Raw genomic sequence first — 57,671 nt, forward strand, 5'->3', positions numbered from 1 at the left:
CGGCTGCATTGCGCGAACAACGCGCGGTAGTAATCGAGTTCGGGCTTGCTGCGCATCTGCCGCAGGTCGTGGCCCGCGCAGAACGCCTTGCCTTGTGCGGCGAGCACGACGCAGCGCACCTTCGGATCGGCGGCGAGTGATTCGAATGCATCCTGCAGGCTCGCCAGCATCGCCTCCGACAGCGCGTTGAACTGCTGCGGCCGGTTCAGCCGCAGCGTGACGACGCCGTCGCGGTCTTCGCGCAACAGGATCGGCTCGGGTGTCTCGTGACTGGATTCCATGATGCTCCGCTCGACGGGGTTCGATCGGGCGCGAACAGGCAGCACGGGCAACCCGCGCCCGGGTTCGCGATCGACATGATCACGAATCGTCCTCCACATTGCGTGCGACGTCCAGCGGGGCCGACTGGCGCTCATTCGAAGCAGACCTGTGCGCGCCCGGATGACGAAGCGAGCGCCGCGCGCGTCACGCCTGCCCGTGCGCCCGCTTCGCGATCCGCGCGCCGGCCATCAGCGCGACCAGCGCCGCCACCGCATAGGCGGCGAAACCGAGCACCGCGACCGCGCGCAGCGCCGCCGCCAGATTCGGCAACAGCATCGTCGCGGCGCCGGCGAACGCGACGCCGAGCAGGCTGCCGGCCTGTCGCGCCGCATTGAGAAATCCCGATGCGACACCGGCCGCGTCCGCCGGCACCTGTTCGAGCACGGTCGCGATCATCGGCGGCACGGACAACGCGGTGCCGGTGCCGAACGCCGCCATCGCGGCCCACGCAACGGGCCACGGCGCACGCATCGTCAGCGCAACCGCGAGCGCCGGCACGGCGCACGTGGCGAGCACCAGGCCACCGGCCATCAGCTGCGTCGCACTGGCCCGTCCGTGCAACTTGCCCGACAGCACGTTGCCAAGCGACAAGCTCAGCACGAGCGGCAACAGCATCAGCCCGGTCTGCCGCGCATTCAGCCCGACGCTGCCATGCAGGTACAGGCTCAGGATGAACAGCAGCGCGAAATAGCCGACATAGACCAGCGTGCCCATCAGATTCATCGCAACGAACACGCGATTGCGAAACCACGCGAGCGGCACCATCGGATCGGCGCTGCGCCGCTCGACGACGATCAGCACCGTGAAAGCGAGCGCCGCCACCAGCAACGCGGCCAGCACGTCCGTCGCATGCAGGCCGCGCGTCGGTATTTCGATCGCGGCGAAGCACAGCGCGCCGAGCGCCGTCGCACTGGCGAACTGGCCGGCCCAGTCGAAGCGGCGCGCGGCACGCCGGCCCGACGCGCGAACCTGTATCGCCGCGCCGATCAGCGCCAGCGCGCCGGTCGGCACATTGACGAGGAACGCGCTGCGCCAGCCGAAATCCTCCACCAGGACGCCGCCCAGCACCGGCCCGACGGACGCCGCCACCGACGCGATGCTCGCCCAGACCGCGATCGCCCGCGCCCGCTCGGCCGGCACGTCGAACGTATTGCGCACGATCGCGAGCGACGCGGGCAGAAACAGCGCCGCGCCCACGCCCTGCACGAAGCGCGCGGCGACGAGCGTGGTCACGGACGGCGCGAAGCCGCAGGCCGCCGACGCCAGGACGAACAGCGCGAGGCCCGCGAGATACGCGTGCTTCGCGCCGAACCGGTCGGACAGCACGCCGCCGGCGAGGATCAACGCGGCGAAGCTGAGCGTGTACGCATCGACGATCCATGCGAGCCCCGCGACCGTCGCGCCGAGGCTCGCGCGCATCGCCGGCAGCGCGACGTTGACGATCGTCGAATCGAGTACGGCCATGAACATCCCGATCGCGACGAGCGCCAGCGTGAAGCGACGTTCGCGCGCGGTCGGCCGCCCGGCCGTCACCGTCGGTGCGGCGACGGATGCAGGGGCGCGGGCAGAGGCGCAAGGGGACGTGCAATCGGTCATGAGAACTCCGGGTTGATGCCGTGAGTCTAGGAACCCTGCACGATGCAGAAAAGTGGTAATTTCGCATCATCCTGATGCAGATATGCATCGCCCCCTTCTTCCCGACGAGACCGCCGATGCGCCTGAACTGGGACAACGCCCGCTTCTTCCTCGCGCTGGCCCGCGCGGGCACGCTGCGCGGCGCGGCGACGCAGTTGAACGTCGACCAGGCGACCGTCGGGCGCCGGATTGCCGCGCTCGAGGACGAACTCTCCGCGCGCCTGTTCCTGCGGACGCCGGCCCTCTATGTGCTGACGCCGGCTGGCGAAGCGCTGCTCGAGCCGGCGGAAACGATGGAGCGCGCGTCGCTCACCATCGAGCGGCGCGTGATGGGCTTCGACGAGCAATTGGCTGGCTCGGTACGGATCGCGACCACCGACTCGCTCGGCAAGCGCTTCGTGGTGCCGGCCATCGCGCGCCTGCGGCGCAAGCATGCCGGCATCGACGTCGTGTGCGTAACGTCGGCCGAGATCGCCAACCTCACGCGTCGCGAAGCCGATCTCGCGATTCGCACGCTGCGGCCGGAGTCGCCCGACCTGATCGTCCGGCGGCTCGGACATCTCGAAACCGGTATCTACGCGTCGCGCCGCTACCTGGCCGAGCGCGGCGAGCCGGTGCCGGGCAGCGCGTTCGACGGCCACGATCTGGTGATGTATCAGCAGCCGGTGGTGCCGACGATGTGGGAGGCGCTGTGCGGCGAGCCGACGTCACGCGGCCGCGTGATCTTCCAGACGTCGTCGACGATGATGCTGGTCGAAGCCACCGTCGCCGGGCTCGGCGTGGCGGAGCTGCCGTGCTTTCGCGCCGACACCGAACCGGAACTGGTGCGGCTCATGGCACGGCGCTGCAATCATTTCGACGTATGGCTCGTCGCACATGCCGATCTCTACAAGACCGCGCGCGTACAGGCCGTGATCGAGGCGGTCGTCGACGAATTCGCGTCCGCCGCGCCGGCTGCGCGCTGAGGGCCGTTCAAGGGCGGCGGCGCCTTCGCGCGCGGTCAGGCCCGCGCGCGTCGTGAACGCGATCTCCGGATGACATGCGCCCGCGTTCAGTCCGGCACGACGGCCGACATCCGCAGGTACTCGCCTGCGTCAGTGCAACAGGTGCAACAGGCGCCACGGCCGCACAACCCGAACCGCAGCGTTGAATGCGGAACGTGAACCGGTTGCAGGGCCGCTCTCGTCGCGCGTGTCAGCCGGCGAGCTTCTTCAGCGCGTCGAGCACCGCGTCGCCCTTGAACGGCTTCACGATCCAGCCCTTCACGCCGGCGGCCTTGCCGCGCTCCTTCATCGCCGGGCTGCTTTCGGTCGTCAGCATCACGACGTTGACCGACGCGTTCGCCAGTTCGCCGCGGATCTTCTCGACCATCGTCAGGCCATCCATGTTCGGCATGTTCACGTCGCTGATCACGAGGCGCACGCCGGGCGTCGCCTTGAGCTTCGCGAGCCCGTCCTTGCCGTCCACTGCCGTCGCGACGTCGAGCCCGTGATTGCGCAGGAAACCCGCGACTTCGTCGCGCACCGTGCCCGAATCGTCGACCACCAGAATCTTTGCCATACCTTCTTCCCCTTTCGTCGTTGCCGACTTCAATATTCAAAACAGTTCGAGTTCGCCCGATTCGACCATCGGCCCCACGTCCTGCACCGATTCGCGGAAATCCTCCGGCGACCAGCTCAGGCTGAACACGAAGCGCTGGTCGAGCTGCACCGACCGCCCCGATGCCGGGTCGGTCATCCGGTACTTGAAGCAGAGCTGCGGGCAATCGCCGCCGAACGAAATGAACTTCTGCTTGTGATTGACGACCAGCGGCACCTGCACCGGATGGCGGGCCAGTGCCTCCGCGTCGCCGAGATAGCGGTTCTTGAATGCGCCCCACACGAGGTTGGTCAGCTCGCCGAGCACGCTGTTCACATCACGGAAATCGGGCGCGCGGCCGTCGTCGCGCGTGCCGCCGATCATGTCGAGCAGCGGCTGCTCGCTCGTCTGCAGCAGCATGTAGCCGCGGCACCATGCACTTTCCAGCGCGATCAGGCTGAACACCTCGCCGAAGATGATCTGGTCGCGCACGATGCACGGCGTGTCGCGCTCGATCGCGAGGCCCGGGAACAGGCTGTCGAGCCGCGCCTCGGTGATCTCCGCGATACCGCGCACGAGCGCATTCGGGTAGTCGCGGCCGAACAGGTATTCGTCGATCGCGCGCTTGAGCGGCGTCAGGTCGTCGCCGACATAGGCCGCGCATGCCACCCGCGCAAGGGCATCGGGCAGCCCGTCGTGCGAGGCGGAAGACGTGCGGCGCAGGATGATCGGCAGCTCCGGGCGCAGCGCGTCGATCTGCGTCGCGATGATCGCGCTCTCGGCCGGCGAGCCGCCGTAGTCCTCGGCGAGCAGGATCGCGCCGAGGTCGATGTTCGAGCGCAGCACCTTCAGCAGCCGGTTGCGCCGCACGGTCAGGCCGACCAGGTTGTGCTCGTCGCAGAAGCGCTTGATCGTCGCGGCATGCTCGCGGCTCTCGTCGAGCACGAGCACCTTGCTCACGGGTTGGTCTTCGGTCATCTCGCGAAATCCTCGCAATCAATCAAAACAGTTCGAGCTCGCCGCCCGTATCCACCGCGGCCGCGTCGGGCACGTGGAAATCGACCGGCGCGTTCGCGCAGACGCACAGCGTCGCGCCGATCCGCACGTCGCCGCCGAGCGTCATGTCGTACGCCGCCACGTGATCGGGGTTCAGCGCCGGCAGGTAGTCGATGCTCGCGCCGCTCAGCAGGTACGGCGTCGACATCCCGAGGTCGGGAAACGGCGCGATCAGCGCCTGGTTGATCGCGCCGCAGCACAGGTTCGCGATTTCCATGAAGGCTTCGGGCAACGGCCGTTGCGCGCTCGCGCCCGGCGTCGCGGCGGCGAAATGGCGGCGCGTCGCATCGTCGTCGCGAAAGCGCAGCGCGAGCAGCAGCCGGAAGCGCAGCGCCGAGATCGTCAGCACGGCAACGTGCTCCGGCACCTTCGGCGTCGAGCGCGACTTCGCGCGCGACGGCTCGTGGGATGCGCCGTATGTGTCGTCGACGACCGGCCGGATCTCGCATGCGCCGCCGGAGGCGAGCCGCGTGCGCGCCGCATCGAAGAAGATCCGCTCGAAACCGGCCCGGGCCTGCGCACTGATCACGCCGCCGCTCCTTCGAGACGCGCATGCAGTTGCCCCGCGAGCGTCTCGACGGTCGCGAGCGCGGCCGTGATCATCTTGCCGCCGGCCTGGATGTCCTGGAACGTCGCGGCCGTCACGAGATCGTTGCGGTTCAGGCTGTCGCGATAGCTGTTCGACAGTTGCTGCGAGCGCGCGGCAAGCCCGCGCACCTCGCTCGCGACGATCGAGAAGCCGCGTCCGGCAGTGCCCGCGCGCGCGGCTTCGATGGATGCGTTCAGCGACACGATCGACACGTGCGCGACGATCGCCGACAGCTCCTGGTTCTTCGTGCGCATGTCCTGGTTCTGCGTGGTCAGCGAGATCATCTGATCGTGCCAGCGCTCGAACGTGGCGGCCAGCCCGCGCAGGCGCGCGGCTTCGTCGGCGAGCTTCGTCGCATGCTGCGACAGCACGGCACGCTCGGCCGCGAGCGCCTGCAACGCGTCGCGCTGCTCGCCGGCGCCGGCCGTTGCGTGCGCGAGCGCTTCCTCGAGCGCCGCTTCCCGCCGCGCCCATGCATCGGCCGCGTCGACATGCGCGGCTGCCGCGTCGTCGGCGCGCGCATCGGCCGCGCCGAGCGCGTCGCGCAAGACGGTTGCTTCACGCGTCATCGCCGCGACGAGCCGTGCGCGCGCCATCCGCCACACGATCGCGGCGAGCGCCGCGACCACCAGGCCGCCGGCCAGCGCGGCACCGATCGGGATCATCCACGCTTGCACGGTCACTCCGTTGCGGCGGCGTTCGCGTTCGCGACGCCGGCCGACACGTCCGCGGCTTCGTGGGCACTGCCGTTCGCTGCAAAGCGTTCGGGCAGCGACACGACCGTCTGGAATGCGCGATACGGCGCGCCGACGCAGTCGTCCGTGAAGCGCAGCGCGATATCGCCGCCGTCGCGCTTCAGGAAGTTGCGCACCGCGTCCATCCCGACGCCGCGCCCGGACACTTCGGTCACCGCGCGCGCGGTCGAGAAGCCGGGCCGGAAGATCAGTTCCGCGACGGCTTCATCGGACAGCGTCGTTGCGTTGTCGTCGTCGATCCAGCCGCGCTCGCGTGCGATACCGCGAATCCGGTCGAGCGCGAGGCCGCGACCGTCGTCGCCGAGCACGAAGCGCAGCGCGCCGTGCTCGACGTCGACCGCGATGTCGATCGTGCCGGCCGGCGCCTTCCCTGCCGCTCGACGCTCGTCGGACGTTTCGATGCCGTGGTCGACCGAATTGCGCAGCAGGTGCATGAACACGTTCTTCAGCGTCGCGGCGATCTCGCTGCGCACGCGCTGGCCGTGGCTGTTGATATGCACGACGGGCGCCGGCTTGCCGAGCTCCGCCGCGAGCGACGGCAACGACTCGATCACGCCGCCCAGCGTTTCTCCGATACCCTGCGTGCCGAACTGGCTCAGCAAACGGCGCACCGAATCGCGCGCCGCGTGCCAGTCGCCCGCGTTCGCCGGATCGGCGCCGTCGAGCATGCGCAGGCTCTCGCTGATGTGCGCGCGTTCGACCATCAGGTAGTCGGCGCCGCCGTGCTGCGCCGGTTCGCCATTGCGGCCGAGCGTGACCGCGTTGATCGTCGCGTAATGATCGACGGCCTCGCGCACGCGGGACAGATCGTCCATCAGCGCGTCGCGGTTCCACTCGGGGCCGCCATCCGCGCGGCGCAGCGACTCGTATGCCTGCTCCGCTTCATGGACGATGTTCGTCAGGTGCTGGAGGCTGTACGTGCGCGCATTGCCCTTGATCGTGTGCATGTTGCGGAACAGCGCCGCGACGATCGAGTGATCGGCGCGTTCGTGCTGGCGGATCATCCGCTCGTTCTCGCTGAGGAAGCCCTTCGCGCTGTGCACGAAGTCGTGGAACTTGTCCTGGCTGATCGACAGGATCTCGCCGATCATCTCGAGGCGGCGCTGCTGCTCGCCGGCCTGCGCGGTCAGCGCGCGGATCTCGGTCACGTCGCGCACGCACAGCATCAGGCGCGCGACCGTATCGGTCTCGTCGGTGATCGCCGACCAGCTCAGGTCGAGCCACTTCTCGCGGCCGTCCGGCATCCGCTTCGCGACTTCGTTGACGAGCAGGTGCTCGTTGAACGCGAAGTTCATGCTGTCCTCGCCGAGACACGCATGCACGGCCGCATCGACCTGCGAGCGCGCGTCCGGGCCGATGCTCGAGTCGTCGAACACGAGCGCCATCAGGTCGCGTCCCGCGATGTCGTTCGTCTCGAAGATGGTTTCGAGGTACGCCGAATATTCCGCATGCACGACGCCGCCTTCGACGACGGTCAGGATCCCTTGCTGCATGTTCTGCAGCATCGCCTGGATGTCGGCCGTCTTCTGCTTCAGTTGCGCGGCGTTCTCCTGGATCTTCTCGATCATCCCGTTGAACGCGACGATCGAATGGCCGATCTCGTCCATCCGGCCCACCGGCACGCGGCGCGTGAAGTCCTGGCTCGTCGCGATCTCGCTCATCATCGTCTGCATCCCGCTCAGCGGACGCGTGATCTGGCGATACAGCACGAAGCCGAGCGCGGTCAGCAGCACGACGACCGTGCCGGCCACACCCGCGATCGCGGTCGCCGTGGTCGACAGCATCCCGTTCAGCGCGCGGATCGCGTCGTCCTTCTGGCGATTCTTCTCGACGCGCAGCGTGTCGACAATGCTCTCCAGTTCGTCGCGATACTGCGCGACGTTCGCGAACAAGTAAGCCTGCGCCATCTCCGGCTTGCCGTCCGTCTTCATCTTCACGGTGTCGTCGATCGCCGAGAAATAGTTCGTGGCGCTATCCTTCGCCTGCGTGACGAGGCCTTCCTGCGCCTGCCCGACGGCGGACTTCGCCTGCGTGTCGAGCGCTGCGCGCAGCGCGCCCTGCTTCGCCTTCAGCTCGTCGCGCGCCTGCGCGGCGGTGTTCGCATCCGGCGCGTAGATCAGCGTCATCGTCGCGATCTGGATGTTCTTCACGTCGGCGACGAGATCCGCCGATGCGAGCGCGCTCGGCACGATTCCCTGGGTGACCTGACGCACTTCGGATGCGCTCTTGCGCGTCTGGTACACGGCGTAGACGCCGATCGCGGACAGCGCGAAAAACGTCAGGACGACTAGCAACGTAATGCGATGACGGATGGTCATGAGTACCGCTCCCCGCAGCGATCCGGCTTCGATCGCTCCTTGGCCTGTTGAAAGAATATGAGCGGCGAATTATCGGGGATGGTGTATGACTGTCCGATGACCGAAAATCAATCGGTCATTGAGAAAATCGCAATGATTAATTGCAACGGGAAAAAGCTAAAGTTTTTCGGGAATTTGCCGTTAACCTCTGGCCCGCCTTGCTCCGCCGGGCTTCCCGGCCGACCGAGCGCGTCGAATTGCGGATATTCATTCTTTTATTCATGATCCGCCAACTCAATCCGGTCGAACCCCGGTAAAACGTTTGCGCATTATCCGCGAACCGGATTCTTTCCGAATGCCTTTATGCGGGACGGCGACTCGAATACGCAGGCTGTCGCCGACCCGCGCACGTGTCGCTCAGGGATCGAGCGCGCCGCCCGACCACCCGGCCGACGGTCGCGACCCCGTCAGCTTCAACGCGACGTCGCCCTGTGCGACCAACCGCTCGCGATTGCGCGTGACGATGCGCCCGGCCTGCGGCGCGACCAGCACATGCTCGCTGCCGGGTACGCCCGGATGCGCGACGATCCGCGCAATGCGTTCGCCGGCCTCGACCGTCGCGCCGAGTTCGCGCTCGTACACGAGCACGCCCGACACCGGCGCCAGCACCGTCTCCATGTGCGCGATCGGCACGGCCTCGCCGCGCCATTCGTGTACGCCGGCTGGTTCCGCGATCACGCCGCGGCCGCGCAGGAAGGCAAGCAGGCCGTCGGCGTCGCGCTCGGCAAGCGCGTCGGACACGTCGGATTGCCCGCGCAGCTCGACGGTCGCGACGAGCCGCTCGCGCAGCCCGCCGCTGCGCGCCCAGTGCGAGGCGATGGCGCCTTCGAACGCGCCGTCGTCGTCCTCGTCCCACAGGATCGCGACGTCGGCATCGAGCGCCGCCGCGAGATCGCGGCCCGCCGGCCACAGGTCGCGGTGGAAGTACACGTACGGCAGCGCGTCGGAATCGGTGTGCAGGTCCAGCACGATGTCAGCGTCGCGTGCGGCGTCGAACAGCGTGCGCTGCCACGCGGCGAACGTCGTCGCGGGCCGGCGCGCCGCGGCCGACTCGTGGAAATGCCGGTTGAAATTGCGGTGCGTCGCATCGTGGAAGCGGCCAAGGAGCCGCCCTTGCCGGAACTGCGCGAGCCCGAGCGGGTTCGCCTGCGGCACGATCGTCACCGTGCCGCGCAGCACGCCCCGATCGTGCGCCGCGCATAGTTGCGGCAGCAACCGGTGCAGCACGAGCATGCCGGCGATCTCGTCCGCATGCAGCCCGGCCTGCAGATGCACGCACGGCCCGTCGCCGCCCGACAGCCGCCACGCACGGATCGCGAGCGGCTGCCCGCCATCGCCCGGCACCTGCCATGTCAGCGTTTCGATCATCGTCCGTTCTCCATTCGAAGCCACCCGTCCATCACGACGCCGCGCGCGAATCCGCGCTCAGGCTCGCGACGAATACCGCGATGCGCTCGCATGCGTCGGCCAGCTTCGCATCGTCGACGACGAAGCCGAAGCGCACGAAGCCGGATGCAGTATCGCCGAATGCGCTCGCATCGAGCAACGCGACCTGCTTCGCGCGGAACAGCCCCCACGTGAACGCGTGTGCATCCAGCCCCGTGCCGCGCACGTCGACCATCATGAACATCCCGGCCTCCGGCAGCAGGCAGCGCAGCCCCGGCACGTCGCGCAGGCGCGCGTAGGCCAGGTCGCGGCGGCGGCGATACAACTCGCGCATGTCGGCGACGATCGCCGCCTTGTTGTCGAGCGCGGCGACAGCCGCCTGCTGGATGAAGCCCGGCAGCCCGTACAGCATGCACAGCGCGAGCCGCTCCGCGTGCTCGATCAGCTCGGTCGGGCCGATCGCCCAGCCGACCCGCCAGCCCGGCATCGCATGCGACTTCGACAGGCTGCCGATCGTCACCGTGCGCCCGGCCATCCCGGGCAGCGCCGCGATGCTGACCATGTCGCGCTCGAACGTCAGTTCCGCATAGACCTCGTCGGACACGACCCACAGGTCGCGCTCGCACGCGAGCCGCGCAATCCGTTCGAGATCGGCGCGCGGCATCACGACGCCGGTCGGGTTGCACGGCGTCGCCAGGAAGATCGCCTTCGTGCGCGGCGTCACGGCCGCTTCAAGCGCCTCGAAGTCGAGATGAAAGCCGCGCGACGCGTCGACGGGCACCGGCACGAGCGTCGCGCCCGATGCGCGCACGCTCGCTTCGTACGTGAGGTACATCGGCTCGGGCACGATCACCTCGTCGCCCGCTTCGCACAGGCACATCGCCATCGCGAACAGCGCGTTCTGCGCGCCGGCCGTCACGATCACGTGCTCGGCGCCGACCGGCTGCCCGGACGCCTTCGTGTGCTCGCGTGCGATCGCTTCGCGCAGCTCGGCGCGCCCGCGCACTTCGCTGTAGTGCGTATCGCCGCCGCGCAGCGCGGCGACCGCGCGCTCGACGATCACGTCGGGCGTCGAAAAATCCGGATCGCCGACGCTCAGGATGATCGCCGGCTCCCCCGCCGCGACGGCGCGCTGGGCCGCGTAATGAATGTCCCACGCGGTCGTGCGCTTGCCCTGCAGGCGATCGACCAGCTTCGAATAGTTCATGCGTTCTCCCTCGCGCGGCGCCCGGGCGGCGGCCGCGCCGTCAGTGGTTCGTTCAACGCGGCATGCGCACCGGCACACGCCGCTCGAGCCGGCCGAATGCGCGTTCGATCACGAACGCCAGCACGACGTAGATCACCGCGATCGCCAGCAGCGGCTCGTAGGTCCGCAGCGTTTGCGCACGAATGTAGTTCGCGGCGCCGAGCACGTCCATCACCGCGACCGTCGACGCGAGCGCGGTCGATTTCAGCAGCATCACCGTCTCGCCCGCGAGCGTCGGCAGCAGGATCTGGATCGCGCGCGGCAGCCACACGCGCCGCGCGATCATCGACGGGCGCATCCCCATCGCACGCGCGGCCTCGATCTCGCCCTTCGGCACGCCGCGCAGGCCCGCGCGCAGCACTTCGCCGACATAGGCGCCGACGCTGATCACCAGCGCGAACGCGACATACCAGAAGCCGTCGCGCAGGAACGGCCACAGCACGCTGTCGCGCAATGCGGGCCAGCCGGCGAACAACGAGCCGACGCCGTAGTAGATCAGGTAGATCTGCACGAGCAGCGGCGTGCCGCGGATCACCTCGGTGAACGCCTTGCTGACGCGCGCGACGACCGGATTGGCCGACAGCCGCGCGAACGCGACGGCGATCGCAAGCGCGAAGCCGAACACGGCCGAGATGACGAGCAGCTTGACGGTGGTCAGCACGCCGAGCAGCAGCAGCGACCCGTAGGAGGACAGTACGCTCAGATCCATGACGTTGATCCGGTTCGGTCGAAAAATCCGTGGGAAGGCGCGACGCGGTTCACGAGGCCGGCATCCAGCGGCCGAAACGCCGCTCGATCTCGCGGAACAGCATGCCGGACAGCGACGTGATCGCGAAGTACACGGCCGCGACCATCAGGTAGTAGTGCATGTACTCGCGCGTCGAGCCGGCCGCCTGCTTCGCGGTGTAGAGCAGCTCGCTGTAGCCGACCACGCTGATCAGCGCGCTGTCCTTCACGAGGATCAGCCACAGGTTCGTGAAGCCGGCCAGCGCATACGGCGCCATCGCCGGCAGCGTCACGCGCCGGAACACGAGTGCGGGCGATGCGCCGAAGGCACGCGCGGCCTCGATCTGCCCGTACGGGATCGCGAGGATCGCGCCGCGGATGATCTCGGCCGCGTACGCGCCCTGCACGATGCCGAGCACGATCACCGCCGCGGCAAAGCCGTTGACCGCCACCGGCCCGACGCCGATCGCCGTCATCAGCAGGTTGATCGCGTCGGTGCCCGCGTAATAGAGCAGCAGGATCAGCAGCAGTTCGGGCACCGCGCGGCACACCGTGGTGTAACCCTGCGCGAGCCGTTGCAGCACCCCCACGCCGGACAGCTTCGCGGCCGCACCCAGCAACCCGAGCACGATCCCGACGACGAACGCGCCGAGCGAAATCTCGAGCGTGACGCCCGCGCCCTGCAGCAGCGCGACGCCCCAGCCGTCCGGGTCCATCCCCAGGTAGCTCACCCATCCCCAACCGTCCATGCGTCCTCCTGTTCCGTGCGTGGCGCGCGTCGGCGCGTGTCCGTGCGATCAGTGCGGCCAGAGGTCGATCGGGAAGTACTTCTTCGCGATCTGCGCGTACTTGCCCGATGCGTGCAACTGTTCGAGCGCCTGGTCCATCTGCAGCTTGAGCGGTGCATCGGCCTTGCGCATGCCCGCACCGACGCCGTAGCCGAAGATCGCCGGGTCCATCTTCACGCTGCCGGGGCCCTTCAGCTCGAACGCGGAACCGTCCTTCGACTTCAGGAAATCGAGGATGCCGAGCTGGTCGAGATACATCGTGTCGATACGACCTGCGACGAGGTCCGAGTTGCAGTCGTCCTGCGTGTTGTACAGGCGCACCGTCGCGTTCTTGCCGTATGCCATCTTGATGAATTCGGCGTTCGCGGTGGAACCCTGCACGCCGATCACCTTGCCCTTGAGGCCGTCCGGCGTCAGCGTGAGCTTCTGGTTCTTCGCGCCGACGAACGTACCCGGCGTCTCGTAGTACGGCCGCGAGAACGCGATCACCTTCTGGCGCTCCGGCGTGATCGACATCGAGTTGAAGATCACGTCGATCTTGTCGCTGAGCAGCGCCGGGATGATGCCGTCCCACGCGACTTCCTTGATCTCGCACTTCGCCTTCATCTGCTCGCACAGCGCGCGGATCAGGTCGGCCTCGAAGCCGCTCCACTGCCCGGTCGGGCTCTTCATCAGGAACGGCGGATACGGCTCGGCGGCGACGCCGAAACGCAGCACGCCCGACGACGCGTGCGCGGAACCGAGCGGCGCGAGCGCCGCGAGAACGAAACTCAACAGGCACAGCAGACTGCGTACGACGCGTTTCATGGTCGACTCCTTGCGGGAAAGATAGGGATCGGTGCGACCGGCACCAGGCTGCCGGTATCGGCCGGGCCGCCCGTGCAGGCATGCGCGGGCCGTACCCGCGATTCAGTGGCGTTGCCGGTGTGCGTTGACGAACTGGCGGCAGCGCTCGCTTTGCGGCGCATCGAAGATTTCGCACGGGGTGCCGCTCTCCTCGACACGCCCTTCGTGCAGGAACAGCACCTTGTTCGACACGTCGCGCGCGAACGCCATCTCGTGCGTGACGAGAATCATCGTGCGGCCTTCGCACGCGAGATCGCGGATCACCTTCAGCACTTCGCCGACGCGTTCGGGGTCGAGCGCGGACGTCGGCTCGTCGAACAGCATCACCTTCGGCCGCATGGCCAGTGCGCGCGCGATCGCAACGCGCTGCTGCTGGCCGCCGGACAGGAAGGCGGGATAGACGTTGCGCTTGTCGGCGAGGCCGACGCGCTCGAGCAGCTGCTCGGCGCGCGCGATCGCTTCGGCGCGCGGTTCGCGCAGCACGTGCACCGGCATCTCGATCACGTTTTCGAGCACCGTGCGATGCGCCCACAGGTTGAAGCTCTGGAACACCATGCCGAGGCGCGTGCGGATGCGCTCGACCTGGCGCGGATCGGTCGCCACCGTGCGACCCTTGCGGTCGACTTTCAGCCCGATCTCCTCGCCGTCGACGACGATGCGTCCGCGGGTCGGCGTCTCCAGCAGGTTGATGCAGCGGAGCAGCGTGCTCTTGCCCGAGCCGCTCGCGCCGATCAGCGAGATCACTTCGCCTTCGTGCGCGCTCAGCGACACGCCCTTCAACACCTCCAGCTCGCCGAACCGCTTGTGCAGGTCCGTCACCTGCACGCGTTCCTCGATGGCTGTCTTCACGCTCTCCACCCGCGCCAACATGCTGTCTCCTGTGTCGAATTCTCACGCCCGTCCCGTGCGGGATCGCGGCGTCTTGTTGAATGGCCGACCAACCTCATGCGGAGTCGAGTATAGGCCCTGTTGAACAGTGGTTCAACAGATTTCATTCATCCGGAAGCAAGGGTTTTCGCGGGTTCCGTCGCGGTAATTGAACAAGCGTCCGACACTCCCCTATAATCGGTGCCATGACGATTCCGTAAGGTCACCCCGTGAAAAAGACTCCTGGCAGCGCACCGGTTCAGACCCGCAGCCGCGGCATTCGCGAAACGCCCGCCGTGCGGCAGCAATCGATCATCGACGCGACGATGCGCTGCATCGCGCGCTACAGCTATTCGGAAACCACGATCGACCGCATCTGCGCGGAAGCGAAAGTGTCGCGCGGGCTGATCAACCATCACTTCCAGTCGAAAGACGAGCTGATGGCGCAGACCTACAAGCGGCTCGCGGCCGACCTGCTCGACGTGTCGCGCGCGGCGGCCGCGAATGCGACCGGCCCCGAGGACAAGCTCGATGCGATCATCAAGGTGTGTTTCGCCGCGCCGGTGTTCGCGCCGAAGAACGTGAAGGTCTGGCTGGGCTTCTGGAGCGTCGCACACAGCGACCCGGTGATCCGCAAGGCGCACAAGGAGCTGTATGCCGGCTACCGGAAGGCGTTGAAGAAGCTGTTCGACCAGATCGCCGAGGTACGCGGCGGCACCGTCGACAGCGATCTCGCCGCGCTCACGCTGACGGCCGTGATCGACGGGTTCTGGCTCGAACTCGCGCGCGACCCGACGTCGTTTACCGCGGAAGACGCGCTGACGAGCTGCCTGCGCGTCGTCGACTCGTTCCTGCCGCCGCCGAAGACGGCACGCAAGCGCGCATAACGCGGCGCACGAATGCCGCCGGAAGCCCGGCGGCACACACGACGGCCTCGCACCGCGAGGCCGTTCGCGTTTTCAGCGCACGCGAATCTCGATCAGATACGGCGCGTCATGAGCCGCCGCTTCACCGAGCGCCCCGGCCAGCGACGCGCCCTCTTCGACGCGCTGCGCACCCCATCCATACGCCCGCGCGATCGCGACGAAATCCGGCGTATGCAGATCCACGCCGACCGGCTCGACGCCGCCGTCGACCATGGCCTGCTTGATCTCCCCGTAACCGCCGTTGTTCAGCAGCACGACGATCACGCGCGCGCGATGCTGTACCGCCGTGCCGAGTTCGGCGAGCGTGTACTGGAACCCGCCGTCGCCAGCGACGCAGACGACCGGCCGCGACGCATCGCCGAGGCTCGCGCCGACGGCGGCCGGCAGCCCGTAGCCGAGCGAGCCGAAGCCGACCGACGCGTTGAACCAGCTGCGCGGGCGCGGCGCCGCGAAGCCGACGTTGCCCGCATAGACGATGCGCGTCGAGTCGCCGACGATCGCCGCATCGGGCAGCGCGTCGCGCACGCTGTCGAGCAACGCGAGATCGCGCAGCATCTCGTCGTTCAATTCCTGCCGCGCCGCCGCACGGCACATCGCCGCGCGTTCGACGCCGTCGCCGTCCGCATGGGCATGCGCGTCGCCCGGCCACACGCGCCGCAGCGCACGGAGGGTTTCGCCGACGTCACCGAGCAACGGCAGCGCCGGCACCGCATTGCGGCACAGCTGCTGCGGGTCGATGTCGATCCGCACGAGCGGCGCGGGTATCGAGAAGCCGCGTGTCGCATACAGGTCGTAATCGGTCGGCCCAAGCTCGGTGCCGAGCGCGACGATCAGGTCACTGTCGCGCATCAGCGCGCGCACCGCGTCGCTCGACGCCGACCACGCGATGCCGAGCGGATGCGCGGGCGGCAGCACGCCGCGTCCGTTGATCGTCATCACGACCGGCGCATCGAGCGCTTGCGCTAGCCAGCGCACGTCGTCGGCCGCATCGAGCGCGCCGCCGCCCGCGAGGATCAGCGGCGCGCGTGCGGCAGCCACCTTCGCACGCAGCGCGTCGATGCCGTCGGCCGATGCGGGGCCGGGTGCGATGCGCGGCGGCGCAGCCGGCACCGGCGGTAACGCGTCAGCCGGCGCCGCGAGCACGTCGAGCGGAATCTGGATGTGTACCGGGCGCGGCCGGCCGCCCGAGAACACCGCGAACGCGCGCGCGATCGCCTGCGGCAGCGCATCGGCGCGCGGCACCGTGTAGCTGAACGCCGCGATGTTTTCCGCGAACGCATGCTGGTCCGGCAATTCGTGCAGATGGCCGTTGCCCGAGCCGATATCGCCGGATGCGTTGACGCTGGAAATCACCAGCATCGGAATCGAATCCGCATATGCCTGCGCCATCGAAGTCGCGATGTTCGTCATTCCGGGGCCGGTGATCACGAAGCACACACCCGGCTTGCCGGTCGCACGTGCGTAGCCGTCCGCCATGAAGCCGAGGCCCTGCTCGTGGCGCGCGCTGATGTGACGCAGCGCGCTGCCGCCGAGCCCGCGGTACAACTCGATCGTATGCACGCCGGGAATGCCGAACACGGTGTCGACGCCGTATGCGGCGAGCAGGTCGACCAGGTACATGCCTACTGTTTTCATTTCGCTTCCATCATGGAGGAGGGGTTTCCGGATCACGCGCCGGCCGGCGACGCCGTCAATGCGCGAGCCCCGGCAACAATTCGCGCACGCCCTGCGCGAGCATCTGGAACGCGATCGCGGTCAGCACGATGCCCGACAACCGCTCGACCAGCGTCTTGCCGATCTCGCCGAGCCGACGGCACCACGACGCCGAACACGCATACGTGAGCCCGATCACGCCCGCATGCAGCACGCACATCGCGCTCAGCGCCAGCAGGTCGGCCGGCGTATGAAAGCGCGTCGCGGTCGTGATCACGAGCGACATCACGGCGCTGCCGATCGACAGCGGGAAGATCAGCGGCACCGCGATGTAGTTGCGCCACTGCGCATATTCGAGCCGCGTGTCGCCGCCGCTGCGTTCGTCGTTCGCGGTGCCGCGCATCATCGGGATCGACCACAGGCACAGCACGAGGCCGCCGGTCAGCGTCAACGCACCGAGCGTGAGGCCGAGCATGCGCAACAGAAACTGACCGCCCCACACCGCGCCGACCATCAGCACCGCGATCCACGCGAACAGCCTGAACGCGATCTGCCGCTGTGTCACGTCGGGAAAATGCCCGGTGACGGCCGCATACATCGGGATCGCAACCGGCGGACAGAACAGCGTCAGCAGGCCGGTCATGAACAGCAGCACGTCGCTCGACGTCAGGGTCATGGCTCGCACTCACATGCGGTCGGGTGGTTGAAAAACGCAGCGGCATCGCGGCCAGATCTCGCGCTCAGTCCTGCGCGGCTTCCTGCGGCGCGCGTTCGCGCGGGCGCATGTCGCCGTCGAAATCGTCGAGCGTCGGAAACGCCATCGGTTCGAGCCGGTCGAGCTGCGCGAGGTGGGCGTCGTACCGGTCGAGCACGGCCGCACGTTCCGCGTCGCCGATATACGGCACGTGATAACCGACGAACGACGGCAGCACGTCGAAGCCCGCGTAACCGAGCGTGCCGCGCAGCACGTGGCGCAGCATCAGGTCCATCTCGCCGTGCACGCCGTCCGCGCCGAACATGTAGTCGCGGCCGCCGCATGTATACGCGAGCAGCGCGCGCTTGCCGCGCATCCCGCCGCGGTCGTAGAAACGCACGCCGCCGTATACCTTGCCCGACACGAGCACGCGGTCGATCCAGCCCTTCATGATCGCCGGCACCGAGCACCAGAACAGCGGGAAGCTCAGGATCAGCAGGTCGCATGCGGCGAGCTTGTCGAGCTCCGCGGCGATGTCGGGTGCGATCGCATGCGCGGCGACGTTCTCGCGCTGCTCCAGCGCATAGACGAGATAGTCGGGGTTCTTGCGCACGCCGAAATCGGCCGCGCTCGCGACCGGATTCCACTGCATCGCGTACAGGTCGGACACCGTCACGGTATGCCCCTGCGCTTCGAGCGTGCTCACCGCGCGGTGCAGCATCGACGTCGTGAACGACTGCGGTTCCGGATGGGCGTGAACGATCAGGACTTTCATGGTGCGATTTTTCTCCGCAACGTAACGTTGAAGGGTTGAATTCAGACGGGCCCGGCCGCGCGCTTGCGCAGCAGCGACAGGCCGATCGCCACGCAGGTCGCGACGAGCAGCAGCGTCGACACCGACGCGATCGCCGGATCGACGTTCTCGCGCATCCCGTCCCACATGCGGCGCGGCAGCGTGTACACGTGACGGCTCGAGATGAACAGCGTGACCACGAGCTCGTCCCACGACAGGATGAACGCGAACACCGCCGCCGACAGCACGCCCGGCTTGATCGACGGCAGGATCACGTAACGCAGCGTCTGCGCGACGTTCGCGCCGAGGCTGCGCGACGCCTGCTCGATCCGCAAACCAACGGTCGCGAGCGACGCGGACACGGCCACCACCACATACGGCACCGACAGCACGACATGCGACAGGATCGCGGCCGGGAAACTGTCGAGCATGCCCAGCTCGCCCCACAACCGGTAGAACGCGAGCGCCGACACGATCGGCGGCACGATCAGCGGGAACAGGATCACGCCGCGCACGAACTCGCCGCGCCGCGATGCGACCTTCCACAGCCCGATCGCGCACAGCGTACCGAGCGTGACCGAGATCACCGACGACACCAGCGCAATCAGCCCGCTCTGCAGGAAACTCGACAGCCAGCCGTCGTCGTCGAGCAGCGCGCCGTAGTGCCGCAGCGACAGCGTGCCGTCCGGCATCGACAGGTAATCGTTCGGCGTCAGCGACACCGGCACCGACACGAGCAGCGGCAACATCAGGAACAGGATCGCGGCCCATGCGATGCCGACCACCAGCGCGCGTCCTGCGGTCATTCGGGTGTTCATCGGTTCGTTCTCCGATCGGGTCAGCGCGCGCCGAACAGCTCGCGCAGGTCAACGAAACGCGCGAGCAGCGCGAGCGCGGCCAGGATCGACGCCAGCAGCAACGACGCGAGCGCCGCCCCGCTGCCCCAGTTCACCAGTTGCAGGATCTGCGTGCTGATGTATTCGGCGATCATCACCGTGCGGCCGCCGCCGAGGATCACCGGCGTCACGTAGAAGCCGAGCGAGAAGATGAACACGAGGATCGCCGCGCCGACGATGCCCGGCCGCGTCTGCGGGAAATACACCTTGCGGAACGTGACGAGCGCGCCCGCGCCGAGCCCCTGCGACGCGCGCGCGAGCTGCGGGTCGATGCCCTTCATGTTCGCGTACAGCGGCAGCACCGCATACGGAATCATGAAATGGATCATCCCGATCACGACGCCGATCTCGTTGCGCATCAACGGCAACGGTGCGTCGATCAGCCCGATGCGCATCAGCAGCGTGTTGACGAGCCCCTGCTCGCCGAGCAGGAATAGCCACGAGAACGCGCGCACCAGCACCGACGCCCAGAACGGCACGAGCAGCCCGAACATCAGCGCCATCCGCTGGCGCGGACCGACATGCGCCATCGCATACGCAATCGCATAGCCGAGCGCAACCGAGCACACGGTCGTGACCGCGCACACGCGCAGCGTCGTCCACAGCACGCGATGCACGCCGTGGTTGTCGAGCAGCCGCGCGTAGTTCTGCAAGCCGGGCTCCGGCACGGTGAAGCCGAGCCATAGCACGCGCACGAGCGGATACACGTACAGCACGATCAGCACCGCGAGCAGCGGCACGACCAGCAGCCAGTAGCGGTCGGCCTTCGCGCGACCGAGCGGGACCGCGCCCGCGACGGAAGTAGACAGGGTATTCATGGGCTCACGCTCACGCGGCGGCAACTCAGGACGACATCAGGTCGGTGTACTGCGCGAGCGTCGCTTCGTAGTGCTGCGCCCACCACTCGGGATTCACCTTGCACTGCTTCGCCCAGTTCTCCGGCGTGCCGGGATTGTCGGCGCGCAGCGCCTGCGGCACCGCGGCGGTGGCGGCGGGCGTCACCGGCCCGTTGCCGAGCAGCGACAGCAGGCGCACCTGCGGTTCGATGCCCTGCACGAACTTGATGAACTGCCACACGGCGTCGCCCGACGGATTGTTCTTCGGCACGCCCCACACGTCGCACGACGCGAGCCCCTGCTCCCACGTATAGCGGAACCGGCCGTTGCTCTCGCGCTGCAGCACGTTCGCCCGCGTGTGCCAGATGCATGCCATGCTGACTTCGCCGTTGCGCAGCAGTTGCAGGCTGTCCGCGCCCGAATCCCACAGCAGCACGTTCGAACGCAGTTCCTTGAGTTTCTTCAGCGCGCGCGGCACGTCGATCGGATAGACCTTGTCCTTGTCGACGCCGTCGGCCATCAGCGCGGCTTCAAGCGCGCCGCCCATCCACTTCCACAGCCCGCGCTTGCCCGGAAACTTGCCGACGTTCCAGAAATCGGCCCAGTTCTTCGGCGGATTCGCGCCGAACTTGCGCGCGTCGTACGCGAGCACGTAGCTCAGCAGGTACGACGGCGCGCCGAAATCCGATGCGAGCCCCGGCAGCGCGTTGCGGCCAACCACCGAATAGTCGATCGGCCGCAGGAAGCCCTGCTTGCCGAGCTTGATCGCCGCGAAGCCGTCGAGGTCCATTACATCCCAGATCACGTTCTTGTTCTCGACCATCGCCTTGATCTTGCCGTCCTCCGGCGACGAGTCGTAGCCCATCCGGATCCCGCTCGCCTTGGTGAACGGATCCATGTACGCGGAGCGGAACGCCGAGCGCGCTTCGCCACCCCATGCGCTGAGCACGATCTCCTTCGGGTTCGACGCCCGCGCGTCCTTCGCGCCGAGCGACAGCAGCGTCGGCGCGATGCCGGCGGCCGCGCACAACCGCAGGAAATCGCGGCGCCGCCGCGATGTCGCGGGTTGAAGGTCGCGTGCTTGGTCGAGCAGGTCCTGCAGATAGCGGTTCGTCATGGTGTCTCCTCCAGGCTGGACAGCGCCCGCACGCGTCTCGTCGTTTCCGGGCACCGGTGAATCGGCCGCCGACGGCGGCGAACGCCGCGTCGCGCGGGATGCAACCTTCGCCGCGTCAGTCGGCCGCGATCCGGCAGGTCGCGTCGCGCTCCCACTGCACGAACACGTCCATGCCGGTGCGCGGCGACGCGAGCCCGCGCCACGCAGGCACGTCCGCCGTCATGCGGCCGAGCGCCGACGTCTCGATCTCGAAGCGGTACGACGAACCGAAATAACTCCAGTGGCGAATGCGCCCCGCCACTTCGTTGTGCGCACCACCACATGACGTCGCAGATACGGCGACCTTCTCCGGACGCAGCGCGAACAGCAGCGTGTCGTCGGCGCGCGCGTCGCAGGCCGGCGCAACGAAACGCGCATCGCCGACGCGGTAATGCGTCGCCGTCGCATCGCCGCCGAGCGCAATGCCTTCGATGAAGTTGCTCTTGCCGAGGAAGTCCGCGACGAAGCGGTTGGCCGGCTGCTCGTAGAGCCCGTCCGGCGTGCCGATCTGTTCGAGCCGGCCGTCGCGCATGATCGCGATCCGGTCCGACATCGACAGCGCCTCTTCCTGGTCGTGCGTGACGAACAGGAACGTCGCGCCGAGCCGTGCGTGCAGCGCCTTCAGTTCGACCTGCACCTCGCCGCGCAGCTTGCGGTCGAGCGCGCCGAGCGGTTCGTCGAGCAGCACGAGATCGGGATCGAACACGAGTGCGCGCGCGATCGCGACGCGCTGCTGCTGACCACCCGACAACTGGCGCGGCAGGCGATCCGCGAGATGGCCGAGCCGCACCAGATCGAGCGCGGCCTTCACGCGCTTCACCGCGTCGGGCCCCTTCTGCTTGCGCACCATCAGCGGATACGCGACGTTCTGCTCGACCGTCATGTGCGGAAACAGCGCGTAGCCCTGGAACACCATCCCGAAGTTGCGCTTCTCCGGCGGCAACGCGACGATGCTGCGGCCGCCGACGCGCAAGTCGCCGGTGCTCGGATGCTCGAACCCGGCAACGATCGTCAGCAGCGTCGTCTTGCCGGAACCCGACGGCCCGAGGATCGTCAGGAACTCGCCGCGCGGAATGTCGATCGTCGTTTCGCGCAGCGCCTGCACGCTGCCGTAGCGCTTCGACACGCAGTCGATCTGCAGCCCCGCACCGCTCGCGCCGCGCGCCGCCGCTTCCGGGCCCACCGCTTCCGCAGCGGGTCGCCCCGCCTCCACACCTGCCGACGTCTCCATCACCACGCTCATCGTGTGTCTCCTGGTCGACTCACAATTGGGTTGAACGTTCATTTAACAGAACTTATACTATGCCGAAATGCGGTCCGCAAGTAGCGGCGACCCTTGCCGGCTCTGACACAACCCCGACACACAACAACCAGGAGACAGTGATCAGCATGAGCATCGAGGACATCCGAATCGAACGGCACGACGGCGTCGTGACCCTTCGCCTGAACCGTCCGGCGAAACGCAATTCGCTCGCGCGGCCGCATCTCGACTTTCTGCGCGAGACGCTCGACGCGCTCGCGAACGATCCGGCCGTGCGCTGCCTCGTGCTGACCGGCACCGGCAGCGCGTTCTGTGCCGGTGCGGACGTCGACGAGTGGGCCGAGGCCGAGCGCAACGGCGAACTCGACACGTATGGCTGGAGCGAGCGCGCGCACCGTTTCGTGCAGGTGCTGGCCGCGTTTCCGCGCCCCACCGTCGCCGCGCTGAACGGCTCGACGGTCGGCGCGGGCACCGACATCGGCTTCGCGTGCGACTTCCGCATCGCGAGCACGGCCGCGTCGTTGCGCTGCGGGTATACGGGCATGGGCTACAGCCCCGACATGGGCGGAAGCTGGTTCCTGCCGCGCATCGCGCGCCCCGACGTCGCCCGCCGCTTCATCTTCCTGAACGAACGCTGGAACGCGCAGGACGCGCTCGCGGCCGGGCTCGTGTCCGAAGTCGTCGACGCCGATGCGTTCGCCGCGCACGTCGCCGCGTTCGCCGCGCGTCTCGCACAAGGGCCGAGCGTCGCGTTCGGCCATACCAAGGCGCTGCTCGCGCAGTCGCTCACCCATACCCTCGCCGAGCAACTGCGCGGCGAGCTGGCAGCCTGCGTCGCGTGCGGTCACAGCGAGGACGGTCAGGAAGCGCTTCGCGCGTCGGTCGAAGGTCGCGCACCTCATTTTGTCGGGAGATGATTGATGGATTTTTCGCTGACCCAAGAGCAGGAAATGCTGGTGACGTCGCTGCGTCAGTTCGTCGAAAAGGAACTGCAGCCTCATGAATTCGCCGTCGATCGCTCGGACGACGTCCCCCCCGAACTCGCCGAGTCGATCCGCCGCAAGTCGCTCGAGCTCGGCTTCTACGCGTTCAACATGCCGGAAAGCGCCGGCGGCCCGGGCCTCGACTACGTGACGCAGGCGCTCGTCGAGCGCGAACTCGGCCGCACGAGCTGGGCGCTGCACGTGTTCGTCGCGCGGCCGAGCAAGATCCTGATGGCGTGCAAGGGCGACCAGATCGAGCGCTACCTGAAGCCGGCCGTGCGCGGCGAGCGCGTCGACTGCTTCGCGCTGACCGAACCGGGCGCCGGCTCGGATGCGATGGGCATCCGCACGCGCGCGGTGCGCGACGGCGACGACTACGTGATCAACGGCAGCAAGCACTTCATCAGCCACGCGGATACGGCCGACTTCGTGATCCTGTTCGCCGTCACCGGCGAGGAGGAAGTGCGCGGCCAGAAACGCAAGCGCGTGACCTGCTTCCTGATCGACAAGGACACGCCGGGCATGACCGTGCGGCGCGGCCCGCACTGCACGAGCCTGCGCGGCTATCACCAGTCGGAGATCTTCCTGAGCGACTGCCGCGTGAGCGCCGCGCAGATCCTCGGCGAAGAGCATCGCGGCTTCGAGCTCGCGAACGACTGGCTCACGGCCGGCCGCGTGATGGTCGCCGCGAACAACATCGGCCGCGCGCAGCGCGCGTTCGAGATGGCCGCCGAATGGGCCGCGACGCGCCACCAGTTCGGCAAGCGCATCGGCGACTTCCAGGGCACGTCGTTCAAGCTCGCGGACATGCAGACCGAGATTTGCGCGGCGGAACTCGTCACGCTCTACACCGCGCAGAAGCTCGATCGCGGCACGATGACCGACGGCGATGCCGCGCTCGCGAAGCTGCTGGCGACCGAGACGCTCGGCCGCGTGACCGATCACGCGGTGCAGATCTACGGCGGGATGGGGCTGATGGACGAACTGCCGATCGAGCGCTTCTGGCGCGATGCGCGCATCGAGCGCATCTGGGAAGGCACGTCCGAAATCCAGCGCCATATCCTGTCCAAGGAAATCCTCCGACGCTACAGCTGACGCGAATCGTCGCGCCGGCGCGTCCGGCGCGACTTCCGAAAGGAATGTTCATGACCTCCTCTCCCGCAGTCAGGGATCGCCGCGCCGCCGCCGCGGCCAATCTGCGCCGGCTGCTCGAACCGGCCAGCATCGCGTTCGTCGGCGGACGCGGCATCGCGGGCGCCGTGCGGCGCTGTCGCGACTACGGCTATGCCGGCGACATCTGGCTCGTCAATCCGAACCACGCGGAAATCGACGGCGTGCGCTGCCATGCAGGCGTCGCCGACTTGCCCGCCGCGCCCGACGCCGTGTTCGTCGCGGTGCCGGCGCGCCAGGCGATCGACGTCGTGCGCGCGCTCGCCGAACGCGGTGCCGGCGGCGCGATCGTGTACGCGTCGGGCTTCTCCGAAACGGGCGCCGACGGCGCCGCACTGCAACAGACGCTCGTCGACGCGGCCGGCGACATGGCCGTGCTCGGCCCGAACTGCTACGGGCTGATCAACGGCCTGAACGGCAGCGCGCTGTGGCCGGTCGCACACGGTGCGCCGCGGGTCGAATCGGGCGTCGCGGTGATCACGCAGAGCGGCAACCTCGCGTACAACCTGTCGATGAGTGCGCGCTCGGTGCCGTTCGCGTACCTGGCGAGCGTCGGCAACCAGGCGTCGGTCGACATCGCGCGCCTCGTCGATGCGTTCGTCGACGATCCGCGCATCCGCGCGATCGGCGTGCATCTCGAAGGGCTGAAGGACGTGCGTGCATTCAGCGAGGCCGCCGCCCGCGCGCTCGCGCGCGGCGTGCCGATCGTCGCGCTCAAGAGCGGCACGTCGACGCTCGGCGCGCAGCTCGCGATGAGCCACACGAGTTCGCTCGCGGGCTCCGACGCGCTGTACGACGCACTGTTCCGGCGGCTCGGCGTGATCCGCGTGAAGGATCCGGTCGGCCTCGTCGAGACGCTGAAGCTGCTCGCGATCGCCGGCGTGCCCGAGCGCCGCACGCTCGCCGCGCTGGCAACCTCGGGCGGCGACGCCGGGCTCGTCGCGGATCTCGGCGAAGCGCACGGCATCGCGTTCCCGCCGGTCGGCGACGCCGGCCGCGATGCGCTCGGCACCGTGCTGCCCGCGTATGCGACGATCGCGAACCCGCTCGACTTCACGACGACGCCGTGGGGCGACCCCGACAAGATGCGCGCATGCTGCGACGCGCTGCTCGCCGACCGCCCCGGCGCGGCCGCGATGATCCTCGACTATCCGCAGGACGCGACCGGCGAGCGGCCGCTGTGCGACATCGCGGCGAACGCGTTCGCGGCCTCCGCGCGCCAGCACGGCGTGGTCGGCGCGGTGATCTCGGTGTTCCCCGACCTCACGCCGCCCGATCATGCGGCACGCATGGCCGCGGCCGGCATCGCGCCGCTGCAGGGGCTCGCCGACGGGATCGACGCGATCGGCGCGGCGATGACGTATGGCGACACGCGCCGCCGCGTGCTCGACGCCGATGCGCTGAACGCGCTGCCGGTGCTGCGCGCCGGCGACGGCAGCGGCGCCACCGCGACGCTGCACGACGAATGGTCGAGCAAGCGGATGCTCGTCGCGCACGGGCTCGACGTGCCGGCGGCCGAGTGCGTCGCGCCCGCCGATGCGCCGGCCGCCGCGCAGCGGCTCGGCTTTCCGGTGTGCGTGAAAGTGGTCAGCGATCGCCTGCCGCACAAGACCGAGGCCGGCGCGGTCGCGCTGAAGCTCGGCTCGCCGGAAGCCGTGGCCGCGGCCGTCGAGCGGATGACCGAGCAGGTCGCGCGTTACGCGCCCGACGTGCGCGTCGAGCGCATCCTCGTCGAGAAGATGGCCGACGCACCGTTGCTCGAACTGATCGTCGGCGTGAAGCGCGAGCCGAATTTCGGTCTCGCGCTCGTGCTCGGCACCGGCGGCGTGCTGGTCGAACTGATCCGCGACACCGCGACGCTGCTGCTGCCGGTGCGCGAAAGCGACGTGCGCGACGCGCTGCTCGGGTTGAAGCTCGGCCCGCTGCTGACCGGCTATCGCGGGCGGCCGAAGGCCGACCTCGATGCGGTGGTCGCGAACGTGATGGCGATCGCGCGCTTCGCGCAGGCGCACGCCGACACGCTCGTCGAGCTCGACGTCAATCCACTGCTGGTGATGGAGCGCGGCGCGGTGGCCGTCGATGCGCTGGTGCGGCTCGACGCATGACGCCGGCCTGAAACGCAACGGCCCGCTCACGCGATACGCGAGCGGGCCGTCGTCGGTTGAAAGGTCAGAACACGATGTCGTTCAGATCACCTTGCCGGGGTTGAGCAACCCGAGCGGATCGAACGCGTGCTTCAGGCGTCGCATCGCGGCGATCTCGGCGTCGCTGCGCGAGCAGCCGAGCCAGTCGCGCTTGTAGCGGCCGATTCCATGTTCGGCCGATACCGAGCCGCCTGCGTCGCGCACCAGCGGATACAGCACCGCATCGACGTCGTGCGCGCTCTCGCCCGCCGCGTATGGCGCCGACACGCATACGTGCAGGTTGCTGTCACCGAGATGGCCGAAGAAGAATACGTACGCACCGGGCCAGCGCGTCTTCAGCGCGCGATCGCACGCTTCGATGAAAGCGGCTGTCTCGCGCGGCGGAATGCCGACGTCGAAATTGACGAGGCCGGGCAACGCGTCGATCGCGAGTCCTTCGCGCACCGTCCAGAACGCCTGTGCGTCGGCCGCCTGCTGCGCGAGCGCCGCATCGTCGATCAGCCCGCGTTCGAGCCAGTCGGCCAGCACGGCTTCGAACCGTTCTGCCGTCTGCGCGGCATCGCCGCTCGCGCATTCGATCAGCACCTTGACGCCGTCGTCCGCCGGCAGCGGCGCGCGCAGGCCGGGCGTGTGCTCGCACACGTAGCCGTAGAACGCCGGCCACATCGCCTCGAAGCTGAGCAGGTCGGAACAGGCGGTGCGCGCGGCGCGCAACAGCGCGAGCGCCGCGGCCGTATCGCGTACCGCGCACAACGCGGTCGACGGCGCGGCGAGCCGCGGATGCAGCCGCAACACGACACGCGTGACGACGCCGAGCGTGCCTTCGCTACCGACGAAGATCTGCCGCAGGTCGTAACCCGCGTTGTTCTTCAGCATCTTGTTCAACGTGCTGAGCACGGTACCGTCGGCCAGTACGACCTCGAGGCCCAGCACCTGCTCGCGCGTCGTGCCGTAGCGGATCACGCGATTGCCGCCCGCATTGGTCGCGACGTTGCCGCCGATCTGGCACGATCCGCGCGCGCCGAGATCGATGCCGAGCGCGAACCCCGCGTCGTCCACCGCCTGCTGCAACACCTCCAGCGGCGTGCCGGCCCACGCGGTGACGGTGGCGGCGTCCGCGTCGATCTCGACCACGCCCGTCATGCGTTCGAGCGACAGCACGACGTCTTGCGCGCCCGGCTCCGCACCGGCCGCGAGCCCCGTCATCCCGCCCTGCGGCACGACCGTCTGCCGATGCGCGGTGCAGATCGCGAGCGCGCGGCTCACGTCGTCGACGCTGCGCGGGCGCAGCAATGCGCGCGGCCGTATGCCGGCCGCCTCGCCGTAGTTGGTGAAATGGCGCGCGCCGATCGCGTCGCCTGTGCTGACGCAATCGGCACCGAGTGCGTCGCGCAGCGCGGCGACGACGTCATCGTTCGAGGAAAGATCGGACATGATCGACCGGGCCGGACACAGCCGGCCCGCAAACGTGGAATGATCAGAAATTATGCCGCATGCCGATGCGCGCGGCGGCCTGCGTGCGGCTCGTCGACGGCGTGAAGCTGTAGCCGATCACCGCGTCCACGCCGTTCGACGCACGCATCCAGTCGACGGCCGCATACACGTCGGTGCGCTTGGACAGCGCGTAGTGCGTGCCGAGCGCGACTTCGTGCCAGTGATGGCCTTCGAACGTCGTGTACTGGTAGCCCGCCACGAGCGACAGCGGCGCAGTCGCCTGGTACAGGCCGCCCGCCTCGTACACGCGCATCGTCGACGATTGCCCGTAGCCCTTGAACGTCGTGTTGCTGAAGTCTGCGTTGAGTGTCAGCTTGCCGAGCGTGTACGACGCGCCGATCCCGAAGATCGACTGCGAGTCGATCGAGAACGGCGTCGAGTCGTGCAGGTCGGTCACGGCGCCCGTTGCCGGGTCGATGCTCGCGACCGTCTGCCCGAGCATCGTGCGCACGCCCATCTGCGCATACGGGTCGAGCGCCGCCAGCCCGCGTGGCGAATTGAGTCGCGTGTAGTTGCCGCCCGCCGAGAAATCGCCGTGCGTATAGCTCGCGCCGACGCTCCACGCACTGCCGTCGTGGAAGCTGCCCGCGTCGTTGCTGAACGAATACATGCCGCCGACCACCAGCCCGTGGAAGCTGTTGCTGACGAACTTCACCGCGTTCTGCAGCCGGTCGCCGCTCTGCCGGTCGAAGTCGCCGAGGTGCACGCCGTAGCCGCTGCCGAACGCGCTGACGTTGTATGCGGCCGTGAAGTCGAATGCGAAGTCATACTGATTACCGAACGTCAGCGTGCCCCAGTCGTTGCCGAGCCCGACGTACGCCTGCCGCCCGAACATCGCGCCGCCCTGGTTCAGCTTGCCGGTGCCGAGCCGGAATCCGTTCTCGAGCTTGAACACCGCCTTGTTGCCGCCGCCGAGATCCTCGGTGCCCATCAGCCCCACGCGATTGCCGTACGACACGCCGTCGTCGAACAGGTACGCATGCGCGCCGCCTGCATTGTTCACGTAGGTGATGCCGCCGTCGATGATCCCGTACAGCGACACACTGCTCTGGGCGTGTGCGTAGCCATGGACCATCACCGACATCATGCCGGCCAGCAGGAAGCGCTTCTTCATTCGGTGTCTCCGGTTTCCGCGCGACGCGGATCGATTTTTCGTTGTGATTGAACGCCGCCCGCCTGCTTCGCTTCGGCATCGCGGCGCTGGCGAGTATAGGTTTAGTTGAATGAATGTTCAATCTATGGCGACACGAATCGGCGCCGGTGTTTACACGCATCGGCGATTTCTTTATTGAAAAAACGTTCAACCCGTCATAACATCGACCGGCAGCCCCGCGGACGATGTGCGGGCCCGTTCCGAACCTCGGAGTGCACTGGATGACGACCACCCTCAGCCCCGCCGCCGAGCCGCGCCTGCGCTCGGCTTACGAAGGACAGAAGTCGCGCCCGTACGACCCGGCCGTGCCGATCGCGACGCCGCTCGAACTGCATCGCTGCACGGTGCAACCCGAGTGGGTCGACTACAACGGCCACATGAGCGAATCGTGCTACCTGCTCGTGTTCGGCGACAGCAGCGACGCGTTCTTCCGCTACTTCGGCATCGACGACGACTATCGCGAAGCCGGCTGCTCGATCTACTCGGCGGAAACGCATCTCCGCCACCTGCGCGAAGCGATGCTCGGCGAGCCGCTGCGGCTCACGGTGCGGCTGCTCGACATGGACGACCGGCGGCTGCACGTATTCCATTCGATGCACCACGCGACCACCGGCGCGCAGCTCGCGACCGGCGAACAACTGCTCACGCACGTCGACATGCGCGCGAAACGCTCGGCGCCGTTTCCCGATGCGATCCGCCGGCACCTCGACGCGATTCACGCCGAACATGCGCGCGCGCCGCACGAGCCGCACGCGCGTCGTGCAATAGCGATCCGCCACCCGGCCGCCGCTTCACGCTGATCATCCCGAACCCGGACGGAGCCACACCATGCAGACGAACGACGCCTGGCGCACGCGCGCCGGTCAGCTCGACATTGATTCCCGCGCCTTCGTCGACGGCGCGTTCCGCGACGCGCACGACGGCGCCACCTTCACGTGCACGAGCCCGATCGACGGCCGCGTGCTCGCGCAGGTCGCGCATTGCCGGCAGGCCGACGCCGATATCGCGGTCGCCGCCGCGCGACGCGCCTTCGACACCGGCGCGTGGCGCAACGCGTCGCCGCGCGAGCGCAAGCGCGTGCTGCTGCGCTGGGTCGCGCTGATCCGCGAGCACGCGGACGATCTCGCGCTGCTCGAAACGCTCGACACCGGCAAGCCGATCGGCGACACGACCACGATCGACATCCCGTCCACCGCGTACTGCGCCGAGTGGTTCGCCGAGGCGATCGACAAGACGGGCGGCGAAGTCGCGCCGGCCGATGCGCATCTCGTCGGGCTCGTCACGCGCGAGCCGATCGGCGTGGTCGCGGCGGTCGTGCCGTGGAATTTCCCCGCGATGATCGCGATGTGGAAATGCGCGCTGGCGCTCGCGGCCGGCAACAGCGTCGTGCTGAAGCCGTCGGAGAAATCGCCGCTGAGTGCGCTGCGGCTCGCCGCGCTGGCCGCGCTGGCCGGGCTGCCGGCCGGCGTGCTGAACGTGCTGCCGGGCTTCGGCGATGCGGGCGAGGCGCTCGCGCGGCATCCTGACGTCGACTGCATCGCGTTCACGGGATCGACCGCGGTCGGCCACAAGGTCGCGCGCTGCGCGGCCGATTCGAACCTGAAGCGCGTATGGCTCGAACTCGGCGGCAAGTCGCCGCAGATCGTGCTGCCCGACTGCCCCGACCTCGAACGTGCGGCGCGCACCGTCGCGCACGCGGTGTTCTACAACACCGGGCAGATGTGCACAGCCGGTTCGCGGCTGCTCGTCCATCGCGCGATCCGCGACGAACTCGTCGCGCGCGTGCTCGCGATCGCGCCCGAGTACGCGCCCGGCGATCCGCTGTCGCCCGACACGCGGATGGGCAGCCTGATCGACGCGGCGCAGGTCGAGCGCGTGCTCGGCTACGTCGACGCGGGCCGGGACGAGGCGACGCTGCTCGCCGGCGGCAGGCGCGCGCGCACGGAAAGCGGCGGCCAGTACGTCGAGCCGACCGTGTTCGACTGCCCGCGCGCCGATGCGCGGATCGTGCGCGAGGAGATTTTCGGGCCGGTGCTCGCGGTAACGGCGTTCGACGATCTCGATACGGCCGTCGCGCTCGCGAACGACACGCGCTACGGGCTGGCTGCGTCGGTGTGGACGGCAAACTTGACGACCGCGCACGAAACCGCGCGCCGGCTGCGGGCCGGCACGGTGTGGGTGAACGGCTACGAGGAAACCGACGACATGAATTTCCCGTTCGGCGGCTTCAAGGAGTCGGGCAACGGGCGCGACAACTCGCTGCACGCGTTGGAGAAGTACACGGAGTTGAAGTCGACGGTGATTCGGTTGCGGTGAGGTCCGGGGCGGCGCCCGGGGGCGGAATCGCGCTGCAGTTGCCCCGATATCGAACACCCGGGCGCCGAATTCATTCCAGCCAGGAAACAATCAATCGCCATCCGGCGATTCACCTCCCCGCCCGTGCGCTCTAGACTGTCGGATCATTCCCCAACCGGATCCCTGCAATGACCGACGTCCTGCCGCTGACCACCGATTCCGAATCCGGCCTTCAGTACCGGCTGCGCCCGGCCGCCGGCCGCCCCGCAGGCCGCCTGTTGCTGCTGCACGGCGTCGGCGGCAACGAAACCAACCTGCTGAACCTGGCCGGCACGATCGACCCGCGCATCGAGATCGCCTTCGTGCGCGGCCCGCTGACGTTCGGCCCGAACCAGCACGCGTGGTTTCCGGTGCGTTTCGGCCCGAACGGCCCGGAAATCGATGCGGCCCGCGCGGATGCGAGCCGCGTGCAGTTGATCACGCTGCTGCGTGCGTTGAACGCCCGGGACGTCGAACACGACACCCCCGCGTTGCCCACCGTCATCGCCGGCTTCAGCCAGGGCGGCATCATGAGCGCGAGCGTCGGACTCACGTCGCCGGCCGACGTCGCCGCGTTCGCCGTGCTGTGCGGCCGGATCCTGCCGGAAATCGATCCGCTGATCGCGCCACGCGACGCATTGAGCCGGCTCCACGCGCTGGTGATGCACGGCCACGCCGACGACAAGCTGCCCGTCGCATGGGCCCATACCGCCGACACGAAGCTGACGGCGCTCGGCGTCGCGCACGACACGCGGCTGTACGACGCCGGCCATGAACTGACCGCGCAGATGGCGCGCGATTTCGGCCGCTGGGTCGACGCGCGCGCCGGGTTGAACTGAGCGCACCGGGCGGCCAGGCCGCCCGCGCACGTCATCAGACGTTGCGCGCCGGATCGCCGATGGCCGGCGCGGCGGCGGCGGCCTCTCGCGCGGCGCCGCGCTTCGCGAGCTTCCAGCCGATCACCAGCGCGAGCGCGACGACGGGAATCGTCGCGATGGTCCACGTGCCGCCCGGATAGTCGAACGCCATCAGCACCAGCACGCTGGCGAGGAAGCCGAGCGTGAGCCACGACGTGAACGGCGCGCCGGGCATCCGGAACGACACGGGGCTCAGTTCGCCGCGATTGACCGCGCGGCGGAACAGGATCTGGCACATCACGATGAAGCCCCAGGTCGAGATGATCCCGAGCGACGCCATGTTCAGCACGATCTCGAACGCCTGGGCCGGCACGATGTAGTTCAGCGGCACGCCGATCGCATTGATCGCAACCGTGACGAGGATCCCGCCGTACGGCACGCCGCGCGCATTCATCCGCGACACGAAGCGCGGCGCCGAGCCGCCCATCGCGAGCGAGCGCAGCACGCGCCCGGTCGAATAGAGGCCGGAGTTCAGGCTCGACAGCGCAGCGGTCAGCACCACGATGTTCATCACCGTGCCGACATACGGCACGCCGAGCTTGCTGAAGAACGTGGCGAACGGGCTTTCGTGCGAGCTGTACGCGGTCCACGGCAACAGCATCGTCAGCAGCACGACCGAGCCCACGTAGAACAGCGCGATACGCCACATCACGCTGTTGATCGCCTTCGGCAGCACCTTGCGCGCATCGGCGGTCTCGCCCGCCGCGACGCCGACGAGCTCGATGCTCGCATACGCGAACACCACGCCCTGCACGATCAGCACCGCCGGCAGGATCCCGTGCGGGAAGATGCCGCCGTGCTCGGCGACGAGGTGCAGCCCCGGCGCGTGGCCGGCGACCGGATGGCCGCTCGCGAGAAATATCGCGCCGACCGCGAGGAACAGCGCGAGCGTGCCGACCTTGACGATCGAGAACCAGAACTCCATCTCGCCGAACACCTTCACGCCGATCATGTTCATCACCGACACGATCCCCAGCGCGCCGAGCGCGAACACCCATTGCGGGACGTCGGTGAACACGGCCCAGTACTTCATGTAGATCGCGACCGCGGTGATGTCGACGATGCCGGTGGTCGCCCAGTTCAGGTAGTACATCCAGCCGGCGACGAACGACGCGCGCTCGCCCATGAACTCGCGTGCGTACGACACGAACGCGCCGCTGGTCGGCCGGTGCATCACCAGCTCGCCGAGCGCCCGCATGATCAGGAATGCGAAAACGCCGCACACCAGATACACGACCGCCAGCGCGGGCCCCGCGCTCTGCAGGCGGCCGCCCGCGCCGAGAAAGAGGCCGGTGCCGATCGCACCGCCCATCGCGATCATCTGCACGTGCCGCGGCTTCAACTGCTTCGCATAGCCGGCTTCGTGCGACGCGAACATCGCGTCACGGTCGGCATGACGGGGATCCGCGCCGCCGGCCGTCTCGGCCGGGCGCTCGCTGGCGTGCTTCATGGTGTGTCTCCGTTTCTTGATGTGGTGCGCCCATCGACGGGGCGCAGCGGGAACGGCTGCGCGCGGCTCGCCGGCGGCTCGCGCCGGCGCCGCGCGGCCGGAATCAGTACGCGCGCGGGCGGATCAGCGCTTCGGGTTGCAGCGCCTCGTCGAGTTGCGCCTCGGTCATCAACTGGTGCGCCAGCACGACTTCGCGGATCGACTTGCCGCTCTCGTGCGCCTCGGCGGCCACGGCGGTCGCGCGCTTGTAGCCGATGTACGGGTTCAGCGCGGTCGCGAGCGCGACCGACCGCTCCATCGTTTCGCGCAGCCGCTCGGGGTTCGCGGTGATGCCGCTCACGCAGCGGTCCGCGAGCGTCGTGCACGCGGCCGTCAGGTGGCTGAAGCTGCGGAACAGCGCGCTCGCGATCACCGGCTCGAATGCGTTGAGCTGAAGCTGCCCGGCTTCGGCCGCGAAGGTTACGGTCAGGTCGTTGCCGAACACTTCGAACGCGACCTGGTTCACGACTTCCGGAATCACCGGGTTCACCTTGCCCGGCATGATCGACGAGCCGGCCTGCACCGGCGGCAGGTTGATCTCGCCGAACCCCGCGCGCGGGCCGCTCGACAGCAGCCGCAAGTCGTTGCAGATCTTCGACAGCTTCACCGCGATGCGCTTCAGCACGCCCGAGATCTGCACGAACGCGCCGCAATCCTGCGTCGCCTCGATCAGGTTCGGCGCGGTGTCGAGGTCGAGGCCGGTGATGCGGCTCAGCGCGGCCAGCGCCTTTTCCGCGTATTGCGGGTGCGCGGTGATGCCGGTGCCGATCGCGGTCGCGCCGAGGTTGATCTCCCGCATCAGCCGGCCCGCTTCCTGCAGGCGCGCGAGGTCTTCCGTCACCATCACCGCATAGGTCGAGAACTCCTGGCCGAGCGTCATCGGCACCGCGTCCTGCAACTGCGTGCGGCCGAGCTTCAGCAGCCCCGAAAATGCGTCGGCCTTCTCCGCGAACGCGTCGCGCAGGCGCGCCATCGCCTCGAGCAGGTGCTCGACGGCGAAGCAGGTGGCGACCCGGATCGCGGTCGGATACACGTCGTTGGTGCTCTGCGCGAGATTGACGTGCTCGTTGGGATGCAGGTATTCGTACTGCCCGCGCGCATGGCCCATGATTTCGAGCGCGCGGTTGCAGATCACCTCGTTCGCGTTCATGTTGGTCGACGTGCCGGCCCCGCCCTGGATGATGTCGACCACGAACTGGTCGTGCAGCCGGCCTTCGCGGATCTCGACGCACGCAGCGGCGATCGCGTCGCGATACGCGCCCGGCAGCAGCCCGAGCTCGCAGTTCGCATCGGCCGCGGCTTCCTTCACGGCGGCGAGCGCCATCACGAGGTACGGCAGCGACGCGATCGTGCGCCCCGAAATGTCGAAGTTCTCCTTCGCGCGCAGCGTATGGACGCCGTAGTACACGTGATCCGGAATGCTTCGTTTACCTAAAAGATCCGCTTCGACGCGGAAGCCGTTTTCCGTCATGGTCCCCTCCTCAAATGTCCCGTGCCGACGCGGCAAACACGCTGCGCTCACCGCATCCCGATACGACGGGATCGCATTCTATGCCTTTGCATAAAGAAGCTCGCTTCTGTATTATCGAAAGCGGTTTTGCGTGGGACGCAACAGCGAGAATCGAATGAAAACACCAGCGAGAGACACCGGCGTCGATCATCTCGGCGCCATGCGCACCTTCGTGCGCGTCGTCGACATGGGGAGCTTTTCCGCGGTCGCGAAAGAGATGCACGTGTCGACGTCCACCGTCGCACGCAAGATCACCGCGATCGAGGAAGCGCTGGGCGTCGCGCTGCTGCATCGCTCGACGCACAGCGTGACGCTGACCGAGGCCGGCCACATCTACCTCGAACGCGCGGTCACGCTGATCGCGGATCTCGACGACACGCTGCGCGTCGTCGCCGAGCTCAATGCGCGCCCGAGCGGGCCGCTCAAGCTCACCGCGCCGGTCGCGTTCGGCCGCCGTCATCTCGCGCCGCTCGTCGCGCCGTTTCTCGAGCGCTACCCGACGATCCAGCTCGACGTGCGGCTCACCGACAACCACAACGATCTCGTCGCCGGCGGATTCGATCTCGACATCCACGAGGGCGAGAACTATCTGGACAACCTGGTCGTGCATCGGCTGTCGCGCAACGACAGCATCCTGTGCGCGACGCCCGGCTATCTCCAGCGCCACGGGCGGCCCGCGACGCCGGACGACCTGACGCATCACAACTGCCTGCGCTACGTGCATCCCGAAGGCGATCCGCGCTGGGAACTGGTGAGTGACGCCGCGCGGCACAGCGTGCTGCCGGCCGGCAACCTCGTCACCGACCATTCGGAGCTGCTGCTCGAGGCAACCTGTGCGGGGCTCGGCATCGCCGAGTTCGAGATCTGGTTGGTGCGCGACCTGCTCGCGAGCGGCCGGCTCGAACCCGTGCTGCCGCGCTATCGGCTGCAGAACAAGCTGACCGGCGAGTACATCTACATCGCGTATCTGGCGAACCGGCGCAGCTCGGCGAAGCTGCGCGTGCTGAAGGAATTTCTCGCGGAACAGCTCGCGGACATCGGCGCGCTGTCGGATGCGCAGCTGATGACGATTCGCGACGCGCGCGCGTAGCGCGCAGCGGTTGCGGTCGCCGCCGCGCTTGCATGCGCGGCCGCGTCGGCCACATCGGCCACGTCAGTCGGCACGCGCACGCCGACACACACCGCGCTCACGACGAGCCGCGGCCATGCGTCGACACGCTCACGCCATTCAGGCCGCCTGCAATTCGAACGGGAACGTTGCGTGCCCGACCTCGACGCCCTGCGTATTGAGCATGCGCGGGCGATGGAACGCGGCCAGCCGCGCGCGCTGCGCCGCCGTGCCGATCTGCAGCCGTTCGAGCAGTTCGCTCACGACCATGTACAGCACGTCGATGTTGCCGTCGCCGATCTTCACCGAGATGCCGAGCGCGCCGTGCGCACCGAGCTGCCGCGTGCGTTCCGATGCGCGCACGCCGATCCCGTAGCAACCGTCGGCGCCAAGCTTGCCGACCACCTGCCCGTCGAACGCGCCCATCAGCACCGTGCAGTAGCGCCCTTCTCCGGCGACCAGCTCCGGATGCGCGGTCATCGCATGATGGATGCGCGCCAGCGCACGCACGCGGTCGGTCGCCGCGTCGCCGCCCGCTTCCACCGTATCCGCGCCGTCGGCCAGCGACGCGTAAAGACGCGCGAGCCGATCGAGCGAGAAAGCCGGCGTCGGCAGGTTGCATCCGTCGATCGCCCAGTCGACTTCGTCGTCGCGCAGCCCGCACGCATCGGCCACCACGTGCTTCACGCGCACCTGCATCGGATGGTCCGGCAGATGGTAGTCGGCGATCGCCGCGCCGATCGCGCGCGCGCCGGCCAGCATCCCGACGTGCTTGCCCGAGCAGTTGCTGCACACGCCGGTCGGCGTGTAATCGCGCTTGATCCACGACCGGTACACCGCGTCGGACAACGGCGCATGGCCGCCGCACCGCAAATCCGACTCCTGCGCGTCGACCTTCGCCAGCATCGCCCGCGTGCGCGCGATGTGCTGCTCCTCGCTGCTGTGCGACGCGCACATCAGCGCGATGTCCGCGTCGTCGAAACCGAACCGCTCCGGCGCGCCCGTCTCGATCACCGACAGGGCCTGCGCCGGCTTCGCCGCCGAACGCGCGAGCGTCGGCCGGAACGGATCGCCGAACCGGAACAGCAGCCTGCCGCGGGCATCCACCACCGCCACATCGGCGACGTGGGTGTTTTCGATCGCATTGCCGCGGTGCGTCACGACCGCTGCGCGTTGGGTGTCCATCTGTCCTGTCTCCTTCGTCCGGGCCGGTTCGCCGGGGCCCGTGCAACCGGTACGGCAGTGTATCGACTCGTCGGCGTGCCGCGCCGGTCGGTCGATGGAAAGCGGTGTTGCACCGGATGCAAAGCCACCGCCCGAATCACGAAAACCTGACCGATTTAGTACAAAAACCATTCGATCGTTTACATGTTTCGTAATAATTCGTAGAATTGCGATCGCTAACGCGAATCATACGCATTTACATTGACGTTTTCCGATGTCACGGGTCCGTCCCGGCATCGCGAAGACGCGTCCGATCACCGAACCTTCCGCTGCCTTCTCGATATGCCTGCCCAGTTCAAGACGAGGCCCCGTGCCCTCGTGTCGGCGCTGACCTGCTCCGTTTTCCTGACGCCGCTGCTCGCTTCCGCCGAAACCGCTCCCGCTGCCGATCCGTCCCCCGCCGCCGCCGATACGTCGACGACGCTGCCGACGATCACCGTGCAGTCGTCCGCGCCGTCGGACCTGCAGGTGAAGCGCTCGCCGTCGTACAAGTTCACCGCGCCGCTGCTCGACACGCCGCGCTCGATCACGGTCATCCCCGAGCAACTGATCAAGGAAAAGAACGTCACGTCGTTCGCGGATGCGCTGCGCTCGGTGCCGGGCATCACGTTCCTCGGCGGCGACGCGGCCGCGAACCCGTCGGCCGACCGCCCGGTGATTCGCGGCTTCGAATCGCGCAACGCGATCTTCGTCGACGGGATGCGCGACTCCGGGCTGCAGAATCGCGAGACGTTCGCGGTCGAGCAGATCAGCGTGATCAAGGGCCCCGATTCGGTCTACGCGGGCCGCGGCTCGGTGGGCGGCAGTATCGACATCGTCACGAAGACGCCGCAGAACGACAACTTCATCAACAGCAGCATCGGCTTCGGCACCGACGGCTACAAGCGCGCGACCGTCGACGCGAACCACAAGATCAACGACACGACGGCCGTGCGGCTGAACGTGATGGGCCATGATGCGAACCAGGCCGGCCGCAACGACGTGTACAACAAGCGCTGGGGCGTCGCGCCGTCGATCGTGTTCGGGCTCAATACGCCGACCACGGTCACGGTCAGCTACTACCACATGAACTCGTACGACATGCCGGACTTCAGCGTGCCGTTCCGCGCGTCGGGCGGTACGCCGGTGCCGACGAGCCGCGGGCAGTTCTTCGGGCTGAACACGCGCGACTATCGCTACGGGCAGACCGACACCGGCGAAGTGCGCATCGAGCACAAGATCAACGACGACTGGAAGCTGAAGAACACGACGACGTTCGGGCGCTCGACGCTCGACTACGTCGCGACGAACCCGCAGATCCTCGCGTCGGATCCGACCATGCTCAGCCTGCAGGCGAAAAGCGGCAAGTACGCGCTCAACGGCTTCGCGAACCAGACGGAAGTGACCGGCAGCGCGAGCCTGTTCGGGATGAAGCACACGATGACGGCCGGCGTCGAGTTCAGCCACGAGCAGGCGCGCTACGAGGGCTATCTCGTGTCGGATTCGGCCGGCAACAACATCCGCTCGGGCGGCCCGTGTTCGGTGGCCGGCAACTGCACGCCGCTCGCCGGCGGCTGGAACCCGAACATGCCGTGGACCGGCAACATCGTGCTGAACGGCGACAAGAGCTTCCCCGGCCCGACGACGAACACGCGCACCGATACGGTGTCGGCGTACATCTTCGACACGGTCAGGCTGTCCGAGCGCTGGCAGTTCAACACGGGGCTGCGCTTCGACCGCTACGACACGACCGGCAAGCAGGCCGGCGTCGCCGACCTGTCGAACACGTCGAACCTGTTCAGCTACCAGTTCGGCCTCGTGTTCAAGCCGGTGACCAACGTGAGCCTGTACGCGTCGTACGGCACGTCGTCGAACCCGCCGGGCTCGAACTCGGGCCTCGGCGGCGGCACCGACCAGATCACCGCGACGAACCAGGACCTCGCGCCCGAGCGCTCGCGCAACATCGAGATCGGCGCAAAGTGGGACGTGCTGCAGGATCAGCTGTCGCTGACGTCGGCGCTGTTCCAGACCGAGAAGACCAATGCGCGCGTCAGCGACGGGCTCGGCCACACCGTCAACGCCGGCAAGCAGCGCGTGCGCGGCGTCGAGCTCGGTTTCGCGGGCAACCTGACACCGAAGTGGCACGTGTTCGGCGGCTACTCGTACCTGAACGCGATCACGACCGACGCGGGCCCCGGCAGCCCCGGCGCCTCGGGCCTGCCGATGGTGATGGTGCCCAAGCACAACTTCACGTTGTGGACGAGCTACGACGTGATGCCGAAGCTCACGCTCGGCGCGGGCGCGACGGTGATGAGCCAGACCTACGCATCGGTATCGGCGACGACGAAGAAATGGACGCCCGGCTACGCGCGCTTCGACGCGGCCGCGACGTGGCGCGTGAACAAGACGATGGACGTTCAGCTAAACGTACAGAACCTGTTCGACAAGAAGTACTACGCGAGTGCGTATCCGATCTACGCGACGTGGGCGCCGGGTCGTTCGGCGATGGTCACGCTCAACTTCTATCAGTAACCGTCGTGCGATGCTCGGGCAATCACGCCCGGGCTCACGCGAGGTGGTAACGCAGCCAGAAAGTCTCGCGGCACGCGTTGTCGAACGTGAGCCGCGTCGGGCTGATCGGCTGCGCGTCGGGCTGGCGGATCACGTCGTAGTCGATCCAGCATTGCGCGCACAGCAGGTCGGACGGCGCGCGGTCCTGCTCGACCGAGCGGCGCACGATCGCGCCGTTGTCGAAACGGTATTCGGTTTCGTCGCGCGTGACCTCGACGTCGTCGTCGGTCCAGCGGTCGTGCGACGTGGCATGCGACACGATCGACACCGGGCCGGCAAGCCCGTGGATCGCGGCAACGTAGGCAATCAACTTGTCCATGACGAGGCGGCGAACTGGCGGATGGCCACGACGCGCAACGCATGGTGCGCGCAGCGGCCCGAGCGGCGAGTATAGCCGCGCCCGGATGACCTTGCCGCCGGCAAGGTTTCATCCGGGCTTTGCGCAGGCTGTTCCCGTTACGCCTCCACCGCCAGCAACGCGAACGTCGCGAGCCAGTGCTCGCCCATGTAGTCGCCGGCCACGTGCGCGAGCGCGCTCGCCAGATGCCGGTCGGCCGCATCGAGCAGCTTCGTGCGCCGCGCATCGCCTTCCGGCAACGCGCCGGCGAGCGAGCGCTGGCACCACGCGCGGCTCAGATTCAAGCCGTCCAGATGCGCGATCTTGCCGTCGCTGCGGTCGCTGACCGTGGCCGGCACGAACAGCGTCGCCGGCTCGCCGCGTGCGAGATCCGGCAGGAAGCGCGCGAACCAGCCGTCGAATTCGCCGGCCGGCAGCACGCGCCGCATCAACTCCGCCTCCATCAGCGCGGGCGACAGGAATTCGTCGCCCGACGGCTCCCATGCCTGGCACCCGACGTCGTTCGCATGCCAGCGCTTCGCGGTATCGACGATCAGCGCCGCGAGCCCGTCGCGCCGCGTCTCGCGCGCGAACTCGAGCGTGAGCGCCAGCGCGAACGCGGTGTTGAAGTGCGTGCCGACGCGCAGCGGATAGGTCGCCTTCGGCAGGAAGGTCTCGAAACGCGATACGAACAGGTCGGTGAGCGGCGCCATCGTGCTCGCCCAGCGCGCGGCCTGCGGCACCACGCCCTTCAGCACGAGCCGCTCCAGTTGCGCGGACAGCGCCAGCAGCCACGCCCAGCCGTACGGCCGCTCGAAGCCGCTGTTGTGCGGCAGCGCGAGATACGCGCGTTCGCCGGCGACGTTCGCGTCGGTGAAATGCGCGTCGACGATGGCGATGATCCGCTCGGCCTCCGGCAATGCCGGATAGCGTTCGAGCACGCGCAGCACGAGCCAGTAGCCGTGCACGCACGAATGCCAGTCGTAGCTGCCGTAGAAGATCGGATGCAGCGCGCGCGGCCCCTGCACGTCGTGCGGGCCTTCGAGCGAATGCGTGAGCTTGTTCGGATACTCGCGGGTCAGGTGCGCGAGCGCGAGCGACGCGAATTTCGAGGCGAGTTCGGGGGTCAGTCGGTCGGTCATGGGGATCTCGTCAGAAGCGGAATACGAACGCATACATCAGCAGCGTGTTGACGGCCAGCAGCAGCACGGCGGTCGGCCACTGCGCCTTGATCACGCCGTTCTTGTCCTTCAGTTCGAGCAGCGCGGCGGGCACGATGTTGAAGTTCGCGGCCATCGGCGTCATCAGCGTACCGCAGAAGCCGCTCAGCATCCCGATCGCGCCGAGGATCGCCGGGTTGCCGTGGAACTGGTGGACGATCAGCGGCAGGCCGATGCCGGCCGTCATCACGGGAAACACGGCGAAGCCGTTGCCCATGATCATCGTGAACAGCGCCATGCCGACCGTATACGCGGCAACGACCGCGAACGGCGAATCGATCGGCACCCAGTCCCTCACGAGCCCCGCCACCACGCCGCCGACACCCGCGACCGCGAACAGCGCGCCGAGCGCCGCGAGCATCTGCGGCAGGATCGCGGCCCAGCCGACCGCGTCCATCGTGTGACGCGCCTCCTTCAGCGCGTGAACGGGCGAATCGCGCAGCATCGCAAGCGCAACGGTGAACGCGACGAGCGTGCCGAGCACGAGCGAGATCAGCGTCACGCTCTTCGGATCGACGAACGGCACCCACTTCAGCGCGAACGTGCCGATCAGCGTGACGACGGGAATCAGTAGCGCGGGCAGGAACAGCGTGTTGCCGAAGCGCAGCGCCTTCGCGTCGCGCCGTGCGACCGCGGCCTCGCCGGCTTCGTCGGACTTGCCGCGGCCGAGCTTGCCCGAGCCCGCGATCACCGCGAGCGCGATCGCGAGACAGCCCGTCACGAAGTGCGGCAGCAGCGCGCCGAACAGGAACGTGAGCGCGTAGATCGCCCAGAACGCGAAATTGACGACGCGGCGCGGGTTCGTGCGGTCCATCAGGTTGAAGCACGCGAACGCGGCGAACATTAGCCCGGCGAGCGTATACAGCGGTTCGAGGCCGATCATCGCGCGCCCTCCTGCCCGACCAGGCCGAAGCCGCGCGCGAGCCGCCGGTCGAGCAGCGCGAGACGCGTACAGTGGATCAGCAGCGCGGCGACCGCGGTCGGGATCGCCCAGACCGACAGGTGCAGCGGCTCGATGACGATCCCGTTCTGCTCGAGAAAGCCCTTGATCAGCAGGATCGACTGGATCGCGATGAAGATGTCTTCGCCGAAGAACACGGCGACGTTGTCGACGCCCGACGCATGCGCGCGGATCTGCTGGCGCACCGACTCGGGCAGATCGCCGTGCCGGCTGACGGCCGCGGCTTCGGCCATCGGCGCGATCAGCGGGCGCACCATCTGTGCGTGTCCGCCGAGCGACGTGAGGCCGAGCGCGGCGGTCAGCTGGCGCAGCACGAAATACAGCATCAGCACGCGGCCGGTGGTCGCCGCATGCACGCGCGAGATCATCCGCCTGGCCTGCTCCTTGAGCCCGTTGCGCTCGAGCAGCGCGATCACCGGCAGCGTCAGCCAGATGAGCCCCATATAGCGGTTGTCGGTGAACGCCTTGCCGAACGCGCTGACGATGTCGACGAGATTCATCCCGCCCGCCAGCCCCGTCGCGAGCCCCGCGATCGTGACCACCAGCAGCGCGTTGAAGCGCAGCGCGAAACCGATCACGACGATCGGCACCCCAATCAGCACCAGCATTGCTCCTCCTTGTATTGGATGCGCGGCGCCGCGACAGGGCGCCGCCTGCCCGGTTTCGACCGGGTTCAGGCCGCAAAATCTAACACGAGACTTTATCGACAAAAAGTCGATAATTTGATGTTTCGGGTAAACGTTGAACCCGACGCGATCTTGCACGCGCGACGTGCCGGATAACGATTTCATCGGAACAATGCCGGTGTGGGCGGCGGACGTCGGCCGCCGCGCCGTTTCGTCGTTTCGTCGTTGCACCCGCCCCGTCGCGCGTGGCGAAGCGCAGGTGCGCCGACTAAACTGGAAGGCATCGGCAACGTACGGGAGAGCCGCCATGATTGACGTATTCCAGAACATCGGCAGCCGCGCATTCTCCGCGCATCTGGCGAAGGACGGCATGGTCACGCTGATGGAGCAGCGCCACGAAGTCGACCGCGTGACGCTCGCCACCGCGTACGCCGCGCTCGTCGAGGAGTCCGAGCAGGAAACCGACCTGCTCGATGCGACCGTCGAAGGGATGATGCGCGCGCTGATCCAGGGGTACGCGCGCAGCCATTGACGGCGCGGCCGCGCCGGCGGCGCGCAGCGGTTCGCGGCCAGGCGGCCGGCGTGCCGGCGTCGGCCTGCGTGAGGATCCTCGGCAGGTTCGGCCCCGGCCGCCTGTTTCCGCACCGACGCATGGCGCATGCGCGGCCGTTCGGACGCACGGGCGGCAAAAAATGCCGCCCGGCCTAGAAGAAAGGGCCAAAATCGACGCAATGCGCAATTTTTTCGATTGCCGCCGCTCGCGGCGCATGACAGCATTCGGGCGTCGCCAACCGAAAAGAATTCCGTGCCGTCCGTCCGCCGATGCTACCCGCCGGCGCCGGACCGGCATCGCCCTTCATGAACCCGGCCCACCTCCAACACTACGAACCGACCGGAGTATCCCGCTTGTGAACATCGGCATCGTCAACGACCTCCCGCTTGCCGTCGAGGCGATGCGCCGTGCGATCGCGCGACGTCCGGAGCACCGTGTGCTGTGGGTCGCGACCGACGGCGCGCAGGCCATCGAACTGTGCGCCCTGCAGCCGCCCGACGTCGTGCTGATGGACCTGATCATGCCGAAGTGTGACGGGATCGAAGCGACGCGGCGGATCATGCGCTCCGGGCGCCCGTGCGCGATCCTGATCGTGACGAACTGCATCGGCGCGAACGCGTGGCGCGTGTTCGAAGCGATGGGCGCCGGCGCGCTCGACGCGGTCGACACGCCGCGCCTCGGCGAAGGTGAAGCCGCCGACACCACCCGGCTGCTGCTCGCGAAGATCGACCAGATCGGCCGCCTGCTCGATGCGCCCGGCGGCGTACGCGCGGCCGGCACGAGCGCACGCGCGGACGGCGGCCCGCTGATCGCGATCGGTGCCTCCGCCGGCGGGCCCGGCGCGCTCGCGTCGATCCTCGGCAGCCTGCCGGCCGACTTTCGCGCGCCGATCGTGATCGTCCAGCACGTCGATCGCGCGTTCGCCGAAGGGATGGCGCAATGGCTCGACGGCCAGACGCAGCTGACGGTGCGCGTCGCGCGCGAAGGCGACCGCCCGCAGCCGGGCGTCGCGCTGCTCGCCGCGACCGACGATCATCTGCGCATCACGCGCGCCGGCACGCTCGAATACACGCGGGAACCGGCCGCCACGCCATACCGGCCGTCGGTCGACGTGTTCTTCAACAGCCTGACCGAACACTGGCCCGGCCGCGTGATCGGCGTGCTGCTGACGGGCATGGGGCGCGACGGCGCGATCGGCCTGAAGGCGCTGCGGATGAAGGGCTATCACACGATCGCGCAGGACGAGGCGACGAGCGCCGTATACGGCATGCCGAAGGCGGCCGCGACACTCGGCGCGGCGCGCGCGATCCTGCCGCTCGAACGCATCGCGGGCGAGCTGACCGCACTCGCGCGGATCTGAGCCGATGACGCCTCGCTCCCTCCATCGCAACCGCGGCGCAACGCGGCCCCGAGCATGACCCGCGACCCGACCCGCCCGCCGGACGACCCGCATGCGGCGGCCGACACCGTGCCCGCACGACAGACGCCGACTGCCGACGTCCCGGCGATGGTCCTGCTCGTCGACGACCAGACGATCGTCGCGGAAGCCGTGCGGCGCGCGCTCGTCGACGAGGACAGCATCGACTTTCACTACTGCCCGCGCTCGGACGAAGCGATGGCCACCGCGATCGAGACGCGGCCAACCGTGATCCTGCAGGATCTCGTGATGCCGGGCACCGACGGGCTGAGCCTCGTGAAGGCGTACCGCGCGAATCCGGCGACGCGCGACGTGCCGATCATCGTGCTGTCGACGCAGGAAGAGCCGGTGATCAAGAGCGCCGCGTTCGCGGCCGGCGCGAACGACTACCTCGTGAAGCTGCCGGATCGCATCGAGCTCGTCGCGCGGATCCGCTATCACTCGCGCTCGTACATCAACCTGCTGCAACGCGACGAGGCCTATCGCGCGCTGCGGCAATCGCAGCAGCAACTGCTCGAAGCCAATCTCGAACTGCGGCGCCTCACGCACTCGGACGGGCTGACCGGACTCTCCAACCGGCGCTACCTCGACGAGTACCTGGCCGCGGAATGGCGACGCATCGCGCAGGAGCGCGGCGAGCTGTCGCTGCTGATGATCGACGTCGACAACTTCAAGCTGTACAACGACACGTACGGACACGTGTCGGGCGACAGCGTGCTCAAGCAGGTCGCGGCCACCATCGAGCGCTGTCTCGGGCAGTCCGGCGATCTGGCCGCGCGCTTCGGCGGCGAGGAGTTCGCGGTCGTGATGCCGTCGACGTCGCCGGGCGCCGCGCGGCTGCTCGGCGAGAAGATCCGCCTCGCGATCGAGGCGCTGCGGCTCGAGCACGTGCATTCGTCGACGGGCCGCTACGTGACGATCAGCATCGGTGGCGCGACCGTCATGCCGGCACCCGGCGTGCCGACGACGTCGCTGATCGAAGCGGCCGATCGCGCGCTGTATCGCGCGAAACACGACGGCAAGAACCGCGTCGCGGTCGATGGGCCCACCTCGCCGTTCCCGCCCTTCCCGCCGGGCACCAGCGGTTTCGTCTGAGCGTCCGAGCGTCGGCGGCCTACGCGGCCGCGAGCCGGCGCGCGTAGTCGGTCGGATCGAGCGGCCGGCTGAACAGGTAGCCCTGCTGCATGTCGCAGCCGATCTGCTGCAGGAACCACGACTGCGCTTCGGTTTCCACGCCTTCCGCGGTGACCTTCATCCCGAGCGAGTGCGCCATCGCGACCACCGCCTGCGTGATCGCGACGGAATCGCGATGATCGGGCACACCCGACACGAACGAGCGGTCGACCTTCAGGTTGTGCAGCGGAAAGCGCTTCAGGTAAGCGAGCGACGAATAGCCGGTGCCGAAGTCGTCGACCGAGATCCGCACATTCATGTCCGTGAGCGCCTCGAGCATCGGCAGCACGGTGTCCGTGTCGTTCATCAACACGCCTTCGGTAATCTCGAGTTCGAGCGCGCCCGGGTCGAGCTGCGTCTGCGCGAGGCAACGGCCGACCGATTCGACGAGCCCTTCGTGAAACTGTCGCGGCGACAGGTTGACCGCCAGCATCAGGTCCGGCGCGATCGTGCGGCGCCATTCGGCAGCCTGACGGCATGCGGTTTCGAGCACCCACTGGCCGATCGCGACGATGAGCCCGGTGTCTTCCGCGACCGGGATGAATTCCGCCGGCGACATCGGCCCGAGTTCCGGGCTCGTCCAGCGCAGCAGCGCTTCGGCGCCGACCGTGCGGCCGCTGCGCGCATCGACGACCGGCTGGTATGCGAGCCGCAGCATGTTCGACGTGAGCGCGCGCCGCAGCGACTGCTCGATCGCGAAGCGGCGCTGCAGGCGCAGGTTCAGCTGCGCGGTGAAGAACGTGAAATGGTTGCGGCCGCGCTGCTTCGCGTCGTACATCGCCGAATCGGCGTTGCGCATCAGCGTGACGGCGTCGTCGCCGTCGCGCGGCGCGACGCTGATCCCGATCGACACGCCGAGCCAGTATTCGTTGTTCGCGATCGCGAACGGCTTCGCGATCGTATCGATCACCTCCCGCGCAAGCACGGCGAGCCGGTCGGGGTCATCGCAGTCGTCGACCAGGATCACGAACTCGTCGCCGCCGACGCGCGTGAGCGAATACCGGCCGCCCGCGCATGCCGCGAGCCGTGCGGCGACGCTGCGCAGCAGCGCGTCGCCCGCGTCGTGGCCGGCCGTGTCGTTGACCTTCTTGAAGCCGACCAGGTCGATGAACAGGATCGCGACCCGCGCGGGTCCGGCCGCGGCGTCGCGCATGCCGAACAATTCGCGCATCCGGTCGGACAGCCAGCGCCGGTTGTACAGGCCCGTCAGCGCATCGCGCGTCGCCATGTAGCGCAACTGCTGCTGCGCTTCGCGCACGGGGCCGATGTCGTGGAACGACACGAGCACCGATTCGGGCTGGGTCTCGCCCGGCTTCACGATCGGCACCGCGTTGCCGCGCACCCAGATGATGTCGCCTTCCGCGAGCCCGAAGCCGACCGTGTAGTCGAGCAGCGGCGAGGCCGTCGCCAGCGCGCGCCGGCTCGGCCAGTCGTCGGGCGCGATCGGCGTGCCGTCCTCGTCCAGCTTGTACAGGATCACCGTCGACAGCCGCCGGCCGACGAGGTCGCCCTTCGTGTGCATCATCCGGTTCGCGCTCGGATTGCTCGCGACCACCACACCGCTGCGCGACACGACGAGAATGCCTTCGCTCAGGCTGTTGACGACCAGACGGTGATGTTCCTCGCTGAGCGCGAGCTTCCGCGCGATCCGGTCCTGATGCACGGCCAGGCCGACGCTGTTGCTGATGTCGCGCAGCAGGTCGGTTTCCTCGTCGGTGGGCCGGCGCGGCGTGCGGTAATAGACGGCGAACGCGCCGAGCACGCTGCCGGCTTCGTCCTCGAACGGCACCGACCAGCACGCGCGCAACCCGAGCGCCAACGCGAACGAGCGGTAATCGGCCCACAGGGGATCGGTTTCGATGTCTTCGACGGCGACCATCCGGCGCTCGTACATCGCCGTGCCGCACGAGCCCGCGGCGGGGCCGATCGACGCGCCGTCGAGCGCGGCGCCGTACTGGGCAGGCAAGGACGGCGCCGCGCCCACGCGCACGTGCACGCCGTCCGGGTCGAGCAGCAGGATCGTGCAGGACGCGCCATCGCCGAGCAACGCCTCGGCGCGCCGGCAGACCTCGACGAGCAGCTCCGGCAGCGGGGTATTGCGCGTGATCAGTCTCAGCACGCTCTGCTCGGACGCGAGAACCTCCGCGGCCAGCCCCAGGCTGTAGCGAGAACTTTGCGGTTCGGTATTCAAGATGAATCCTGCCGTCAGTCCGACCGGGTCTGTTGCGCCCGATTCGTTAGCGATCCTTCGTGCCGTGTGCCGCCCCGGGTTTACGCCGATTCCCGGTGCGCCCCGCTCACGCGTCCAGCTGACGCGTCAACGTATATTTAACACCAATCCGTGCACGGCGGCGCATCCGCCCGCATCAGGGCTTACGCGCGGTCACGGCCGCGCGCGCCAGACCCCGATTCGTCCGATGTTTGTGTCGCACTGCGTCATTCGGCGTCGCCGGATGGCGCACGCGTCACTGCCTTCAGCGCGTCGATCGTCTCAGGCAGGTAAGCATCGAGTAAGCATGACGCCCTACAGTGCTCTGATTCTCCAAAGCGGATCATCGCGGCGAGCACTCGCTTCGCCCGTGTCCGGGCAACATCAAGGGAACAGGCATGCCGATCCGGCCAGCGTTGCGCTATGTATGTGCGAAACACCCCGACGGACGCCAGTCGAACTGGCATCCGCCCGCGGGCTGGAAAAGGCAGCTAGCGACGCCGTCGCGCGGCGTCGTCGCGATCGATCACTACATCGCGAACGCATCGGAGCTGATCGATCTCGAGACGACGGAGCCGGTCTTCACGCTGCACTTGCGCTCGCCGTCGGGGCTCGAGATGCGCATGGACGGCAACGGATGGGCCGCGCACGTGATGCGCACGCCGTTGACTTACGTGCCGCCCGGCTTCGCGTGTTCCAGCCGGTGGTCGAACGACATCGAGTGGCTCGCGGTCCACTTCGACGTGTCCTGGCTGTCCCGCTCCGGCCTGCTCGCCAGCACGCCGTCCGTCCCGGCCGTGCCCCGCTTCGACGTGAGCGACGACCTGCTCGTGCAGATCATCCGGAGCATCCATGAAGATGCGGTCGCGGGGATGCCCTCGGGGCCGACCTACGTCGAAACCCTGGGTGCGGCCGCGCTCGGCCGCATGTCATATCTGGAGTCGACGCGCAAGGTCCGGGAGTACACGCATGCGCAGGGCATGCGACGGGCCGTCGAGTACATCCGCGACAATTTCCGCGATCCGCTGACGCTGGTGACGCTCGCCGACGCGGTCGACTATCCCGGCGACCTGTATTCGTTCATCCGGAACTTCAAGAAAGCCAACGGGCTGACGCCGCATCAGTACATCGTCGAGACCCGGCTGCAAGCCGCCCGCGACCTGATCGAGCGCGGCCGCTGCGATGTGACCGAGGCCGCGCTCGCATGCGGTTTTTCGACCACGAGCCACTTCTCGGCAACGTTCCGCAAACGGTGGGGATTCTCGCCGTCCGGGCTCAAGCCGCGTGCCGCGAATATCACGCGAGCGGCAGCGACAGGATCCACAGGCCGCTGATCGTCAGCGCGATCGTCAGCACCAGCAACGGCAACTGGTTGAGTACCACCGTCCCCGCCAGCACGCGATGACGGACGGCGATCGCGTGCGTGACGTACACGCTCAGCACATGGCCGGCGAAAATCAGCAGGACCTGCGCATGCCAGACGTAGCCGACGTTGACGAGGAGCGGTGTCGGCGAGTATTGCGCGGGCCCGATCGACAGCAGGTTCCAGCCGATGCCGAGCGGATCGGACAGCAGTGAAACGATCTGCCGCCCCTGGTCGATGAACAGCGTGAAGTAATGGCATACGTTGTAGAACAGCGCGATCGGCAACAGCAGCAGGCAGAATTGCCGTGCAAACGCCTGTCCATCCAGCGCCGAACGCGCTCCCGCCGCACCGAGTGCGCAGAAGCCCCGAAACAGGCCATGGTAGGCCCGCCCGACCGCGGCAAAGGTGGCCCACTGCCCGGCGAGCACGAGTTCTCCCGCGATCGCGTAGTCGTTCTTCAGCGCCGGGAACACCGCGACGATCAGCGGATAGATGCCGCGCCAGAAGAAGGTGTTCCAGACCGCCGTATCGCGCAAGCCGTCGTAGGCCGTCGACGAGAGCATGAACGACAGGAAGATCACGATGCTGGTGTCGAACGGCGGCTCCGATGCCATGCCGGCGACCGGATTCCTCAGCCTGATGCCGATTTCGCGCGCCGACACGCGGCGCCATTCGAATGGCGAAAGCCGTGCGCACAATCCGCACAGAATGCCGAACGCGTCGAAATGCCTGAGCCACACGTCGCGTCCGAAGCACAACGAACCGGCCAGCGCATAGATGGCGTAGCCAGCAAGAAACAGGCCTGCGTCTCGCGGCCTTGCCGCGCCGAACAGTTCCAGCGCGATGAGGGCGACATACGCGAGCAGCGCGGGATACGATGCCAGGCCCCGGGGATACCGATACCGGCCCCTGTCGATTCCCGGGACGCAGCGCGCCGCGATCCGCAGCATCGACGCAAACGGATTCGTGAACGCATAGAGGTCGCCGAACACCGCGCCGACATAGATCGATCCCAGATAAAACCACAGCCAGAATCCCGACATGCCGAGGTTGACGAACGGATTCTGGGCGCCGGCGAGACCCGACACGATCAGCAGGACGACGAAACCGATGCTGGCGGCCTGCCCCGCCGTGAGCGCCGCGGCCGGGATCCGCCACGCCCGCCGCCATCGGATCGCCGGCGCTCGCGGGCCCGAAACGCGCGCGCCCGATGCGAACGCCAGGATCATGAAGGACACCACGAGCGTGCCGGTGGCCGCGTACGCATAGAGCCACAACGGCACCGGCAGGTAGTACGGAATATTCCACGCATGCGCATCGGCGCATGTCGGCGCACCGGCGAGAAGCGCAGCCGCCCCCGGGGCCAGCCACGCATTGCCGCGCGGTACCCGGCGGTTGAGCGTGTCGGTCGCGCCGCGCGCACCGCGTTCGAAGTCGTCGTGCATATCAGTAATCGGATGACGAAATCAGTCCCGTGACCTTCCAGCCGGCCCCGCTTCCCTGCTCCGACAGCACACCGATCGTGTCGTACGGCGCATCGAGCAGCTTGATCAACGCGACCGCACGCTTGTTGCCGTCGACCGAATCGGGCAGCGGAAACACCAGGAAAGGCAGGATCGGAGACGGCTTGTCGCCCTCCACGATGAGCGGCAGCACCGCATTGTTCAACGATTTGAAGACCGCGAACGATGCGCGGTTGCGCAACGACGCACGGGTGCTGCCCGTCGCCGGCGAGGGCGTCCCGATGGCGAGGTAGGCGCCGTGATCCCGCAAGCGCCAGCCGGTCAACTGCTCGACCAGCGGGCCGTCGGGCTTGCCGGTGCGGCCGGCGGCCAGCGCGGGCAGCCAGCGCTTGTCCACCGGCGACGTCGTGACCCAGTCGTTGAAGAAGCGCGTGTAGAAATCGACGAGCGACTTGTCCACGCCAGACTGTGCGGTTGGCGACGCGGGCTTCGGCACGTCGCGCCGCCCGCGCCAGCGGACCGGCTGCCATGCGGGCCCGTCCGGCAGGCTCGTGCCGTCGAGGAACGACGTGTCCTTCACGCCATTCGCGACGAACCAGCCGGATTTCGCGTGCTTGGTCCGCGCGTCGATGAACCCGGCGAGCAGCGGCCGGATCTGTTCCCATGACGACGCGTGCCTCGACACGCCACCGATATTCGGATACCGAAGCATCTGTCGATACGTGGACTTCGCCATCGCCTCCGTATCGACGGGCCAACGCCAGGTCATGTCGGCGACATGACCGGACGGGCCGCCGCGATCGACCGGCGCGGCCATCGCCAGACCGGCATCGCATGCGATGCCGTCACCGCGCCAGTCCGGCACGGACGGCGTGCCCTGGTGCGCCCACGCATCTTGCAACGCATGCAGCGAGCGACCGAACTCGCCGAGCATGAACGCCGCGTTGCGCCCCTCGGCGCGCTGCAGCGCCGCGTCGACCGAAGACCGTGTAGCCGCCCCGTCCGGTACTACCGTCCGCGCTTGCGCACCGGCCGGCACGCGGGTCCCGGCCGGATAGTGTGCCGCCTGGGCGTCCAGCGCATCCGGGACGAAGCGCGACAGGCACGCAAACTGCAACGGCGACGTCATGTATTCGATCGAGCCGGCATCGATCCGCTGGTCGGCGAGTGCAATGGCGTCGGCCTCGCCGGCCGCGAACCCCGCCTGCATTGCAAGCCAGAACGTGAGACCGAAGTGCACGTCCGCCTCGAACCCCGAACACGTCATCGGCAGGACGAGCGCCGCCAGCAGGGCCAGCGCGGCGATGCCCGGCGTGCGGGGCGCGGGCGCAACCTGTCTGCGGTGCATCAATTGCCGATCTCCGTCGCTTTCGTACTTTCGGGAAACGGCCACGCACCGTTCTCGAACGACAGCACGAGCAGGCCGTTGTCCTGGCACGCTGTGGTCAGCAGACGGCGGTCGAAGTCGAAATCGAGGCGCGACGCGCACCAGTCAGGGCCGCCCGGACGATACTGGCCGAACATCAGGTGCGCGGAACCTGCACCCGGGGATTTCGCGGCGGGCGGGTTGTAGTACGCGATTTCCTTCGGTTTGGCCGGATCGCGAATGTCGAACACGCGCACGCCCGAATTGAAGTAGCTGCACGCAAGCGCGGTGGCGTTCTCCCGGTTGTCGACGCTGCAGTAGTGCGCCCCGTACGTGAACGTGGAAAGGCCGAGAATGTCGGGAATCACCTTGCTGCAGTTCTGCACCGCATGCGTTTCGAGCCGCAGCTCGGATACGAGTTTTGGCGCCGCTTCGTTCGACATGTCGTAGATATGGCCCAACGGGAACGGCGTCATCCCGGCGTTGCATGCGGCCTTCACGGCAGTTGCGCCCGGATCCTGGAGTCCACCCGAACCGCCTTCATCGACCTCGACCAGATAAGGCTTGCCACCCACCGTGAACGGAATCGTATGCTGGCCCGCGCTGCCGTCGCGCACCGGCACCGTCGCGATCCGGTGCATCTGCGCATTGGGGCGCCGGCTCTGCACTTCGCTGGTGTCGATGACGAAGAACCCGTTGTCGCCGTTCGAGTTCGCGTTGTCCAGCGGCGGCGCGCCCGAACCGGCCGCCGTGCCCGTGTTGCCGAGGCCGATGAAGTACGCACGGTTTCCGTCCTGGCTCACCGACAGCCCGTGCGGGAGCGCCCCGAAGCCCAGGTCGGCCATCGTGATCGCCGAGATCAGTTTCGGCCGCGTCGGAATCGTCAGGTCGACCGCGTAGTAGGACTTCGAAAACGCGCCGCCGATGTAGTAAGTGAAACCGTCCGGCGAAAATCCGCCTTCATGGCCCATCGGCTTGACACTCGGAAGTATGCCGCCGTCGGTTCCCGTGCCGATGGGTACGCTCGCGAGCAACTGCGGGCGCGTGCAATCGGTGGCCACGTCGTACAGGTCGACCTCGGGGCCGCCCGCGCCGCCGAGCCCGTTATCGGCGGCGAGAATCCCCCGCGCGACGTTCACGCGCAGCGATTCCCACGGATCGATCATCGCCGTGGACGTGAGCGAACTCACCCGTACCGGCCTGGCCGGGTCGGTGATGTCGATCACCGGCACGCCCGGGTTCACGCGCGGCGGCGCATCGGGGTTGTTGAATGCCGGCGTGGCGCCCATCGTCGCGTGGTAGAAGCAGGTCCGTCCCTGCCGGTCGGTGTAGGTCGCCGCGGACCAGGACGCGCCCTCGCCCTGCACCTGGCTGACGCGCTTCAGGTTGCAGTTGAAGCCACCGAATCCGGACTGGCGCAGCGCGGCGGGCACCTGCCCTTGCAACGCCGTCTCGGGCGTATCGCCGGCGCTGCAGCCCGGTACGCGCGGCACGACGTAGTCCGCCACCGATACGGTGGGCGTCGCACTCGTCACGTCGTTGTCGTCTCCGCCGCAACCGGCGAGCACGAGTGTGCCGAGCGATATCGCAATCGCAAGCCGAGTCGGTAATTGCATGTCTGTCTCCTCCTGTTTCGAATGTCGTGTCGATCCGACGATGTCGTTAGTTGTCCGGATAGATCTCGATGACGGCCACCTCGATCTGCTCGCCGGTCCGGCTGTGAAAGTGAAGCGAAAAACGCCCCGTGATACCGACGGGGAGAATGTCCATCGACTGATCGGTGCCGGACGAGCATGCAGCGAGCGCGCCGGGTATTTCATGGACCATCAGGACCCCCGTCTCACGCGAGTGCACGCGGATATGCGCCTGCATCCCTTCGTGAATCGCGATCACGGGTCGTGCCCGGCGCAGCGGGTCCCGATCGACCTCCACGGAAAAAACCTGCTGGGCCGGCAGCCCTGTCGAGGCTCGCGACAGATGTCGCGCAACGCCGTATGCCAGCACGAGTGCCGACACGGTCGCGATCCACGCGATCGTCCGGCACCGCCGTCGCAGCTTCCCCTCCTCCATTGCGGCGCTCCGTTTCATCGGCTGCGTGGCCGCGCGCTGTCGTCGTACCGGCAGCGCGGTCGTCAACCGTTCGACGCATGGTAGTGAGCCGCGTCATGCCGCGATATCTGCTTATTGCGCGTTGTCGGGAAATTGCGTCGGGAGTAACCCGAGCAGCGCGATCCGGACGGTTTCGCGAGCCGGATCCGGGATGCGTCGCGTCCGGATTGCACTGGCCGGCGACGATCCGGGCGTGAGGGAGCGATCCGCGACGGGAACGTGCGGACCGGCAGTGGCACCCGCCGCGTCGATGCGCCCGGAGACGGCACACCCGACGCGGCAGCCAGTCATCAATCCTTGCGGATGTGTTCGGCGAGGAAGTCGATCAGCAGCCGCACGCGCGGCAGCAGCCCGCGCCGCGACGGAAACACCGCGTGAATCACGCCGCCCTTCGGCGCCCATCCCGGCAGCACGTCGATCAGCGTGCCGTCGCGCAGGTCGTCGTCGATCGCCATGCACGGCAGTTGCACGATGCCGACGCCATGAATGGCCGCGTCGCGCAACGCGTGCATGTCGTCGGAGACATAGCGCGGGTGGTGGCGCAGTTGCGCGTGCTCGCCGTTCGGCCCGACCAGTTGCCACACGTGATGCCGCGCCGGCCCCCAGTCGAGGCTCGGCTCGCCGGCCAGTCCGGCCGGATCCGTCAGCGGCGCCCCGCGCCTGGCCAGCCATTGCGGCGCGGCCACCAGCCGCTGCGGGCTGTCGCCGAGAATGCGCATCACGAGATCGCTGTCTTCCAGCGGCGGAAAGCGCACGCGCAGCGCGAGGTCGAAGCCTTCGCTCAACAGGTCGACACGACGGTTCGTCGCTTCGAGGTGCACGTGCACCTGCGGATGAATCGCCATGAAACGCGCGATGAGTTCGCTCACGCGATATTCGAGCAGCGCGGTCGGGCAGCTCACGCGCACGATGCCGCGCGGCGCCGCGTGCTGACGCTCGATCACCTCGCGCGCCGCATCGGCTTCGACGAGCACCGCGAGACAGCGCTCGTAGAATTCGCGGCCCGTTTCGGTGACCGTGAAGTGACGCGTCGTCCGCTGCAGCAGCCGCACGTCGTATCGCGCCTCCAGCGCGGCGATGCGCCGGCTCAGCGTCGATTTCGGGACATCCAGCGCCCGCCCCGCCTGCGTGAATCCGCCGTGCTCGACCACCTTCACGAAATAGTAGAGGTCGTTCAGGTCATCCATGATTGTTCCATCCATAGAACACTGACGGCATTTTACGGGACTGGAAAGTCGGTTGTTGCGCGAATAGCATCCTTCTTCAAGGTGGATCGATTGGATCGCGGCGGTCCGGAAATATTCCGGACGGGCGCATCGCGCACTGCATCGATTGACCAAGCCTGGCGCATTCGCCCGCCGCACAACCGCGGCCGGACGTTTGCGACAGCGCGGGCGCGACGCCGCGACGACGATCCCGACATCGCGGCCGCGCCCACCCGGACCCTCGGGATTTCTCTCACTTCCTGCCCTGTCTCTGGAGGCAACCATGGCAAGCGAACCGATTCGCGACCCCGCGAACGACCACCTGCTCACCCCGCAGAATGCGGCGTTCATCGTCATCGATTACCAGCCGGTCCAGGTGAACTCCATCGCGTCGATGGATCGCCAGCTGCTGATCAACAACATCGTCGGCGCGTCGAAAGCGGCCGTTGCGTACGGCCTGCCGATCGTCCACTCGACCGTCAACGTGAAGACCGGCCTGAACAAGCCGCCGATCCCGCAACTGCGCGCCGCGCTCGAAGGCTATCCGACCTACGACCGCACCAGCATCAACTCGTGGGAAGACGTCGAGTTCCGCACGGCCGTCGAAGCCACCGGCCGCAAGAAACTCATCATGACCGCGCTGTGGACCGAGGCGTGCCTGACCTTCCCCGCACTCGACGCGCTGAAGGCCGGCTACGAGGTCTACGTGGTCGTCGATGCGGTCGGCGGCACATCGGTGGCCGCGCACGAAGCCGCGCTGCGCCGCATCGAGCAGGCCGGCGGCCAGATGATCAGCGTCGCGCAATTGTTCTGCGAACTGCAGCGCGACTGGGCACGCAGCGCAACCGTTCCCGCGTTCATCGACCTGTTCATCCAGACCGGCGGCACCGCGGGCATCCAGTTCTCGTACGACAAGAGCTGAGTCCCGCCTGTATCCCGCCTGTACGCAATCTGCGTGACATGAACCGCCCCGCCCGAGCCGCCCGGCCCGGGCGGGTACCGGTACATCCAGGCCACGTGACAGCTCGCCGGCAGCCACACGGCGCCTCGCGGCCAGCCGCGTTTTCCCATCCGTGATTCAATGTCGTTCGACCCGGCATCGCGCATTGCAGCAACGCCGCGTGCCGCCTGCCCCTCGTTCGACCTTCACGGAATCACATGACGAATCCTGCCGAGATCAAGGCGCTCGTTTTCGATGTATTCGGAACGATCGTCGACTGGAGAA

51 protein-coding genes (2 of these 51 cut by a window edge) are annotated in these 57,671 nt (G+C 67.9%); 16 read left to right on the plus strand and 35 right to left on the minus strand.

The genetic code is table 11. From position 1 onward, the window contains the following. Together BX604_RS20285 and BX604_RS20290 are read right to left on the minus strand one after the other, a co-directional pair. Positions 1-281, minus strand: the 5' end (the start) of a protein-coding gene (locus tag BX604_RS20285; protein WP_098552374.1) for an enoyl-CoA hydratase. The gene continues 514 nt to the left of window position 1, outside the view; only the first 281 of its 795 coding nucleotides appear in the window; its start codon is at positions 279-281; the stop codon falls past the left edge of the window. A 184-nt stretch (positions 282-465) separates the two neighbouring features. Continuing rightward, the gene (locus BX604_RS20290) at positions 466-1,917 is read right to left on the minus strand and encodes an MFS transporter (protein WP_098552375.1); all 1,452 of its coding nucleotides are present in this window, start codon (positions 1,915-1,917) and stop codon (positions 466-468) included. 122 nt (positions 1,918-2,039) lie between these two features. Between BX604_RS20290 and BX604_RS20295 the strand changes: the two genes are divergently transcribed. Then, positions 2,040-2,921 (plus strand): LysR family transcriptional regulator, encoded by an 882-nt coding sequence (locus BX604_RS20295; RefSeq protein WP_179894850.1) that lies wholly within the window; start codon positions 2,040-2,042, stop codon positions 2,919-2,921. A gap of 229 nt (positions 2,922-3,150) precedes the next feature. Here the strand turns inward: BX604_RS20295 and BX604_RS20300 are convergent, their stop codons facing one another. The 11 genes from BX604_RS20300 to BX604_RS20350 all read right to left on the minus strand — a co-directional run bounded on the left by BX604_RS20300 (position 3,151) and on the right by BX604_RS20350 (position 14,153). Beyond that, positions 3,151-3,516, minus strand: coding sequence for a response regulator (locus tag BX604_RS20300; RefSeq protein ID WP_060238818.1), 366 nt, complete (start codon positions 3,514-3,516; stop codon positions 3,151-3,153). A 36-nt stretch (positions 3,517-3,552) separates the two neighbouring features. Next, positions 3,553-4,512 (minus strand): chemotaxis protein CheX, encoded by a 960-nt coding sequence (locus BX604_RS20305; protein ID WP_098552377.1) that lies wholly within the window; start codon positions 4,510-4,512, stop codon positions 3,553-3,555. A 22-nt stretch (positions 4,513-4,534) separates the two neighbouring features. Continuing rightward, complete coding sequence (locus tag BX604_RS20310) at positions 4,535-5,119, minus strand: hypothetical protein (protein ID WP_098552378.1); 585 nt, start codon at positions 5,117-5,119, stop codon at positions 4,535-4,537. Next, positions 5,116-5,856, minus strand: a complete 741-nt coding sequence (locus BX604_RS39920) for a methyl-accepting chemotaxis protein (RefSeq protein WP_306668220.1) — start codon at positions 5,854-5,856, stop codon at positions 5,116-5,118. The genes BX604_RS20310 and BX604_RS39920 overlap by 4 nt, the downstream gene beginning before the upstream one ends. Positions 5,857-5,858: 2 nt before the next feature. Next, a complete protein-coding gene (locus tag BX604_RS20320) occupies positions 5,859-8,252 on the minus strand; it encodes an MCP four helix bundle domain-containing protein (protein WP_098552379.1) in 2,394 nt (797 codons plus the stop codon). Between the two features lie 396 nt (positions 8,253-8,648). Continuing rightward, positions 8,649-9,659 (minus strand): succinylglutamate desuccinylase/aspartoacylase domain-containing protein, encoded by a 1,011-nt coding sequence (locus tag BX604_RS20325; RefSeq protein ID WP_098552380.1) that lies wholly within the window; start codon positions 9,657-9,659, stop codon positions 8,649-8,651. A gap of 31 nt (positions 9,660-9,690) precedes the next feature. Next, entirely contained in the window at positions 9,691-10,884 is a 1,194-nt protein-coding gene (locus BX604_RS20330) for a pyridoxal phosphate-dependent aminotransferase (RefSeq protein WP_098552381.1), read from the minus strand. A gap of 52 nt (positions 10,885-10,936) precedes the next feature. Further along, positions 10,937-11,632 (minus strand): ABC transporter permease, encoded by a 696-nt coding sequence (locus tag BX604_RS20335; RefSeq protein WP_098552382.1) that lies wholly within the window; start codon positions 11,630-11,632, stop codon positions 10,937-10,939. Positions 11,633-11,681: 49 nt separating this feature from the next. Continuing rightward, positions 11,682-12,398 carry an ABC transporter permease gene (locus BX604_RS20340; protein WP_098552383.1) on the minus strand — a complete coding sequence of 239 codons (717 nt, stop codon included), beginning with the start codon at positions 12,396-12,398 and terminating at the stop codon, positions 11,682-11,684. A gap of 48 nt (positions 12,399-12,446) precedes the next feature. Beyond that, positions 12,447-13,244, minus strand: coding sequence for a transporter substrate-binding domain-containing protein (locus tag BX604_RS20345; RefSeq protein ID WP_098552384.1), 798 nt, complete (start codon positions 13,242-13,244; stop codon positions 12,447-12,449). 102 nt (positions 13,245-13,346) lie between these two features. Beyond that, positions 13,347-14,153 carry an ABC transporter ATP-binding protein gene (locus BX604_RS20350; protein WP_098552385.1) on the minus strand — a complete coding sequence of 269 codons (807 nt, stop codon included), beginning with the start codon at positions 14,151-14,153 and terminating at the stop codon, positions 13,347-13,349. A gap of 227 nt (positions 14,154-14,380) precedes the next feature. Here BX604_RS20350 and BX604_RS20355 point away from each other — a divergent pair, with 227 nt between their 5' ends. Then, on the plus strand, positions 14,381-15,037 hold the full coding sequence (locus tag BX604_RS20355; protein ID WP_244108904.1) for a TetR family transcriptional regulator C-terminal domain-containing protein: 657 nt from the start codon (positions 14,381-14,383) through the stop codon (positions 15,035-15,037). Positions 15,038-15,109: 72 nt separating this feature from the next. Here the strand turns inward: BX604_RS20355 and BX604_RS20360 are convergent, their stop codons facing one another. The 7 genes from BX604_RS20360 to BX604_RS20390 all read right to left on the minus strand — a co-directional run bounded on the left by BX604_RS20360 (position 15,110) and on the right by BX604_RS20390 (position 22,347). Beyond that, entirely contained in the window at positions 15,110-16,711 is a 1,602-nt protein-coding gene (locus BX604_RS20360; protein WP_098552386.1) for a 5-guanidino-2-oxopentanoate decarboxylase, read from the minus strand. A gap of 55 nt (positions 16,712-16,766) precedes the next feature. Then, on the minus strand, positions 16,767-17,405 hold the full coding sequence (locus BX604_RS20365) for a MarC family protein (RefSeq protein ID WP_098552387.1): 639 nt from the start codon (positions 17,403-17,405) through the stop codon (positions 16,767-16,769). 64 nt (positions 17,406-17,469) lie between these two features. After that, on the minus strand, positions 17,470-18,198 hold the full coding sequence (locus tag BX604_RS20370; RefSeq protein ID WP_098552388.1) for an NAD(P)H-dependent oxidoreductase: 729 nt from the start codon (positions 18,196-18,198) through the stop codon (positions 17,470-17,472). 41 nt (positions 18,199-18,239) lie between these two features. Beyond that, positions 18,240-19,034, minus strand: coding sequence for an ABC transporter permease (locus BX604_RS20375; protein WP_098552389.1), 795 nt, complete (start codon positions 19,032-19,034; stop codon positions 18,240-18,242). Positions 19,035-19,054: 20 nt separating this feature from the next. Then, entirely contained in the window at positions 19,055-19,930 is an 876-nt protein-coding gene (locus BX604_RS20380) for an ABC transporter permease (protein WP_098552390.1), read from the minus strand. Positions 19,931-19,955: 25 nt separating this feature from the next. Then, entirely contained in the window at positions 19,956-21,065 is a 1,110-nt protein-coding gene (locus tag BX604_RS20385) for an ABC transporter substrate-binding protein (protein WP_098552391.1), read from the minus strand. Between the two features lie 115 nt (positions 21,066-21,180). Further along, a complete protein-coding gene (locus BX604_RS20390; RefSeq protein ID WP_098552392.1) occupies positions 21,181-22,347 on the minus strand; it encodes an ABC transporter ATP-binding protein in 1,167 nt (388 codons plus the stop codon). Between the two features lie 146 nt (positions 22,348-22,493). Between BX604_RS20390 and BX604_RS20395 the strand changes: the two genes are divergently transcribed. Genes BX604_RS20395 through BX604_RS20405 form a run of 3 tightly spaced genes read left to right on the plus strand, consistent with a single transcriptional unit; the run spans position 22,494 to position 26,623 of the window. Continuing rightward, the gene (locus tag BX604_RS20395) at positions 22,494-23,282 is read left to right on the plus strand and encodes an enoyl-CoA hydratase/isomerase family protein (RefSeq protein ID WP_098552393.1); all 789 of its coding nucleotides are present in this window, start codon (positions 22,494-22,496) and stop codon (positions 23,280-23,282) included. A 3-nt stretch (positions 23,283-23,285) separates the two neighbouring features. Then, positions 23,286-24,443 (plus strand): acyl-CoA dehydrogenase family protein, encoded by a 1,158-nt coding sequence (locus BX604_RS20400; RefSeq protein ID WP_098552394.1) that lies wholly within the window; start codon positions 23,286-23,288, stop codon positions 24,441-24,443. 50 nt (positions 24,444-24,493) lie between these two features. Continuing rightward, the gene (locus BX604_RS20405; protein ID WP_098552983.1) at positions 24,494-26,623 is read left to right on the plus strand and encodes an acetate--CoA ligase family protein; all 2,130 of its coding nucleotides are present in this window, start codon (positions 24,494-24,496) and stop codon (positions 26,621-26,623) included. An 81-nt stretch (positions 26,624-26,704) separates the two neighbouring features. Here the strand turns inward: BX604_RS20405 and BX604_RS20410 are convergent, their stop codons facing one another. Together BX604_RS20410 and BX604_RS20415 are read right to left on the minus strand one after the other, a co-directional pair. Then, a complete protein-coding gene (locus BX604_RS20410; RefSeq protein WP_098552395.1) occupies positions 26,705-28,096 on the minus strand; it encodes an FAD-binding oxidoreductase in 1,392 nt (463 codons plus the stop codon). A 43-nt stretch (positions 28,097-28,139) separates the two neighbouring features. Beyond that, positions 28,140-29,270 (minus strand): porin, encoded by a 1,131-nt coding sequence (locus BX604_RS20415; RefSeq protein WP_098552396.1) that lies wholly within the window; start codon positions 29,268-29,270, stop codon positions 28,140-28,142. A gap of 260 nt (positions 29,271-29,530) precedes the next feature. Between BX604_RS20415 and BX604_RS20420 the strand changes: the two genes are divergently transcribed. From BX604_RS20420 to BX604_RS20430, 3 genes are all read left to right on the plus strand, one after another. Then, the gene (locus BX604_RS20420) at positions 29,531-30,109 is read left to right on the plus strand and encodes a thioesterase family protein (RefSeq protein WP_098552984.1); all 579 of its coding nucleotides are present in this window, start codon (positions 29,531-29,533) and stop codon (positions 30,107-30,109) included. Positions 30,110-30,137: 28 nt separating this feature from the next. Continuing rightward, complete coding sequence (locus tag BX604_RS20425; protein WP_098552397.1) at positions 30,138-31,625, plus strand: aldehyde dehydrogenase family protein; 1,488 nt, start codon at positions 30,138-30,140, stop codon at positions 31,623-31,625. 167 nt (positions 31,626-31,792) lie between these two features. Then, a complete protein-coding gene (locus BX604_RS20430) occupies positions 31,793-32,482 on the plus strand; it encodes an alpha/beta hydrolase (RefSeq protein ID WP_098552398.1) in 690 nt (229 codons plus the stop codon). A gap of 34 nt (positions 32,483-32,516) precedes the next feature. Here the strand turns inward: BX604_RS20430 and BX604_RS20435 are convergent, their stop codons facing one another. After that, complete coding sequence (locus tag BX604_RS20435; protein ID WP_098552399.1) at positions 32,517-34,010, minus strand: amino acid permease; 1,494 nt, start codon at positions 34,008-34,010, stop codon at positions 32,517-32,519. Positions 34,011-34,113: 103 nt separating this feature from the next. After that, complete coding sequence (aspA, locus tag BX604_RS20440) at positions 34,114-35,520, minus strand: aspartate ammonia-lyase (RefSeq protein ID WP_098552400.1); 1,407 nt, start codon at positions 35,518-35,520, stop codon at positions 34,114-34,116. Positions 35,521-35,674: 154 nt separating this feature from the next. On the opposite strand from aspA, the gene BX604_RS20445 reads away from it, so the two are divergent. Beyond that, the gene (locus BX604_RS20445; RefSeq protein ID WP_098552401.1) at positions 35,675-36,649 is read left to right on the plus strand and encodes a LysR family transcriptional regulator; all 975 of its coding nucleotides are present in this window, start codon (positions 35,675-35,677) and stop codon (positions 36,647-36,649) included. Between the two features lie 138 nt (positions 36,650-36,787). On the opposite strand, the gene BX604_RS20450 is transcribed toward BX604_RS20445, so the two are convergent. Then, complete coding sequence (locus tag BX604_RS20450) at positions 36,788-37,852, minus strand: asparaginase (protein ID WP_098552402.1); 1,065 nt, start codon at positions 37,850-37,852, stop codon at positions 36,788-36,790. Positions 37,853-38,173: 321 nt separating this feature from the next. Between BX604_RS20450 and BX604_RS20455 the strand changes: the two genes are divergently transcribed. Further along, positions 38,174-40,402, plus strand: coding sequence for a TonB-dependent receptor (locus BX604_RS20455; RefSeq protein ID WP_098552403.1), 2,229 nt, complete (start codon positions 38,174-38,176; stop codon positions 40,400-40,402). A 34-nt stretch (positions 40,403-40,436) separates the two neighbouring features. Here the strand turns inward: BX604_RS20455 and BX604_RS20460 are convergent, their stop codons facing one another. The 4 genes from BX604_RS20460 to BX604_RS20475 all read right to left on the minus strand — a co-directional run bounded on the left by BX604_RS20460 (position 40,437) and on the right by BX604_RS20475 (position 43,567). Then, positions 40,437-40,760: a hypothetical protein gene (locus BX604_RS20460; protein WP_098552404.1), complete on the minus strand. Its 324-nt coding sequence runs from the start codon at positions 40,758-40,760 to the stop codon at positions 40,437-40,439. A 137-nt stretch (positions 40,761-40,897) separates the two neighbouring features. Next, complete coding sequence (locus tag BX604_RS20465; RefSeq protein WP_098552405.1) at positions 40,898-41,920, minus strand: DUF2891 domain-containing protein; 1,023 nt, start codon at positions 41,918-41,920, stop codon at positions 40,898-40,900. 10 nt (positions 41,921-41,930) lie between these two features. Further along, positions 41,931-42,881 carry a DUF979 domain-containing protein gene (locus tag BX604_RS20470; RefSeq protein ID WP_098552406.1) on the minus strand — a complete coding sequence of 317 codons (951 nt, stop codon included), beginning with the start codon at positions 42,879-42,881 and terminating at the stop codon, positions 41,931-41,933. Beyond that, on the minus strand, positions 42,878-43,567 hold the full coding sequence (locus BX604_RS20475) for a DUF969 domain-containing protein (protein WP_098552407.1): 690 nt from the start codon (positions 43,565-43,567) through the stop codon (positions 42,878-42,880). Before BX604_RS20475 ends, BX604_RS20470 begins: the two co-directional genes overlap by 4 nt. A 325-nt stretch (positions 43,568-43,892) precedes the next feature. Between BX604_RS20475 and BX604_RS20480 the strand changes: the two genes are divergently transcribed. The 3 genes from BX604_RS20480 (at position 43,893) to BX604_RS20495 (ending at position 46,650) form a co-directional block, all read left to right on the plus strand. After that, positions 43,893-44,117: a hypothetical protein gene (locus BX604_RS20480; protein WP_098552408.1), complete on the plus strand. Its 225-nt coding sequence runs from the start codon at positions 43,893-43,895 to the stop codon at positions 44,115-44,117. Positions 44,118-44,493: 376 nt separating this feature from the next. Then, positions 44,494-45,498 (plus strand): chemotaxis response regulator protein-glutamate methylesterase, encoded by a 1,005-nt coding sequence (locus BX604_RS20490; RefSeq protein WP_098552410.1) that lies wholly within the window; start codon positions 44,494-44,496, stop codon positions 45,496-45,498. 54 nt (positions 45,499-45,552) lie between these two features. Next, a complete protein-coding gene (locus BX604_RS20495; protein ID WP_098552411.1) occupies positions 45,553-46,650 on the plus strand; it encodes a diguanylate cyclase domain-containing protein in 1,098 nt (365 codons plus the stop codon). Positions 46,651-46,669: 19 nt separating this feature from the next. On the opposite strand, the gene BX604_RS20500 is transcribed toward BX604_RS20495, so the two are convergent. Continuing rightward, a complete protein-coding gene (locus BX604_RS20500; RefSeq protein ID WP_098552412.1) occupies positions 46,670-48,919 on the minus strand; it encodes a putative bifunctional diguanylate cyclase/phosphodiesterase in 2,250 nt (749 codons plus the stop codon). 416 nt (positions 48,920-49,335) lie between these two features. Here BX604_RS20500 and BX604_RS20505 point away from each other — a divergent pair, with 416 nt between their 5' ends. Beyond that, on the plus strand, positions 49,336-50,271 hold the full coding sequence (locus BX604_RS20505; RefSeq protein ID WP_098552413.1) for an AraC family transcriptional regulator: 936 nt from the start codon (positions 49,336-49,338) through the stop codon (positions 50,269-50,271). Here BX604_RS20505 and BX604_RS20510 read toward each other — a convergent pair. The 5 genes from BX604_RS20510 to BX604_RS20530 form a co-directional block, all read right to left on the minus strand. Then, positions 50,234-51,748, minus strand: coding sequence for a hypothetical protein (locus BX604_RS20510; protein WP_257146365.1), 1,515 nt, complete (start codon positions 51,746-51,748; stop codon positions 50,234-50,236). The genes BX604_RS20505 and BX604_RS20510 overlap by 38 nt on opposite strands. Before the next feature lies 1 nt (position 51,749). Next, positions 51,750-53,114, minus strand: coding sequence for a hypothetical protein (locus BX604_RS20515; RefSeq protein ID WP_257146366.1), 1,365 nt, complete (start codon positions 53,112-53,114; stop codon positions 51,750-51,752). Next, complete coding sequence (locus tag BX604_RS20520) at positions 53,114-54,748, minus strand: LVIVD repeat-containing protein (RefSeq protein WP_098552414.1); 1,635 nt, start codon at positions 54,746-54,748, stop codon at positions 53,114-53,116. The genes BX604_RS20515 and BX604_RS20520 overlap by 1 nt, the downstream gene beginning before the upstream one ends. 46 nt (positions 54,749-54,794) lie before the next feature. After that, positions 54,795-55,268: a hypothetical protein gene (locus BX604_RS20525; RefSeq protein ID WP_244108907.1), complete on the minus strand. Its 474-nt coding sequence runs from the start codon at positions 55,266-55,268 to the stop codon at positions 54,795-54,797. Positions 55,269-55,531: 263 nt separating this feature from the next. Then, positions 55,532-56,428 (minus strand): LysR substrate-binding domain-containing protein, encoded by an 897-nt coding sequence (locus BX604_RS20530; protein WP_098552415.1) that lies wholly within the window; start codon positions 56,426-56,428, stop codon positions 55,532-55,534. Between the two features lie 301 nt (positions 56,429-56,729). On the opposite strand from BX604_RS20530, the gene BX604_RS20535 reads away from it, so the two are divergent. Then, complete coding sequence (locus BX604_RS20535; protein WP_098552416.1) at positions 56,730-57,368, plus strand: hydrolase; 639 nt, start codon at positions 56,730-56,732, stop codon at positions 57,366-57,368. Between the two features lie 236 nt (positions 57,369-57,604). Next, positions 57,605-57,671, plus strand: the 5' end (the start) of a protein-coding gene (locus BX604_RS20540) for a haloacid dehalogenase type II (RefSeq protein WP_098552417.1). 656 nt of this gene lie beyond the right edge of the window; the window shows 67 of its 723 coding nt (coding positions 1-67); the start codon lies at positions 57,605-57,607; the stop codon falls past the right edge of the window.

Source organism: Burkholderia sp. JKS000303, from assembly GCF_002563755.1.
GTDB classification, from domain to species: domain Bacteria; phylum Pseudomonadota; class Gammaproteobacteria; order Burkholderiales; family Burkholderiaceae; genus Burkholderia; species Burkholderia anthina_B.

Bases quoted from the DNA above. Each gene is read 5' to 3' on its own strand.
- BX604_RS20290 (WP_098552375.1), bottom strand. From the start codon at position 1,917: ATGACCGATTGCACGTCCCCTTGCGCCTCTGCCCGCGCCCCTGCATCC.
- BX604_RS20300 (WP_060238818.1), bottom strand. From the start codon at position 3,516: ATGGCAAAGATTCTGGTGGTCGACGATTCGGGCACGGTGCGCGACGAA.
- BX604_RS20305 (WP_098552377.1), bottom strand. From the start codon at position 4,512: ATGACCGAAGACCAACCCGTGAGCAAGGTGCTCGTGCTCGACGAGAGC.
- BX604_RS20320 (WP_098552379.1), bottom strand. From the start codon at position 8,252: ATGACCATCCGTCATCGCATTACGTTGCTAGTCGTCCTGACGTTTTTC.
- BX604_RS20325 (WP_098552380.1), bottom strand. From the start codon at position 9,659: ATGATCGAAACGCTGACATGGCAGGTGCCGGGCGATGGCGGGCAGCCG.
- BX604_RS20330 (WP_098552381.1), bottom strand. From the start codon at position 10,884: ATGAACTATTCGAAGCTGGTCGATCGCCTGCAGGGCAAGCGCACGACC.
- BX604_RS20335 (WP_098552382.1), bottom strand. From the start codon at position 11,632: ATGGATCTGAGCGTACTGTCCTCCTACGGGTCGCTGCTGCTGCTCGGC.
- BX604_RS20340 (WP_098552383.1), bottom strand. From the start codon at position 12,398: ATGGACGGTTGGGGATGGGTGAGCTACCTGGGGATGGACCCGGACGGC.
- BX604_RS20345 (WP_098552384.1), bottom strand. From the start codon at position 13,244: ATGAAACGCGTCGTACGCAGTCTGCTGTGCCTGTTGAGTTTCGTTCTC.
- BX604_RS20350 (WP_098552385.1), bottom strand. From the start codon at position 14,153: ATGTTGGCGCGGGTGGAGAGCGTGAAGACAGCCATCGAGGAACGCGTG.
- BX604_RS20360 (WP_098552386.1), bottom strand. From the start codon at position 16,711: ATGAAAACAGTAGGCATGTACCTGGTCGACCTGCTCGCCGCATACGGC.
- BX604_RS20365 (WP_098552387.1), bottom strand. From the start codon at position 17,405: ATGACCCTGACGTCGAGCGACGTGCTGCTGTTCATGACCGGCCTGCTG.
- BX604_RS20370 (WP_098552388.1), bottom strand. From the start codon at position 18,198: ATGAAAGTCCTGATCGTTCACGCCCATCCGGAACCGCAGTCGTTCACG.
- BX604_RS20375 (WP_098552389.1), bottom strand. From the start codon at position 19,034: ATGAACACCCGAATGACCGCAGGACGCGCGCTGGTGGTCGGCATCGCA.
- BX604_RS20380 (WP_098552390.1), bottom strand. From the start codon at position 19,930: ATGAATACCCTGTCTACTTCCGTCGCGGGCGCGGTCCCGCTCGGTCGC.
- BX604_RS20385 (WP_098552391.1), bottom strand. From the start codon at position 21,065: ATGACGAACCGCTATCTGCAGGACCTGCTCGACCAAGCACGCGACCTT.
- BX604_RS20390 (WP_098552392.1), bottom strand. From the start codon at position 22,347: ATGAGCGTGGTGATGGAGACGTCGGCAGGTGTGGAGGCGGGGCGACCC.
- BX604_RS20395 (WP_098552393.1), top strand. From the start codon at position 22,494: ATGAGCATCGAGGACATCCGAATCGAACGGCACGACGGCGTCGTGACC.
- BX604_RS20400 (WP_098552394.1), top strand. From the start codon at position 23,286: ATGGATTTTTCGCTGACCCAAGAGCAGGAAATGCTGGTGACGTCGCTG.
- BX604_RS20405 (WP_098552983.1), top strand. From the start codon at position 24,494: ATGACCTCCTCTCCCGCAGTCAGGGATCGCCGCGCCGCCGCCGCGGCC.
- BX604_RS20410 (WP_098552395.1), bottom strand. From the start codon at position 28,096: ATGTCCGATCTTTCCTCGAACGATGACGTCGTCGCCGCGCTGCGCGAC.
- BX604_RS20415 (WP_098552396.1), bottom strand. From the start codon at position 29,270: ATGAAGAAGCGCTTCCTGCTGGCCGGCATGATGTCGGTGATGGTCCAT.
- BX604_RS20420 (WP_098552984.1), top strand. From the start codon at position 29,531: ATGACGACCACCCTCAGCCCCGCCGCCGAGCCGCGCCTGCGCTCGGCT.
- BX604_RS20425 (WP_098552397.1), top strand. From the start codon at position 30,138: ATGCAGACGAACGACGCCTGGCGCACGCGCGCCGGTCAGCTCGACATT.
- BX604_RS20430 (WP_098552398.1), top strand. From the start codon at position 31,793: ATGACCGACGTCCTGCCGCTGACCACCGATTCCGAATCCGGCCTTCAG.
- BX604_RS20435 (WP_098552399.1), bottom strand. From the start codon at position 34,010: ATGAAGCACGCCAGCGAGCGCCCGGCCGAGACGGCCGGCGGCGCGGAT.
- aspA (WP_098552400.1), bottom strand. From the start codon at position 35,520: ATGACGGAAAACGGCTTCCGCGTCGAAGCGGATCTTTTAGGTAAACGA.
- BX604_RS20445 (WP_098552401.1), top strand. From the start codon at position 35,675: ATGAAAACACCAGCGAGAGACACCGGCGTCGATCATCTCGGCGCCATG.
- BX604_RS20450 (WP_098552402.1), bottom strand. From the start codon at position 37,852: ATGGACACCCAACGCGCAGCGGTCGTGACGCACCGCGGCAATGCGATC.
- BX604_RS20455 (WP_098552403.1), top strand. From the start codon at position 38,174: ATGCCTGCCCAGTTCAAGACGAGGCCCCGTGCCCTCGTGTCGGCGCTG.
- BX604_RS20460 (WP_098552404.1), bottom strand. From the start codon at position 40,760: ATGGACAAGTTGATTGCCTACGTTGCCGCGATCCACGGGCTTGCCGGC.
- BX604_RS20465 (WP_098552405.1), bottom strand. From the start codon at position 41,920: ATGACCGACCGACTGACCCCCGAACTCGCCTCGAAATTCGCGTCGCTC.
- BX604_RS20470 (WP_098552406.1), bottom strand. From the start codon at position 42,881: ATGATCGGCCTCGAACCGCTGTATACGCTCGCCGGGCTAATGTTCGCC.
- BX604_RS20475 (WP_098552407.1), bottom strand. From the start codon at position 43,567: ATGCTGGTGCTGATTGGGGTGCCGATCGTCGTGATCGGTTTCGCGCTG.
- BX604_RS20480 (WP_098552408.1), top strand. From the start codon at position 43,893: ATGATTGACGTATTCCAGAACATCGGCAGCCGCGCATTCTCCGCGCAT.
- BX604_RS20495 (WP_098552411.1), top strand. From the start codon at position 45,553: ATGACCCGCGACCCGACCCGCCCGCCGGACGACCCGCATGCGGCGGCC.
- BX604_RS20505 (WP_098552413.1), top strand. From the start codon at position 49,336: ATGCCGATCCGGCCAGCGTTGCGCTATGTATGTGCGAAACACCCCGAC.
- BX604_RS20510 (WP_257146365.1), bottom strand. From the start codon at position 51,748: ATGCACGACGACTTCGAACGCGGTGCGCGCGGCGCGACCGACACGCTC.
- BX604_RS20515 (WP_257146366.1), bottom strand. From the start codon at position 53,114: ATGCACCGCAGACAGGTTGCGCCCGCGCCCCGCACGCCGGGCATCGCC.
- BX604_RS20520 (WP_098552414.1), bottom strand. From the start codon at position 54,748: ATGCAATTACCGACTCGGCTTGCGATTGCGATATCGCTCGGCACACTC.
- BX604_RS20530 (WP_098552415.1), bottom strand. From the start codon at position 56,428: ATGGATGACCTGAACGACCTCTACTATTTCGTGAAGGTGGTCGAGCAC.
- BX604_RS20535 (WP_098552416.1), top strand. From the start codon at position 56,730: ATGGCAAGCGAACCGATTCGCGACCCCGCGAACGACCACCTGCTCACC.